This is a genomic window from Arsenicicoccus cauae, from assembly GCF_009707125.1.
In the GTDB taxonomy this organism is placed as follows: Bacteria; Actinomycetota; Actinomycetes; order Actinomycetales; family Dermatophilaceae; genus Arsenicicoccus; species Arsenicicoccus cauae.
This window is the reverse complement of sequence record NZ_WLVL01000017.1, coordinates 1-55253: the sequence shown is the minus strand read 5'-3', so window position 1 is coordinate 55253 and position 55253 is coordinate 1. Positions and strand designations below refer to the sequence as shown.

Annotated in this window: 55 protein-coding genes, 1 tRNA gene and 1 pseudogene (1 of these 57 running past the window's edge); 35 read left to right on the top strand and 22 right to left on the bottom strand. The window is 72.4% G+C overall.

Annotated elements, in window-relative coordinates; all coding sequences use genetic code 11:
- The 8 genes from GGG17_RS03705 to GGG17_RS15940 all read left to right on the top strand — a co-directional run.
- Window positions 1-1018: the 3' portion of an iron-siderophore ABC transporter substrate-binding protein gene (locus GGG17_RS03705; protein ID WP_311966397.1), read on the top strand. Its footprint begins 50 nt before the window's first position; 1018 of the gene's 1068 nt are visible here — the last part of the coding sequence; its start codon lies beyond the left edge, outside the window; it ends in the stop codon at window positions 1016-1018.
- Window positions 1015-2034 (top strand): FecCD family ABC transporter permease, encoded by a 1020-nt coding sequence (locus GGG17_RS03700; protein ID WP_154592433.1) that lies wholly within the window; start codon window positions 1015-1017, stop codon window positions 2032-2034. The genes GGG17_RS03705 and GGG17_RS03700 overlap by 4 nt, the downstream gene beginning before the upstream one ends.
- Window positions 2031-3065 (top strand): iron chelate uptake ABC transporter family permease subunit, encoded by a 1035-nt coding sequence (locus tag GGG17_RS03695; RefSeq protein ID WP_311966396.1) that lies wholly within the window; start codon window positions 2031-2033, stop codon window positions 3063-3065. The genes GGG17_RS03700 and GGG17_RS03695 overlap by 4 nt, the downstream gene beginning before the upstream one ends.
- Window positions 3062-4000, top strand: a complete 939-nt coding sequence (locus tag GGG17_RS03690) for an ABC transporter ATP-binding protein (protein WP_154592432.1) — start codon at window positions 3062-3064, stop codon at window positions 3998-4000. Before GGG17_RS03695 ends, GGG17_RS03690 begins: the two co-directional genes overlap by 4 nt.
- Window positions 3976-5061 carry an S-(hydroxymethyl)mycothiol dehydrogenase gene (locus GGG17_RS03685; RefSeq protein ID WP_154592431.1) on the top strand — a complete coding sequence of 362 codons (1086 nt, stop codon included), beginning with the start codon at window positions 3976-3978 and terminating at the stop codon, window positions 5059-5061. The genes GGG17_RS03690 and GGG17_RS03685 overlap by 25 nt, the downstream gene beginning before the upstream one ends.
- On the top strand, window positions 5061-5699 hold the full coding sequence (locus GGG17_RS03680; protein ID WP_154592430.1) for an MBL fold metallo-hydrolase: 639 nt from the start codon (window positions 5061-5063) through the stop codon (window positions 5697-5699). The genes GGG17_RS03685 and GGG17_RS03680 overlap by 1 nt, the downstream gene beginning before the upstream one ends.
- A gap of 9 nt (window positions 5700-5708) precedes the next feature.
- Window positions 5709-5999 carry a YciI family protein gene (locus tag GGG17_RS03675; protein ID WP_154592429.1) on the top strand — a complete coding sequence of 97 codons (291 nt, stop codon included), beginning with the start codon at window positions 5709-5711 and terminating at the stop codon, window positions 5997-5999.
- A 170-nt stretch (window positions 6000-6169) separates the two neighbouring features.
- Entirely contained in the window at window positions 6170-6346 is a 177-nt protein-coding gene (locus GGG17_RS15940; RefSeq protein WP_195849103.1) for a hypothetical protein, read from the top strand.
- A 25-nt stretch (window positions 6347-6371) separates the two neighbouring features.
- On the opposite strand, the gene pabB is transcribed toward GGG17_RS15940, so the two are convergent.
- From pabB to GGG17_RS03650, 4 genes are all read right to left on the bottom strand, one after another.
- The gene (gene pabB, locus GGG17_RS03665; RefSeq protein WP_311966395.1) at window positions 6372-7829 is read right to left on the bottom strand and encodes an aminodeoxychorismate synthase component I; all 1458 of its coding nucleotides are present in this window, start codon (window positions 7827-7829) and stop codon (window positions 6372-6374) included.
- A complete protein-coding gene (locus GGG17_RS03660; RefSeq protein ID WP_154592428.1) occupies window positions 7826-8635 on the bottom strand; it encodes an aminotransferase class IV in 810 nt (269 codons plus the stop codon). Before GGG17_RS03660 ends, pabB begins: the two co-directional genes overlap by 4 nt.
- Window positions 8636-8862: 227 nt before the next feature.
- Window positions 8863-9294: a hydroxyphenylacetyl-CoA thioesterase PaaI gene (paaI, locus tag GGG17_RS03655; RefSeq protein WP_230082649.1), complete on the bottom strand. Its 432-nt coding sequence runs from the start codon at window positions 9292-9294 to the stop codon at window positions 8863-8865.
- Window positions 9295-9381: 87 nt separating this feature from the next.
- Window positions 9382-10623, bottom strand: coding sequence for a 3-hydroxyacyl-CoA dehydrogenase NAD-binding domain-containing protein (locus tag GGG17_RS03650; RefSeq protein ID WP_154592427.1), 1242 nt, complete (start codon window positions 10621-10623; stop codon window positions 9382-9384).
- A 61-nt stretch (window positions 10624-10684) separates the two neighbouring features.
- On the opposite strand from GGG17_RS03650, the gene paaN reads away from it, so the two are divergent.
- Together paaN and GGG17_RS03640 are read left to right on the top strand one after the other, a co-directional pair.
- Window positions 10685-12394 (top strand): phenylacetic acid degradation protein PaaN, encoded by a 1710-nt coding sequence (gene paaN / locus GGG17_RS03645; protein WP_311966394.1) that lies wholly within the window; start codon window positions 10685-10687, stop codon window positions 12392-12394.
- Window positions 12395-12704: 310 nt separating this feature from the next.
- On the top strand, window positions 12705-13496 hold the full coding sequence (locus GGG17_RS03640) for an MBL fold metallo-hydrolase (RefSeq protein ID WP_154592426.1): 792 nt from the start codon (window positions 12705-12707) through the stop codon (window positions 13494-13496).
- A gap of 414 nt (window positions 13497-13910) precedes the next feature.
- On the opposite strand, the gene GGG17_RS17315 is transcribed toward GGG17_RS03640, so the two are convergent.
- Both GGG17_RS17315 and GGG17_RS03630 read right to left on the bottom strand, forming a co-directional pair.
- A complete protein-coding gene (locus GGG17_RS17315; RefSeq protein ID WP_375804498.1) occupies window positions 13911-14417 on the bottom strand; it encodes a GNAT family N-acetyltransferase in 507 nt (168 codons plus the stop codon).
- A 31-nt stretch (window positions 14418-14448) separates the two neighbouring features.
- Window positions 14449-14991 (bottom strand): CGNR zinc finger domain-containing protein, encoded by a 543-nt coding sequence (locus GGG17_RS03630; protein ID WP_154592424.1) that lies wholly within the window; start codon window positions 14989-14991, stop codon window positions 14449-14451.
- A gap of 115 nt (window positions 14992-15106) precedes the next feature.
- Here GGG17_RS03630 and GGG17_RS03625 point away from each other — a divergent pair, with 115 nt between their 5' ends.
- The 3 genes from GGG17_RS03625 to GGG17_RS03615 are packed head-to-tail and all read left to right on the top strand — an operon-like array spanning window position 15107 to window position 18034.
- On the top strand, window positions 15107-16204 hold the full coding sequence (locus GGG17_RS03625) for an EamA family transporter (RefSeq protein ID WP_195849102.1): 1098 nt from the start codon (window positions 15107-15109) through the stop codon (window positions 16202-16204).
- A gap of 7 nt (window positions 16205-16211) precedes the next feature.
- The gene (locus GGG17_RS03620) at window positions 16212-17273 is read left to right on the top strand and encodes an alpha/beta hydrolase (RefSeq protein WP_289033561.1); all 1062 of its coding nucleotides are present in this window, start codon (window positions 16212-16214) and stop codon (window positions 17271-17273) included.
- The gene (locus tag GGG17_RS03615; protein WP_230082648.1) at window positions 17270-18034 is read left to right on the top strand and encodes an NUDIX domain-containing protein; all 765 of its coding nucleotides are present in this window, start codon (window positions 17270-17272) and stop codon (window positions 18032-18034) included. The genes GGG17_RS03620 and GGG17_RS03615 overlap by 4 nt, the downstream gene beginning before the upstream one ends.
- Before the next feature lie 127 nt (window positions 18035-18161).
- Here GGG17_RS03615 and GGG17_RS03610 read toward each other — a convergent pair whose 3' ends face one another.
- Window positions 18162-18554 carry a phage holin family protein gene (locus GGG17_RS03610; RefSeq protein ID WP_154592422.1) on the bottom strand — a complete coding sequence of 131 codons (393 nt, stop codon included), beginning with the start codon at window positions 18552-18554 and terminating at the stop codon, window positions 18162-18164.
- Window positions 18555-18595: 41 nt separating this feature from the next.
- Between GGG17_RS03610 and hisC the strand changes: the two genes are divergently transcribed.
- The 5 genes from hisC (at window position 18596) to GGG17_RS03585 (ending at window position 24671) form a co-directional block, all read left to right on the top strand.
- Window positions 18596-19747, top strand: a complete 1152-nt coding sequence (gene hisC / locus GGG17_RS03605) for a histidinol-phosphate transaminase (protein WP_154592421.1) — start codon at window positions 18596-18598, stop codon at window positions 19745-19747.
- Window positions 19748-19813: 66 nt separating this feature from the next.
- Window positions 19814-20815 carry a hypothetical protein gene (locus GGG17_RS15935; protein WP_195849101.1) on the top strand — a complete coding sequence of 334 codons (1002 nt, stop codon included), beginning with the start codon at window positions 19814-19816 and terminating at the stop codon, window positions 20813-20815.
- 209 nt (window positions 20816-21024) lie between these two features.
- The gene (gene pdhA / locus GGG17_RS03595; protein WP_230082647.1) at window positions 21025-22167 is read left to right on the top strand and encodes a pyruvate dehydrogenase (acetyl-transferring) E1 component subunit alpha; all 1143 of its coding nucleotides are present in this window, start codon (window positions 21025-21027) and stop codon (window positions 22165-22167) included.
- Between the two features lie 3 nt (window positions 22168-22170).
- Window positions 22171-23151: an alpha-ketoacid dehydrogenase subunit beta gene (locus GGG17_RS03590; protein WP_154592420.1), complete on the top strand. Its 981-nt coding sequence runs from the start codon at window positions 22171-22173 to the stop codon at window positions 23149-23151.
- Window positions 23152-23171: 20 nt separating this feature from the next.
- Window positions 23172-24671: a dihydrolipoamide acetyltransferase family protein gene (locus GGG17_RS03585; RefSeq protein ID WP_154592419.1), complete on the top strand. Its 1500-nt coding sequence runs from the start codon at window positions 23172-23174 to the stop codon at window positions 24669-24671.
- Window positions 24672-24931: 260 nt separating this feature from the next.
- On the opposite strand, the gene purU is transcribed toward GGG17_RS03585, so the two are convergent.
- The 5 genes from purU to GGG17_RS03560 all read right to left on the bottom strand — a co-directional run bounded on the left by purU (window position 24932) and on the right by GGG17_RS03560 (window position 29977).
- Window positions 24932-25798: a formyltetrahydrofolate deformylase gene (purU, locus tag GGG17_RS03580; RefSeq protein WP_288798936.1), complete on the bottom strand. Its 867-nt coding sequence runs from the start codon at window positions 25796-25798 to the stop codon at window positions 24932-24934.
- Between the two features lie 120 nt (window positions 25799-25918).
- Complete coding sequence (locus GGG17_RS03575) at window positions 25919-26515, bottom strand: class I SAM-dependent methyltransferase (RefSeq protein ID WP_154592418.1); 597 nt, start codon at window positions 26513-26515, stop codon at window positions 25919-25921.
- 93 nt (window positions 26516-26608) lie between these two features.
- Window positions 26609-28489 (bottom strand): MDR family MFS transporter, encoded by a 1881-nt coding sequence (locus tag GGG17_RS03570; RefSeq protein ID WP_154592417.1) that lies wholly within the window; start codon window positions 28487-28489, stop codon window positions 26609-26611.
- The gene (locus tag GGG17_RS03565; RefSeq protein WP_154592416.1) at window positions 28489-28965 is read right to left on the bottom strand and encodes a MarR family winged helix-turn-helix transcriptional regulator; all 477 of its coding nucleotides are present in this window, start codon (window positions 28963-28965) and stop codon (window positions 28489-28491) included. The genes GGG17_RS03570 and GGG17_RS03565 overlap by 1 nt, the downstream gene beginning before the upstream one ends.
- A gap of 109 nt (window positions 28966-29074) precedes the next feature.
- The gene (locus GGG17_RS03560) at window positions 29075-29977 is read right to left on the bottom strand and encodes a maleylpyruvate isomerase family mycothiol-dependent enzyme (protein WP_154592415.1); all 903 of its coding nucleotides are present in this window, start codon (window positions 29975-29977) and stop codon (window positions 29075-29077) included.
- A 60-nt stretch (window positions 29978-30037) separates the two neighbouring features.
- On the opposite strand from GGG17_RS03560, the gene GGG17_RS03555 reads away from it, so the two are divergent.
- From GGG17_RS03555 to ppk2, 4 genes are all read left to right on the top strand, one after another.
- Window positions 30038-32065 (top strand): bifunctional copper resistance protein CopD/cytochrome c oxidase assembly protein, encoded by a 2028-nt coding sequence (locus GGG17_RS03555; RefSeq protein ID WP_311966393.1) that lies wholly within the window; start codon window positions 30038-30040, stop codon window positions 32063-32065.
- Window positions 32066-32076: 11 nt separating this feature from the next.
- Complete coding sequence (locus GGG17_RS03550; protein WP_154592414.1) at window positions 32077-33918, top strand: NHL domain-containing thioredoxin family protein; 1842 nt, start codon at window positions 32077-32079, stop codon at window positions 33916-33918.
- A 111-nt stretch (window positions 33919-34029) separates the two neighbouring features.
- Window positions 34030-34257 (top strand): DUF6458 family protein, encoded by a 228-nt coding sequence (locus GGG17_RS03545; RefSeq protein ID WP_154592413.1) that lies wholly within the window; start codon window positions 34030-34032, stop codon window positions 34255-34257.
- Between the two features lie 19 nt (window positions 34258-34276).
- Window positions 34277-35224: a polyphosphate kinase 2 gene (ppk2, locus tag GGG17_RS03540; RefSeq protein ID WP_154592412.1), complete on the top strand. Its 948-nt coding sequence runs from the start codon at window positions 34277-34279 to the stop codon at window positions 35222-35224.
- Between the two features lie 129 nt (window positions 35225-35353).
- Here the strand turns inward: ppk2 and GGG17_RS03535 are convergent, their stop codons facing one another.
- From GGG17_RS03535 to GGG17_RS03520, 4 genes are all read right to left on the bottom strand, one after another.
- Complete coding sequence (locus tag GGG17_RS03535) at window positions 35354-36106, bottom strand: DUF3618 domain-containing protein (protein ID WP_154592411.1); 753 nt, start codon at window positions 36104-36106, stop codon at window positions 35354-35356.
- Window positions 36103-36618 carry a phage holin family protein gene (locus GGG17_RS03530; protein WP_154592410.1) on the bottom strand — a complete coding sequence of 172 codons (516 nt, stop codon included), beginning with the start codon at window positions 36616-36618 and terminating at the stop codon, window positions 36103-36105. Before GGG17_RS03530 ends, GGG17_RS03535 begins: the two co-directional genes overlap by 4 nt.
- Window positions 36615-37316: a hypothetical protein gene (locus GGG17_RS03525; RefSeq protein ID WP_154592409.1), complete on the bottom strand. Its 702-nt coding sequence runs from the start codon at window positions 37314-37316 to the stop codon at window positions 36615-36617. The genes GGG17_RS03530 and GGG17_RS03525 overlap by 4 nt, the downstream gene beginning before the upstream one ends.
- Window positions 37317-37477: 161 nt before the next feature.
- On the bottom strand, window positions 37478-38038 hold the full coding sequence (locus tag GGG17_RS03520) for an HAD family hydrolase (RefSeq protein ID WP_154592408.1): 561 nt from the start codon (window positions 38036-38038) through the stop codon (window positions 37478-37480).
- Between the two features lie 119 nt (window positions 38039-38157).
- Between GGG17_RS03520 and GGG17_RS03515 the strand changes: the two genes are divergently transcribed.
- From GGG17_RS03515 to GGG17_RS03470, 10 genes are all read left to right on the top strand, one after another.
- Complete coding sequence (locus tag GGG17_RS03515; RefSeq protein WP_154592407.1) at window positions 38158-39270, top strand: ABC transporter ATP-binding protein; 1113 nt, start codon at window positions 38158-38160, stop codon at window positions 39268-39270.
- A complete protein-coding gene (locus GGG17_RS03510) occupies window positions 39267-39914 on the top strand; it encodes an ABC transporter permease (RefSeq protein ID WP_154592406.1) in 648 nt (215 codons plus the stop codon). The genes GGG17_RS03515 and GGG17_RS03510 overlap by 4 nt, the downstream gene beginning before the upstream one ends.
- Window positions 39911-40705, top strand: a complete 795-nt coding sequence (locus tag GGG17_RS03505) for an ABC transporter permease (protein ID WP_154592405.1) — start codon at window positions 39911-39913, stop codon at window positions 40703-40705. The genes GGG17_RS03510 and GGG17_RS03505 overlap by 4 nt, the downstream gene beginning before the upstream one ends.
- Window positions 40706-40725: 20 nt before the next feature.
- Window positions 40726-41661, top strand: a complete 936-nt coding sequence (locus GGG17_RS03500) for an ABC transporter substrate-binding protein (protein WP_154592404.1) — start codon at window positions 40726-40728, stop codon at window positions 41659-41661.
- Between the two features lie 448 nt (window positions 41662-42109).
- Window positions 42110-43795, top strand: coding sequence for a nitrite/sulfite reductase (locus GGG17_RS03495; protein ID WP_154592403.1), 1686 nt, complete (start codon window positions 42110-42112; stop codon window positions 43793-43795).
- Complete coding sequence (locus tag GGG17_RS03490) at window positions 43792-44025, top strand: hypothetical protein (RefSeq protein WP_230082646.1); 234 nt, start codon at window positions 43792-43794, stop codon at window positions 44023-44025. The genes GGG17_RS03495 and GGG17_RS03490 overlap by 4 nt, the downstream gene beginning before the upstream one ends.
- Entirely contained in the window at window positions 44022-44729 is a 708-nt protein-coding gene (locus GGG17_RS03485; protein WP_154592402.1) for a phosphoadenylyl-sulfate reductase, read from the top strand. Before GGG17_RS03490 ends, GGG17_RS03485 begins: the two co-directional genes overlap by 4 nt.
- Complete coding sequence (gene cysC, locus GGG17_RS03480; RefSeq protein ID WP_288799464.1) at window positions 44726-45259, top strand: adenylyl-sulfate kinase; 534 nt, start codon at window positions 44726-44728, stop codon at window positions 45257-45259. Before GGG17_RS03485 ends, cysC begins: the two co-directional genes overlap by 4 nt.
- Window positions 45256-46176: a sulfate adenylyltransferase subunit CysD gene (gene cysD / locus GGG17_RS03475; protein ID WP_154592401.1), complete on the top strand. Its 921-nt coding sequence runs from the start codon at window positions 45256-45258 to the stop codon at window positions 46174-46176. Before cysC ends, cysD begins: the two co-directional genes overlap by 4 nt.
- Window positions 46176-47534 (top strand): sulfate adenylyltransferase subunit 1, encoded by a 1359-nt coding sequence (locus tag GGG17_RS03470; RefSeq protein ID WP_154592400.1) that lies wholly within the window; start codon window positions 46176-46178, stop codon window positions 47532-47534. Before cysD ends, GGG17_RS03470 begins: the two co-directional genes overlap by 1 nt.
- A 3-nt stretch (window positions 47535-47537) precedes the next feature.
- On the opposite strand, the gene GGG17_RS03465 is transcribed toward GGG17_RS03470, so the two are convergent.
- Entirely contained in the window at window positions 47538-48008 is a 471-nt protein-coding gene (locus GGG17_RS03465) for a DUF2231 domain-containing protein (protein WP_154592399.1), read from the bottom strand.
- Window positions 48009-48098: 90 nt separating this feature from the next.
- Here GGG17_RS03465 and GGG17_RS03460 point away from each other — a divergent pair, with 90 nt between their 5' ends.
- Both GGG17_RS03460 and GGG17_RS03455 read left to right on the top strand, forming a co-directional pair.
- Window positions 48099-48275 (top strand): hypothetical protein, encoded by a 177-nt coding sequence (locus GGG17_RS03460; protein WP_154592398.1) that lies wholly within the window; start codon window positions 48099-48101, stop codon window positions 48273-48275.
- 27 nt (window positions 48276-48302) lie between these two features.
- Window positions 48303-48644, top strand: coding sequence for an ArsR/SmtB family transcription factor (locus GGG17_RS03455; protein ID WP_154592397.1), 342 nt, complete (start codon window positions 48303-48305; stop codon window positions 48642-48644).
- A 105-nt stretch (window positions 48645-48749) separates the two neighbouring features.
- On the opposite strand, the gene GGG17_RS03450 is transcribed toward GGG17_RS03455, so the two are convergent.
- From GGG17_RS03450 to GGG17_RS03440, 3 genes are all read right to left on the bottom strand, one after another.
- Window positions 48750-50615 (bottom strand): acyl-CoA dehydrogenase, encoded by a 1866-nt coding sequence (locus GGG17_RS03450; protein ID WP_154592396.1) that lies wholly within the window; start codon window positions 50613-50615, stop codon window positions 48750-48752.
- 180 nt (window positions 50616-50795) lie between these two features.
- A complete protein-coding gene (locus tag GGG17_RS03445; protein WP_195849100.1) occupies window positions 50796-53369 on the bottom strand; it encodes a putative bifunctional diguanylate cyclase/phosphodiesterase in 2574 nt (857 codons plus the stop codon).
- Window positions 53370-53459: 90 nt separating this feature from the next.
- A tRNA-Gly gene (locus tag GGG17_RS03440) sits at window positions 53460-53533 on the bottom strand.
- A gap of 137 nt (window positions 53534-53670) precedes the next feature.
- Between GGG17_RS03440 and dcd the strand changes: the two genes are divergently transcribed.
- Window positions 53671-54249 carry a dCTP deaminase gene (gene dcd / locus GGG17_RS03435; protein ID WP_288799767.1) on the top strand — a complete coding sequence of 193 codons (579 nt, stop codon included), beginning with the start codon at window positions 53671-53673 and terminating at the stop codon, window positions 54247-54249.
- Between the two features lie 6 nt (window positions 54250-54255).
- Here the strand turns inward: dcd and GGG17_RS03430 are convergent, their stop codons facing one another.
- Complete coding sequence (locus GGG17_RS03430; protein WP_195849099.1) at window positions 54256-54669, bottom strand: universal stress protein; 414 nt, start codon at window positions 54667-54669, stop codon at window positions 54256-54258.
- 315 nt (window positions 54670-54984) lie between these two features.
- A pseudogene (locus GGG17_RS15930) lies at window positions 54985-55253 on the bottom strand (hypothetical protein); the annotation flags it as partial.

Genomic DNA, 55253 nt, shown 5'->3' with positions numbered 1-55253 from the left:
CTCGGCCGTCACCCTCGCGGCCTGCGGCTCCGGCGCCGGCTCCACGAGCTCCGGCTCCGCCTCCGCCGGCGGCGCGACGTCCGGGGCTACGTCCCAGGGCGCCGCCGAGCCGGGCGCCTTCCCGGTGACCATCAAGCACGCCTTCGGCGAGACCACGATCAGCAAGGAGCCGACCAAGGTCGCGACCGTGGGCTGGGTCGACCAGGACATGGCCGTCTCGCTCGGGGTGGTGCCGGTGGGCGCGACCGCGATGACGTGGGGCGGCAATGCCGGGAAGTCCACCGACTGGTTCGACGCGGCCGTGGCGAAGCTGGGCGGCAAGGCCCCCACGCGCTATGACGACACGGACGGCATACCGGTCACCGAGATCGCCACGCTGGCCCCGGACGTCATCCTGGCCACCAGCTCCGGCCTGACCAAGGCGGACTACGACAAGCTGTCCAAGATCGCGCCGGTCGTCGCCCAGCCGGGTGCCCCGTGGGTGACGCCGTGGACGACCTCGCTGGAGACGGTCGGCAAGGCCCTCGGCCGCCCCACCAAGGCCACCGCCGTCCGCGCGCAGACCGACAAGGTCGTCGCGGACGCCAAGGCGGCCCACCCCGAGCTCGCCGGCAAGACCATGGTCTTCGCCTACCTCACCACGACCGACCTGTCGCAGATCGGCATCTACGGCAAGGAGGACAACCGGGTCCGCGCCCTGGAGGCCTTCGGCCTGAGGAGCGCTCCGATCGTGAGCTCCGCGGTCAAGCCGGGCCAGTTCTACGGCAACGTCTCCGCCGAGCAGGCCTCGACCATCCAGTCCGACGTGCTCCTGTCGTATGCCGAGAAGCCCACCGACATCGCGGCGTTCACGGCCAACCCGCTGATCGGCCAGATCCCGGCGCTGAGGTCGGGGCACGCCTATGCCGAGGTGGACAAGCAGATCGGCCTCTCGGTCACCAACCCCAGCCCGCTGTCCATGCCGGTCATCGTCGACAAGTACCTCCCCGGCGTGGTCAAGGCCGTCAAGGGCGCATGAGTCGCCCCGCCCCGGCGACGACCGCGCGAGCCCTCGCCCCGCCGGGCGTCCGCCTCCCGGCGGCCGCGCGGGCCCTCACCCCGTTGTTGCTCCTGCTGGTCGCGCTCGCGGCGTCGCTGCTCGTCGGCTCGCGCGCGGTGGCGCCGAGCGCCCTGATCGACGCCGCCCACCCCCTGCACGCCATCGCGATGGCCCGGGTCGACCGGACGGTGCTCGCCGTCGTCGTGGGGGCGGCGCTCGGGTTGTCGGGGACCTGCTTCCAGGGGCTGACCCGCAACCCCCTGGCGGACCCCGGCATCCTCGGGGTCTTTGCCGGGGCGTCCCTCGCGATGGTGGTGGCGATCAGCGTCCTCGGGGTGTCGGCACCGGCCGTGCACGTGACGGCGGCGTTCGTCGGGGCGGCGGTCGCCGCGGTCGTGGTCCACCTGCTCGCCGCCGTCTCCCGCGGCGGCCTGCGCCCTGGGTCGGTCACCATCGCCGGCGCCGCCGTGACCGCCGCCCTCACCTCGATCTCGACGGCCCTGCTGCTGGGGGACCGCGGGACGCTGCAGGCCTACCGCTTCTGGCAGGTGGGGACGATCGGTGGGCGGGACCTCGGCCTGCTCGGCGTCGTCGGCCCGCTGCTCGTCGTCGGCGCTCTGTTGTCCCTGGTGCTCGCCCGGCGCCTTGACGCGCTGGCGCTCGGCGACGACGCCGCCGCCGCCCTCGGCACCCACCCGACCCGCGCCCGCTGGGCCGTCGGGGCGGTGGCCGTGCTCCTCGCGGCCGGGGCGACGGCCCTGGCCGGGCCGGTCGGTTTCGTGGGGCTGCTGGTCCCGCACGCCGCCCGGGCCCTCGTCGGCCCGGCCCACGGCCGCCTGCTGCCGCTCAGCGCCGTCCTGGGGGCCGCGCTGGTGGCCGCCGCCGACACCCTCGGACGCGTGGTCCTGCCGCCGTCGGAGGTGCAGGTGGGGATCATGACCGCGATGGTCGGCCTGCCCGGCTTCGTGTGGGCCCTGCGACGGGGGCGGCTGTGAGCACCCTCGCCGTGCGGGAGGCGGCGACCCGCGACGCGCGCCGGACCCTGAGCCGGCGCGCCCACCACCGCCTGCTCGTCGGCGCCCTCGCCGTCCTCGCGCTCGGCCTGGCCGTCGCACGAGCCCTGCTGGGGGACATGGTGATCCCCGTCGCCGACGCCGTCGCGATCCTGCGCGGCGAGGTCATCCCGGGGGCGAGCTTCATCCTGATGGAGAGCAGCCTGCCGCGCGCCGTCCTCGGCCTGCTCGCCGGCGCCGCGTTCGGCGCGGCCGGCGCGATCTCCCAGACCGTCCTGCGCAACCCGCTCGCCAGCCCCGACATCGTGGGCGTCGGCATGGGCGCCTCCACCGCCGCGGTCGTCGGCATCGTCGTCCTCGGCGTCAGCGGGCCTGCGCTGTCCCTCCTCGCGGTGGCGGGCGCCCTGGTCGTGGCCGTGCTCGTGCGGGTCGTCGCGCAGTCCACCGGCGAGCGCCTCGTGCTCGTCGGCGTCGGCGTCTCCTCGGTCCTGTCGTCGGTGGTCCACTACCTGTTCACCCGCGCCGACGAGCACGACACCCAGCTCGTGCTCCGCTGGCTGACCGGCAGCCTCGGCCAGGCCGACTGGTCGACGATCCGGTGGCTCGTGATGACGTCGGTCGCGGCATACGTGCTGCTGTGGCTCGCGAGCCGGGACCTGCCCGCCCTGCAGCTCGGCGACGACCTGGCCCTCGGGCTCGGGGGACGTCGGCACGCGGCAGACCTGCTCCTCGCCGTCGCCGTCGTCGTGCTCGCGCTCGCGGTGGCGGCGGTGGGGCCGATGGCCTTCGTGGCCTTCCTGGCCGGGCCGATCGCGCGGGCCCTGGACCGCGGTCGCCCGACGATCGTCGGCGCGGCCCTCGTCGGCGCGGTCGTGGTGGTCGCGGCCGACCTCGTCGGCGGCCACGTCATCCCCGACGTCCACCTGCCCGCCGGCGTCGTCACCGGCCTCACCGGCGCCCCCGTCCTGCTCTGGCTGCTGACCCGCGGCCGCACCGAAGGAAGCCTCCGATGACCCGACTCGCCACCCGCGACCTCACGCTCGGCTACGGCGGGGAGCCGGTCGTGCGCGACCTCACGCTCGCCATCCCCGACGGCCGCGTCACCGTCGTCGTCGGCCCCAACGCCTGCGGCAAGTCGACGCTGCTGCGCGGCCTCGCCCGGCTGCTGCGCCCGCGCTCGGGCGCCGTGCTGCTCGACGGTCGCCCGATCCACGAGCAGCCCACCCGGACCGTGGCCCGCGCTCTCGCCCTGCTGCCCCAGCACCCCGTCGCCCCCGACGGCGTCACCGTCGCCGAGCTGGTCGCCCGTGGCCGCCACCCGCACCAGGGGCTGTGGCGCCGGCACACGGCCCACGATGCCGAGGCCGTCGAGCGGGCCCTCGCCGAGACCGGCACCACCGCGCTCGCCGACACCCCCGTCGTCGAGCTGTCCGGCGGCCAGCGCCAGCGCGTGTGGATCGCCATGGCCCTCGCGCAGGAGACCGACCTGCTGCTGCTCGACGAGCCCACGACCTACCTCGACCTCACCCACCAGCTCGAGATGCTCGACCTGGTCGCCGCCCTCGACGCCGAGCGGGGCACCACCGTCGTCATGGTGCTGCACGACCTCGGCCTGGCGGCGCGGTATGCCGACCACCTCGTCGCCATGCGCGGCGGCGTGGTCGCGGCGCAGGGCGCACCCGCCGACGTGCTGACCGAGGAGCTGGTCCGCGACGTGTTCGCCCTGGACGCGCGCGTGATCGCCGACCCCGAGTCCGGGACCCCGCTCGTGGTGCCCCGCTGCTCGCCCCACCGCCCGTCCTGGACGGCGTCCGACCCGCGTTCCGGGCGTTCCCGGCATACGACCGGTTGGTCGCCGAGGGCCACGGGCAATGAGAGGGTGAGTGCATGGTCAACCGGCCGCGAGGCCAGGAAGGGGAGCACATGCCCACCACCGTCAAGGGAGTGATCTCCCGAGCCAAGGGCGAGCCGGTCGAGCTCGTCGACATCGTGATCCCCGACCCAGGGCCGGGCGAGGCCGTCGTCGACGTCCAGGCCTGCGGCGTCTGCCACACCGACTACCACTACCAGCAGGGCGGGATCAACGACGAGTTCCCCTTCCTGCTCGGGCACGAGGCCGCCGGCCGCGTCTCGGCCGTCGGGGAGGGCGTGACCGAGGTCGCCGTCGGGGACTTCGTGATCCTCAACTGGCGCGCCGTGTGCGGGGAGTGCCGGGCCTGCCGCCGCGGGCGTCCGTGGTACTGCTTCGCCACGCACAACGCCAAGCAGCGGATGACCCTCACCGACGGCACCGAGCTGACCCCTGCGCTGGGGATCGGGGCCTTCGCGGAGAAGACGCTGGTCGCGGCCGGTCAGTGCACGCGCGTGGACGAGCGCGCCGGCGCCGAGGCGGCGGGTCTGCTGGGCTGCGGCGTCATGGCCGGGCTGGGCGCCGCGATCAACACCGGCGGCGTCGGTCGTGGCGACTCCGTGGCCGTCATCGGCCTCGGGGGCGTCGGTATGGCGGCCGTCGTCGGCTCGCATCTCGCGGGCGCGGCCAAGATCATCGGCATCGACCTGGACCCCCGCAAGCGTGAGAAGGGGCGCTCGATGGGGGCGACGCACACCATCGACCCGGCCGACGGCGACGTCGTCGAGGCGGTGCGCGCGCTGACGGACGGCAACGGCGCGGACGTCGTCATCGATGCGGTGGGTCGCCCCGAGACCTACGAGCAGGCGTTCTACGCACGCGATCTCGCGGGGACCGTGGTGCTCGTGGGGGTGCCGACACCGGAGATGCGGATCGAGCTGCCGCTGCTCGACGTCTTCGGTCGTGGCGGGTCGCTCAAGTCCAGCTGGTATGGCGACTGCCTGCCCTCTCGCGACTTCCCCATGCTCATCGACCTCTACCTGCAGGGGCGGCTCGACCTGGACGCGTTCGTGTCCGAGACGATCGGGCTGGGCGACGTCGAGGAGGCCTTTGCCACCATGAAGCGTGGTGACGTCCTCCGCTCGGTGGTGACGCTCTGATGGCCGGCGACGTGCAGGTCCAGCAGCTCGTCACGTCGGGGACGTTCTCCCTCGACGGGGGCACCTGGGACGTCGACAACAACGTGTGGATCGTCGGCGACGATGACGAGTGCGTGGTCTTCGACGCCCCGCATGACGCCTCGGCCATCGTCGCCGCCGTCGGCGAGCGTCGGCTGGCGGCGATCGTGTGCACGCACGCGCACGACGACCACGTCAACCAGGCGGCCGCTCTCGCGGAGGCCACGGGCGCCCCGATCTGGCTCAACCCGCACGACCTCGAGCTGTGGCAGCAGACCTATGACACGCGCCAGCCCGACGAGGACATCGTCGACGGCACCGAGATCACCGTGGGCGGGGTGACGCTGCGGGCGATCGCGACGCCGGGGCACACGCCGGGCGGCACCTGCTTCTACAGCGAGGAGCTGGGGTGCGTGTTCAGCGGTGACACCCTCTTCCAGGGAGGCCCGGGCGCCACGGGACGGTCGTTCTCGTCATACGACACCATCGTCGACTCGATCCGCACCAGGCTCTTTGCGCTGCCCGACGACACGATCGTGCACACCGGGCACGGCCCGGACACGACCATCGGCGCGGAGCGGGCCGGCGCCGACGGGTGGGAGGACCCCAGCGCCGCCTAGGGTGGGGCCATGGCCTACTACGCAGTCCGCTACTCCTACTCCGACGACCCCCGCCTCGACGAGATCCGGCCCGAGCACCGCGCGTTCCTCGGCCGGCTCGCCGAGGCGGGGTCGCTGCAGGCGTCCGGTCCCTACGTCGACGTGAAGCCGGCGTCGGCGCTGCTGATCCTCCGCGCCGACAGCGCCGACGAGTTGCGCTCGCTGCTGGAGGACGATCCCTTCCAGCAGCACGGGCTCGTCGCGGGGATCGACGTCACCGAGTGGAACCCCGTCATCGGCGTCTTCGCCGCCCAGCCCTGACCCGCCGGGGGCCGAGGCATCGGCCGGCCTTCGTTCGCCAGGCTGATGCCTCGGCCCCCGGTAGGTTCTGGCCATGAGCGAGCCGCAGGGCACCGACGTCGACGTCGACTGGGCCGTCGCCCGGGACGCCAACCGCGCGCTGCGCCGAGGACCCGGCATACCTCTCCACCGTGGTCAGCGACGACCTGCCCGTCCTCGCCGCCCACCTGCCGCAGGGCTCGCTGCGCGGCCTCGACGTCGTGCACCTGCAGTGCCACATCGGCACCGACCCATCAGCGAGCCCTGACGCGCCTGTTGGCCCCACCCCGCGGCATCGGGTGAGTCTGCTGCGGGTAGGCGAGCAGTGAAGTCACCCGATCGCGACCGGGAAGGTCAGGGTCGGAGGGCGGGTAGGACGGCGTCGGCCTTGAGCAGCATCTCGTCGGTCTCGGCCTGCGGGTCCGAGTCCAGGACGATCGCCCCGCCCGCGCCGATCTCGACCTGCCCGTGGTGCATGACGGCGGTGCGGATCACGACGGACAGGTCCACCGCGCCGCTGCGGTCGATGAAACCCAGTGCCCCTGAGTAGATCCCGCGCGCCCGTGCCTCGAGCTCGTCGATGATCTGCATGGTGCGGTGCTTGGGGGCGCCCGTCATCGACCCGCCGGGGAAGCACGCCTCGACGGCGTCGATCGCGGTGCGGTCCTCGGCAAGCCGCCCGCGCACGGTCGTCACGAGCTGGTGCACGGTCGCGTAGGACTCGACGTGCATGAGTCGAGGCACGTGGATCGTCGCCGGGTCGCAGACGCGTGACAGGTCGTTGCGCAGCAGGTCGGCGATCATGAGGTTCTCGGCACGGGTCTTGGCGTCGGCGGCGAGATCGGCTGCGGCACGGGCATCGTGGGTGGGGTCGGTATGACGCCTTGCCGTCCCCTTGATCGGCTTGGTGGACACCTCGCCGTCACGCGTCACGCGCAGGAACAGCTCGGGGCTGGCCGACAGGACGTGCCGGTCCCCGAGGCGGAGGTAGGCCGCGTGCGGGGCCGGGTTGAGCCGGCGCAGCCGCAGATAGATGTCGAACGGGTCGTCGTGCGACTCCGCGAGAACCGTGTCGGTCAGGCAGATCTCGTAGGACTCGCCGCGCCGCAGCGCGTCGAGGCAGGCCTCGACGTCCTGGCGGTACTGCTCCACGCTGCGCACGAGAAGCGTTGCTGCGCGACGGGACCCGTCGGGCGGGGTGCCCGGCCATCCGGGCCGTGGCGGGTGATGCGGGCAAGGCGGACGAGCAGCGTTGATGTGCAACGTCTCCCGCGCCCACGCCAGCCATGCTGCGGCGCCCGAGCCGTGCGCGACGAGCCATGCGGCACCGGTCGCGTGGTCGATGACGAGCAGCCGGTCACAGCGCATCCACACGGCGTCGGGGTGCTGCGACACGTGGCGGTTGGTGGATCCGAGGTCCCCCTTGAGCTCGTAGCCGAGGTAGCCCACCCACCCGTCGACGAGCTCGAACGGCAGCCCCTCGCCTCCACCCGGCGACTGGGGACGTTCGTGCCCGGATCTCGGGCACGAACGTCCCCGTTCCGTGGCGGGCGCGAGGCGTCGGCGCAGCGCCTCCAGGATCGTCCCGTCCTCGCGGTGCTCCCGGCCACCGGCGGTGACCACGACCTGCCCCTGGCCGACGGCATACGTCAGCACCTCGCCATCGGCCCCCGGCGACCCGAGGTAGGAGAAGCGAGCCAGCCCAGGCTCGGCGCGGGCGCTGTCCAACCAGCAGGCCCAACGGGATTCGCCGAAGAGCCATGCAAAGGCGGAGCCGACGTCGCCGGGCGGCGGGACCCGCTCGACGATCACGTGGTGAGCTGCTCGGGCAGCGGCCCGGTCGTCTCATCGAGGGCGTCGCACAGCAACGAGGTGAGTCCCGCGGTCAGGGCGCCGTGGGGGGAGTGGCGGGGTCCGCCATCGGGCAGCACCCAGCTGCTCACCTGCTGGATCCCCCTGGCGGCGTTGACCGTCCACACCGGCTTGTCGAGCAGCGCGTCCACGGTGACCCGGCCGCGCCGCAGCGGGTGCGGGGTGTCGGCCAGGGAGATCTCGAGGCACTCGATGGTCACGGACGGCAGCGACAGGTCGTCGTCGGGACGCGTCACGAAGGCCTCGCCGTCCCACCACACCAGCGCCGAGTAGGTCGCCTCCATGGCTTCGGGCAGCTGCTCCTCGACCCGCCACAGCAGCGCGTCCTCGGCGCCGAGCTCGCGCGCCCGTCCCTGCAGCTGGCCTTGCACGACGAGGTCGGGGCCCTTGATGTGCGGCCACTTGCGGGGGTCCGGGACGTCGGCGACCCACAACGCGATCTCGGTGGGGGCGTCGCCGGCAGGCCGCAGCCACAGCGCGACGGCGTCGTTGTAGGCCTCCAGCCGGGGAAACCACCTGCCGGCGCGGGGGATTCGGGCGAGGACCTCGTCGACGACGACGTGCAGGTCCTGGAAGTGCACGAACAGCTCGGCCGTCGCCGCGAACCGCTGGATGTGACGCTCCGGCCGCCGCGACCGCCCCTCCTGGACGAGCCAGGAGTCGATCACCTGCGGGGGATGGTCGCCGGGGGGTTGCGGGCCCCACCACCAGCGCTCGCCGTCACGGACGGCCTCGGTCTTGTTCACCGGCGCATCGTGCCACGTATGCCGCGCCCGCCCCGCACGGGGTCACCGCTGCTCACGTCCGTCCCGCCCTGGAGAGACGACCTCCAGCCCGGCATCCGTCGCGGCGTCGATCATTTGCTGGTCATGGCTGACCACTGCGCTGAGGTCCTCGCCGAGGGCTAGTCGTAGAGGTCGGGGCGCTCGTCGATGGGGGGCAGTGTCATGGCGGCTACTTCGTCGGTGGCTGCTCAGGCCGACGGGCGGGGCTTGAGGGCGCGCGACCGCCCCCGGAAGTGCGCGATCAGCTCGCCGTCGCCCTCGCGCGTGACGGTGACGTCGGTGATCCCGTTGCGGCCGTAGCGGGTCCGCTCGACGCCTTCGGCGAGCAGCACGTCACCGAGGGCTGCCGACCGCACGAAGTCGATGTCGCAGCCCGCCGCGACGGTCAGCTCGCCGCCGGCGTTGCAGACGAGGGCGAAGGTCGAGTCGGCGAACGTGAAGATGTAGCCGCCGTGCATGATCCGGTGGCCGTTGACCATGGTCTCGGTGACGGCCATGCGGGTGCGGGCCCGGCCGAGGCGACCGTCGTGGTCGACCGAGACGAGCTCGATGCCGAGGTGGCGCGAGGCGCCGTCGTCGTCCCACATCGTGCGGACGTGGGACAGGTCGGGATCCAGCATGCGACTCCTTCGTCGAGACCTACCGGGGGTAGGGGCATCAGCCTGGGGGACGGAGGCCGGTCGATGCCCCTACCCCCGGTAGGGGCATCAGCCTGGGGGACGGAGGCCGGTCGATGCCCCTACCCCCGGTAGGTCCTGGCTGAGGGCCTTGGAGGGACGGTAGCGGCCACCAGGGTAGATCTCGGCCAGCTCCTCCAGCTGCGCCTTGATCACGTCGAAGCCGATCTCGCGACCCCACTCGATCGGCCCGCGCGGGTAGTTGGCGCCGAGGCGCATGGCGGTGTCCACGTCCTCGGCGGTCGCCTCACCACGCACCACGACCGCGAGTGCCTCGTTGACCAGCATGGCCAGCGTCCGCGCGACCGGGTCCGTCCGCACCGGGCCGCCCACGAGCCGCTCCACCGCGGCCTCGTCCGGCGACGCGTCCACCGCCTGGTCGCTCTCGTCATACCGATAGACGCCGTGTCCGGTCTTGCGCCCCAACGCTCCTCGAGCCACGAGGTCCTGCTGGTATGCCGTGGGCTCGTAGCGCGCGTCGTGGTCGGTCTGCTCCCACACGGACGTCCCGACGGCGAGGTTGACGTCCTGCCCGATCAGGTCCGTGAGCTCCAGCGGCCCCATCCTGAAGCCGGCCCCGCGCAGCGCCGCGTCGATGGTGGCCGCGTCCGCGATGCCCTCGGCGACCATCCGCTGGGCCTCGCCGTAGAACGGCCGGGCGACCCGGTTGACGATGAATCCCGGTGTGCTGGCGCAGCGCACGGGCGTCTTGCCCCACGCGCGCACGAGCTCGCAGGCGTCGTCGACCGAGTCGGTCCCGGAGCGGGCTCCGCGCACGACCTCGACCAGCCTCATCAGTGGCGGGGGGTTGAAGAAGTGCAGGCCGATGATCCGATCGGGGTGAGCGATCCCCTCGGCGATCGCCGTGATCGACAGCGAGGAGGTGTTGGACGCGAGGATGGTGTCCGCGTCCTGCCGTGCCGCGAGAGCGGCAAAGATCTCACGCTTGACCTCGAGGTCCTCGACGACCGCCTCGATCACGAGTCGGCAGGAGGGCAGCGTCCGCAGGTCCTCGGCGACCCCCAGGCGGCCGCCCGCCGCAGCGGCCTCGTCGGCGCCGATCCGGCCCTTGTCGGCGAGGCGGCCCAGCGTCGACCGCAGCCGCTCGACCGCCTCCTGAGCAGCACCGTCGCGGGCGTCGACGAGCACGACCTCGTGCCCCGCCTGCGCGGCCACCTGGGCGATCCCCGACCCCATCGCACCGGCCCCGACGACCGCGACCATCCCCGGTGCGGGCGTGGTGCCGGACTGCTCGCTCGCGTGGTCACTCATGCACGCATCGTGGCACGTCGGCAGCCTCGCGGCGAGGTGAACCCCTCGTTACGATCGGCACGTGACCACCCAGGCAACGACGCCCAGCCACCCACTCCTCGACGCCCACGCGGCCACCCTCGACGAGGCCGCCGAGGCCCTGCGCACCCGCAGCTTCTACTCCCGCTACCCCGCCTCGCCGAGCCCCCGCGTCTACGGCGAGGGCTCCGCGGAGGCAGGGCAGAGCGCCTACGAGGCGCGGCTCGGCGCGGCCTTCACCGAGCTCGACGACCAGCCCACCACGGGCGAGCGGGTGGGCGACGAGGTCTCGCCATACGGCCCCACCCTCGGGATCACCTATCCCGTCCTCGACCTCGACGAGGCCCTGCCGGCAGCGCGCGCCGCGGTGCGGGCCTGGCGCGACGCGGGCCCCCGCGTCCGCGCCGCCGTCTGCGTCGAGATCATCGACCGGCTCAACACGCGGTCCTTCGAGATGGCGGGCGCCGTGATGCACACGAGCGGCCAGCCGTTCGTGATGAGCTTCCAGGCCGGCGGGCCCGAGGCGCAGGACCGCGCCCTCGAGGCCGTCACCGCCGCCCTCGTCGAGCAGGAGCGCCTCCCCTCCTCCGTCATCTGGGAGAAGCCCGCCAAGGGCGAGCCCCTGCGCCTGCAGAAGGACTACAAGGTCGTCGGCCGCGGCGTCGGCCTGGTCATCGGCTGCAACACCTTCCCGACCTGGAACGCCTACCCCGGCATCTTCGCCTCGCTGGCGACCGCCAACGCCGTGGTCGTCAAGCCCCACCCGCGCGCCATCCTGCCCCTCGCCATCACGGTCGCCGTGTGCCGCGAGGTGCTGGCCGAGGCCGGCTTCGACAAGGCCCTCGTGCAGCTGGCGGCCGACCGCGACGGCGGCACGCTCGCCAAGGATCTCGCCGAGCGCGACGAGATCGCGATCATCGACTACACGGGTGGGCCGGCCTTCGGCGCCTGGCTGGAGACCGAGGCGGCCGCGCGCGGCAAGCTCGTCTACACCGAGAAGGCCGGCGTCAACACGATCGTGGTCGACTCCACCGACTCGCTGAGGTCGACCCTCGGCAACCTCGCGTTCTCCCTGTCCCTCTACTCCGGGCAGATGTGCACCGCCCCGCAGAACATCTACGTCCCCAAGACCGGCATCGACACCGACGAGGGCCACCTGTCCGCCGACGAGTTCGCCGACCGGCTCGGTGCGGCGGTCGCGCGCTTCAACGGCGACGACGCCAAGGCCGTCGAGATCCTCGGCGCCACCGTCAACGACCGGGTGCGCTCCAACGTCGCGTCTCTCGCCGAGATCGCCGCCGAGGGGGAGGGGCGGGTCGTGCTCGACACGCGTCCCGTCACCCACCCGAGCTGGCCGGACGCGGTCGTGCGGACGCCCGGGATCGTGCAGCTCGACGTCAGGCACGAGGACGTCTACACGCAGGAGTACTTCGGGCCCGTCTCCTTCGTGATCGCCACCGAGTCGACCGAGCAGTCGCTCGCCCAGCTCGCCGACACGGTGGCCGAGCACGGCGCGATGACGGCGGCGGTCTACTCGACGTCGGAGGCCGTGCTGGAGGAGGCGCGGGAGGCGGCGGCCGACGGTGGCGTCGCGCTGTCGGAGAACCTCAACGGTCAGGTCTTCGTCAACCAGACCTCGGCGTTCTCGGACTACCACGGGACGGGCGCCAACCCGGCGGCCAACGCGGCCTACTCCGACGCGGCGTTCGTGGCCAACCGGTTCCGCGTCATCACGAGCCGCCGCCACGTCTGACCTACCCCCGGTCGTCACATCGGCCGGGCTTCGTTCGCCAGGCTGATGTTCCTACCCCCGGTCGTCACATTGGCCGGGCTTCGTTCGCCAGGCTGATGTTCCTACCCCCGGTCGTCACATTGGCCGGGCTTCGTTCGCCAGGCTGATGTTCCTACCCCCGGCGGGTCTTGCCCGCCCAGCCCGTATGCCGACCGCCCGCCGCCTCGCGGATCCCCGCGAGGCGGCGGGCGGACCGGCATACCGGCAACCGCCCACTACGTGACGGCTCGACCTAGGCTGCTAGGCATCGACGCTCGTGGAGGAGACCCTCATGCCCGAGGCAACGCTGGAGTTCATCGGCACCGCGACCACCCTGCTGCGGATCGGCCCGTTCACGGTCCTCACGGACCCTAACTTCCTGCATCGCGGGCAGTACGCCTATCTCGGCAAGGGCCTGGTCAGCCGTCGCCGCACCGAGCCCGCGATGACCCCCGCCGAGCTGCCCGAGCTCGACGCGATCGTCCTGTCCCACCTGCACGGCGACCACTTCGACCGGGTGGCGCGCCGCGAGCTGCGCCGGGACGTGCCCCTGCTGACGACCCGCCAGGCGGCGCCGAGGCTCGAGCGGTGGGGCTTCCCCGCGCGGGGGCTGCCACGGTGGGGCTCGCACCTGCTCGAGCGGGACGGCGTGGGCCTCACCGTCACGGCGACGCCCGGCCGCCATGCCCCCGGCCCCGCCCAGGCGTTGCTGCCGCCGGTCATGGGCTCGGTGCTGGAGCTCGACACGGGGTCAGGCGCGCCGTTCCGGGCCTACGTCACCGGCGACACCCTCTATCGCCGCTCCCTGCGCCGCGTCGTCGACCGGCTCGGCCCGATCGACGCGATGGTCATCCACCTCGGCGGGACCCGAGTCCTCGGGCTCCTGGTCACGATGGACGACCGGCAGGGTGCGCGGCTCGTCCGGACCGTGCAGCCGGCCGTGACGGTGCCGATCCACTACGACGACTACGGCGTGTTCCGTTCTCCGCTCGAGGACTTCGAGCAGCGCTGGGCGCGCGAGGGGCTGCCCGGCGAGCTGCACCTCGTGGCGCGCGGCGAGACTGCCTCGCTGCGGCCGGACTGACGCGGTGGGTGCTCGCCGGCTTGAAGACCTTTCTCGAGACGGGGCGCCCCATGGCCGGCTCCGGCTCCTGACCTACCTCAGGTAGTCACACCCGCCCGGGTTGGACGGCCCCTACCCCCGGTAGTCACATTCGCCGGGCTTCGTCCGCCAGGCGGATGTTCCTACCCCCGGCGGGTCTTGCCCGCCCAGCCCGTATGCCGACCGCCCGCCGCCTCGCAGGTCCCCGCGAGCCGGCGGGCGGTGCGTCATACGGCCGACGTCCGCTCACCGGCTGAGCGCGTCACGTCCCGCCTCCTCCATCCGATCGACCGCGTCGACGGGGTCCCGCTGGGCCGCGACGGGGTGGCCGCGCGGGGGCATCGGGGCTGCGTCGGGGCTGCTGAGGTCAGCCGACCACCTCAGGTTTGCCTGAGGTCACCCGCCGTAGACGAGCGGCTCGTACTCGCGGTGCCGCTCGATCCACCCCTTGATGAACGGGCAGGTCGGCTTGACCTTGCGGGTCCCCTGCTCGCGCACGTCGTCCAGGCCGTAGCGCGCCAGGGCGCTGCCGACCCCCTTGCCCTCGAACGCCGGGTCCACCTCGGTGTGGGTGAACTCGGCGAGGTCGTCGGTCAGCTGGTATTCGGCGAAACCGGCCAGCTCCCCGTCGATCCGGGCCTCGTAGCGGTGCTGCTCGGGGTTGTTGGTGACCTGGACGTCGGTCATGTCAGTCCTCTCCTCGCGTGCGGGATGTGCTGTCTGCTCGACCTTAGCCGCGGCAGGCTCACCCGTCCTGACGGTGGGCTCGTGCGCGACCGGGAAGCTCACCGACCGTGCGATGAAGCACAGGCCGGCACGTGGCGGCGACTCGGTGTGGTGGTGGGCGGGTCGGCATACACGCACATCCCGCACGCGCGCACGATCAGCCGGCCTCCGGATCATCGACCTGGGGGACGGAGGCCGGCCGATGCCTCTACCCCCGGTAGGTCTTGCGGGAGCGGTAGGCCTGGACCGCCATGCGGTTGCCGCAGCCGCGGTCGCAGTAGCGGCGCGAGCGGTTCTTGGACAGGTCGATGATCACACCGTCGCAGTCCTCGGCCTCGCACACCCGCAGCCGGTCCAGCTCGCCGGAGCGCACCACGTCCACCATCGCCATCGCGGACTCGACGGCGATCCGGTGCGCCAGCGGAGCGGAGCTCGAGATGGCGTGCAGGTGCCAGTCCCACCAGCCCTCGTGGCGCACGACCTGCGGGAGCGCCTGGTGGCGGGCCAGCAGGTCGTTGACCAGGCCGACCACGCCCTCCTCGTCGAGCTCCCACAGGCGGTGCAGCTCCCCGCGCAGCGCGAGCACCCCCGCCAGCTCGGCCGCGTCGTGCGCCCGCGCCCCCGTGTAACCGAACTGGCCCACGAACTCCTCGAGGTCCTCCAGTGTGCTCAGCGTCGCCGGCTCGACGCCCGTGTTGACCAGCGCGGCCATCGATACCAGAGCGTCGCGGGTGTCATGGGCAAAAGTCATATTGACTCCTTACTCGGCCCAGGTCTAGTGTCACTAGCGTAAACCCACTTCGCTCATGACGCCCGCTGTCGTGCGTCACGACAGTCGTGCCTCGAAGCCCCCGAGAGGAGTGCCCATGACCGCCATGACCCGCACCACCGACCCGACCGTCACGGACCCGATCGTCGCTCACCCCACCGTCACGGACCCCGTCGTGGACGCTCTCCGCCTCGGCGACGTCGACGTCGACCCGCTGCCTCCGGTCCCCGACGAGCTGGCCACCGAGCGGGTCACCGAGCGGGCCACCGAGCACCCCGCTCGCACCCGCCCCCGCGGCGTCTCCCGTGGTCTGGTCCTCGCCCTGATCTCGGCCGTCGGCTTCGCCACCTCGGGATCCTTTGCCAAGGCGCTGCTCGAGGCGGGCTGGAGCCCGGGCGCCGCCGTCACCGCCCGCATCGCGGGTGCCGCGCTCGCCCTCGGCATACCGGCCCTGTGGTTGATGCGGCACCGGCTGCGCGCCTTCGTCGACAACGCCGGCGTGATCATCGCCTATGGCGTGGTCGCCGTGGCCGGCAGCCAGCTGTTCTACTTCAACGCCGTCACGCACCTGTCGGTCGGCGTCGCGCTCCTGCTGGAGTACCTCGCCCCCGTCCTCATCGTCGGCTACGTCTGGCTGCGCACCCGACGCACCCCGGCCCCGGCGACGCTGCTCGGCGCGACCCTGTCCATGGCCGGGCTCGCCCTGGTCATCGACCTGTTCGGCGGCATCGGCATCGACCCGGTCGGGCTCCTGTGGGGACTCGCCGCCGCCTGCTGCAACGCCACCTACTTCCTGCTCGCCGCCCGCGACACCAAGGGTCTGCCGCCCATCGCCCTCGCGGCCGGCGGCATGGTCGTCGGCGGCGTGGTGCTCGCTCTGGTGGGCGTGGTCGGCCTCGTCCCCATGGTCGCGACGACCCGACCCGTGGCCCTCGCCAGCATGACGGCGCCCTGGTGGGTGCCCGTCCTCGGCCTGGTCCTGCTCGCCGCGGCGGTGGCCTACGGCTTCGGCGTCGCCGCGACCCGGAGGCTCGGCTCGACCGTCGCGTCCTTCGTCGGGCTGACCGAGGTGGTGTTCGCGGTGCTCATCGCGTGGCTCCTGCTCGGCGAGCTCCCGGGCCTCGTCCAGCTCGCCGGTGGGGCGCTGATCCTCGCGGGTGTTGCGGCCGTCAAGATCGGGGAGTCGCGGGCATGATGGGGACGTGCCCTCGACCCGCCGTCCCCTGACCCTGCGCGCGACGCAGTCCGTGCTGCGTGGTGTCGCACGCCTGCCCCGGCCGGTCCTGCGTCTGGTCGCGGGCCGGCCGCGGCGCGTCGACGGCCATACCCTGCGCACGGACGTGCAGGTGGCGCTGCGCCTGCTCGACCTGGCCCCCGGCAGCGACGCCGCCGAGCTGACCCCGGACCAGTGGCGCGCCGAGATCGAGACCGAGGCCTGGCTCTTCGGCCATCAGCCGCACGTCGCGTCCGTCCGCGACGGCTCGCTCCCGGGGCCCGCCGGCCCGATCCGCACCCGCACCTACGACCCCTCGCCGGGCGAGCCCGCCCCCGGGGTGGTCGTCTACCTCCACGGCGGCGGCTTCGTGGCCGGTTCCCTCGACAGTGCCGATCCCGTATGCCGATTCGTCGCGCGCTATGCCGGTCTGACCGTCGTCTCGGTCGACTACCGCCTGGCGCCGGAGGCGCCCTTCCCGTGCGCGGTCGAGGACGCGGTGGCGGCGTTCCGGCACGTGCGCGACCACCGCGACGAGCTGGGCGGTGACGGCTCGACCCCGGTCGCCGTCATGGGCGACAGCGCCGGCGGCAACCTCGCCGCCGTCGTGTGCCACCGCACCGTCGAGGACGAGGCCGGCGGCCCGGACCTGCAGGTGCTGCTCAACCCCGTCACCGACTGGTCGCGCAAGTCGCGGTCCTACGCGCTGTTCCCCACGGGCTACTTCCTCACCGAGGCCACCATGGACTGGTACGCCTCGCACTACCTGCGCGAGCCCGAGCAGGCCCGCCACCCCGACGCCTCGCCGCTGCTCGCGCGCCACCTCGGCGGGCTGCCCCCGGCCTACGTCCTGGTGTCGGCCTTCGACGTGCTGCGCGACGAGGCCCTGGCCTACGCCGCGCGTCTCGAGGAGGCCGGGGTGCCGGTCACGCTCCGGGTCGACGAGGACGGCACGCACGGCGACATCAACGCCATGGGCGTCTCGCGCACCAGCCGTGACCTCGTCATCGAGGTGGCCGAGGCCGTGCGCGACCTGCTGGTGCGCCGATGATCGCCCGCGAGATCGGCGACGGGATCGTCGAGCTCGACCTCACCGGTCACTCGCCCGACGACCTCGCGGGGATCGACGCGCTGCGCGACGAGGTCGCCGCGGGGATCGCCGACGGGTGGCGCCGGGTGCAGACGCTGCACGACCCCGACGACGTGGTCACGCACCGCCTGGCGGCTCGGCTCGGCCTGCGGCACGAAGGCACCCTGCGCGGCATCGGTCCCGGCCACGGGGACCGCGTCGTCATGGCTCGGCTGGCGGCCGACCCCGGCCCCGAGACGCGCGAGGGCTTCCTCGGCGTGCTCGACACCACGATGCCCACCAAGCGCAACATCGCCCAGACGCTGCTGCGCGACCCGGACGGCCGCGTCCTGCTCTGCGAGCTCACCTACAAGCGTGAGTGGGACCTGCCGGGCGGCATCGTCGACCCGGGGGAGCCGCCGTCGACGACCGCCGAGCGCGAGGTCGCCGAGGAGCTCGGCCTGGACCTGCCGGCCCGTGAGCTGCTGGCCGTCGACTGGCTCCCGCCCTACCGAGGGTGGAGCGACGCCACCTTGTTCGTCTTCGACGGCGGCGTGCACCCGGCCGACCTCGTGGGCCGGGTCACCTTGCAGCCGCGCGAGATCCGCGCCCTGCACTGGGCCACGCCCGAGCAGGTGCGGGAGCACTGCGCCGCGTATGTCGTGACCCTGCTGGAGCACCTCGCCGCCACGCCGGTCGGCAGCGGCACGGCATACCTCGTCGACGGCCGCCCGCGCGCCTGACACCCACGGCCGACCCTCCCAGCACCGGCCCCTCCACCGCCGGCCCGCTCCAACGCACGACGGGGACGTTCATGCCCGCCAGGCGAGCACGAAGGTCCCCGTCGTCACGGGAGGCGGGGAGGGGGGATCAGAGCTCGTCGGGGTCGGGCAGCAGGATGTTGAGCAGCAGCGACACGAACGCCACGACCAACGCCCCCAGGATCGCGTCCCAGAAGAAGCTGTCGACCCGGAAGTCCAGGCCGAGCGGACCCGCCAGCCACGACGTGAGCTGGAGCATCAGGGCGTTGACCACCCACGTGAACAACCCGAGCGTGAGGATGATCGCCGGCCAGCTGAAGAACTTGACGACCGGCTTGACGACCGCGTTGATCAGGCCGAACACGACGGCCACCAGCAGGATCGACAGCAGGCGCGTGGCGAGGGACGGCTTGTCCTCGCCCAGGTGGATCCCGGAGACGACCACGGCCGCGACCCAGAGCGCGATGCCGTTGACGAGGGTCTTGATCGCGAGGTTCCTCATGGCCATATGGTGACATGTCGACCCCCGCATATGGTGGTGCCATGACCGCAGCCGACGCCGCCACCAGCGAGCTCAGCCCCGACCGCGACGACGCGGCCACCCCCGAGAGCGAGGTGCGGCTGCGCGAGACCCTCGCCGCCGTGCCCGCCTACGTCCCGGGACGCCCGGCGCCCGAGGTCCCCGGCCTGAGGACCTACAAGGTCAGCAGCAACGAGAACCCCTACCCCCCGCTGCCGAGCGTGCTCGAGGTCATCGCGGCCTCCGCCACCACGGTCAACCGCTACCCCGACATGGCGGTGACCGAGCTGACCCAGGCGTTGGCGGACTTCCTCGGCGTGCCCAACGACCACATCAGCACGGGCACCGGCTCGTCGGCCGTCCTCACCCAGCTCGTGACGGCGACCTGCGGCCCGGGCGACGAGGTCGTCTATCCCTGGCGGTCCTTCGAGCTCTACCCCATCGTCACCGCGCTCGCCGGCGCGACGAGCGTGCAGGTGCCGCTCACCGCCGACCAGCGCCACGACCTCCCGGCGATGGCCGCGGCGATCACCGACCGCACCCGCCTGGTCATCGTCTGCACACCCAACAACCCCACCGGCCCGTCGGTCCACGCCGACGAGCTGGAGGCCTTCCTCGCGCAGGTGCCGCCGCACGTCCTGGTCGTCATCGACGAGGCCTACCTCGAGTTCGTCCGCGACCCGGCGACGCCGGACGCGATCGAGCTCTACCGCAACCACAGCAACATCGCGGTGCTGCGGACCTTCTCGAAGGCCTACGGCCTCGCGGGCCTGAGGGTCGGGTATGCCGTGGCGCCCTCCGAGGTCGCGGCGGCCCTGCGCAAGTGCGCCCTGCCGTTCGGCGTGTCGAGGATCGCCGAGGACGCCGCGGTCGCCAGCCTGGGCCTGTTCGCCGAGCTCGACGAGCGGGTGCAGGCACTCGTCACGGAGCGTGATCGCGTGACCACCGGTCTGGCGGAGCAGGGATGGCGCCTGCCCGACACCCAGGCCAACTTCGTCTACTTCCCGGTGGGGGAGCACTGCGCCGAGCTCGCCGAGGCCCTGCGCGAGGCGGGACTCGTGGTCCGGCAGTACGGCACCGACGGCGTCCGCGTGACCATCGGTGAGGAGGAGGCCAACACCCGCCTGCTGGAGGTCGCGGACCGTGTCCGCCCCCGCGTCCAGCCGGGTGACTAGTCCGCAGTGACGGTTTGCCCCAGGTTCACTTGTCGGTGACCCGGGCGTGACTCCACCATGGTGAGCATGGGGACATCCGGGCCTGGAGGCAGGCCGTCGAGCCGACAGGAGGGGGCGGCCTGGGGGCCGGCCCTCGCCCTGTCGGCCCTCGGTGTGTCCGCCACCCTCGGCCTGGCCGGGCTCTCCCTGAGCACCGCCCCCGGCGTCCTGGACGGGGTCCTCGACGGCGGCACGAGCACGTCGTCGGGCACGTCGTCGGCCGGCGGGACGGCCTATCAGCCCGGGGGGCCGGCCGAGGTGCTCACCGCCCAGGGCCCGTCGGTCTCACGTGCGCTCGTCGCGCAGCAGGCCCAGCGCCCGGAGGCGCCGGCGCCGGCTGCCGAGCCGCTCGAGGGCATCGTCCTGCTGTCTGCCGCCCCCCGGGGTCAGGTGCTCGAGCAGACCGTGATCGAGCCGGCGCAGGAGCGTCTGGAGGCGCTCGCGGCCCTGCGCCCGCTGCTCGATGTGGCAGAGCCGCTCACCGGCGTCGACGCCGACGAGGTGCTGGCCTCCATGGCCGAGCTCCCGCCCGTCCTCGCACCTGAGGCCGCACCCGCCTCCGACGAGTCCGCGATCGCCTCCTCGCCGGTCATCGCGCAGGCGCCGACGACGCCGGACCGGACGCCCACCCCGCAACCGTCCGAGGGCCCTCCCGACGAGCCCGCCCCAGAGACCGGGGGTCCGATCTCACGCCGCATGCCCAAGCCGCCCGACGAGACCACGACGCCGACCGACCCGACGCCGGGGACCACGGACCCGACGACGGCGCCCGGCTCCACCCCCACCGACCCGGGCACGACGCCCACCGACCCGGGCACGACGCCCACCGACCCGGGCACGACGCCCGCCGATCCGGGCACGACGCCCGCCGACCCCGGATCGAAGAGCCCCACCGGCCCGACCACGCCCTCGACGGCGACCGCCACCGCCGCCACCCGGAGCGCCCCCTCGGCAGGCGCGACGGCCACGGCGGGGGCGACGGCCTCGGCGGGGGCCTCGACGAGCGCCCCGGCGCCCGGCCTGCCCTGACCCGACGGGCGACACCGGTCCGCCGGGCAGGTACGCTGCCCTCGCCAGGCCCAAGCGTCCGACGGGACGTGTTGACCGCCACGAGCAACCGGACCGGGCCGTCGTCACGACGAGGCGCCCGCACCGGGGCGGTGACCCCGTCCCTCGTGGCCCCGAACCAGGCCGGAGCAGCGACCCTGCCCGGCCCCAAGGATCGAAGGAGATCGCAGATGAGCGACAACGTCGTCGCCCGAGAAGGCGCCAGAGACGCCTACGGCGGGCCGGAGATGGTCCAGCTGCTCACCCCCGAGGGGGAGCGGGTCGACCACCCGGAGTACTCCCGCTACCTCGACGGGCTGGCCGACGAGGACCTGCGCGGGTTCTACCGCGACATGTTCCTCGTCCGTCGCGTGGACACCGAGGGGACCGCGCTGCAGCGCCAGGGCGAGCTCGGCCTGTGGGTCTCGCTGCTCGGTCAGGAGGCCGCCCAGATCGGCGTGGGCCGGGCCATGCGCAAGCAGGACTACGCGTTCCCCGGCTACCGCGAGCACGGCGTCGGCTGGTGCCGCGGGGTTCAGCCCCTGCAGGTGATGTCGCAGTTCCGCGGCGTCGACCAGGGCGGCTGGGACCCGAACGAGGTCGGGATGCAGCTCTTCACGATCGTCATCGGCAACCAGGTGCTCATGGGCACGGGCTACGCGATGGGGATCACCCTCGACGGCGACGTGGGCACGGGCGACCCCGACCGCGACGCCGCCGTCGTCGCATTCTTCGGCGACGGCGCCACCGCCCAGGGCGACGTCAACGAGTCCTTCGTCTTCGCCGGCGTCAACAACGCCCCCATCGTCTTCTTCTGCCAGAACAACCAGTGGGCCATCTCCGAGCCCAACGAGCGCCAGACCCGTGGCCCGCTCTACCACCGCGCCAACGGCTTCGGCTTCCCCGGCATCCGGGTCGACGGCAACGACGTGCTGGCGTCATACGCCGTCTCCAAGGCCATGCTCGACCGAGCCCGCGACGGCCAGGGCCCCTCGTTCATCGAGGCCTTCACCTATCGCATGTCCGCGCACACGACCTCGGACGACCCCACCAAGTACCGCGTCGACGCCGAGGTCGAGGTGTGGAAGCACCGCGACCCGATCCAGCGGCTGCGCGCCTACCTCACCCGGTCGGGCAAGGCGGACCAGGGCTTCTTCGACGACCTGGAGCGCGAGGCCGACGCCTTGGCCGAGACGATCCGCGCCGGGACGGTCGGCATGCCCGACCCCGACCCGCACGGCATGTTCGACCACGTCTACGTCGAGCCCGACCACGCCCTGATCGAGCAGCAGCGCGCGGAGTTCGCTGCCTACGCCGCGAGCTTCGAGGACTGAGCGATGACCAAGCTGACCATCGCCAAGGCCATCAACGCCGGTCTGCGCGCCGCCATGGAGCGTGACCCCAAGGTCATCGTGTGCGGAGAGGACGTCGGCAAGCTCGGCGGCGTCTTCCGCATCACCGAGCACCTGCAGAAGGACTTCGGCGAGCACCGGGTCATGGACTCGGCCCTGGCCGAGTCCGGCATCATCGGGACGAGCGTCGGTATGGCGCTGCGCGGTTACCGCCCCGTCGCGGAGATCCAGTTCGACGGCTTCGTGTACCCGGCGTTCGACCAGATCGTGTCCCAGGTCTCCAAGATGCACTACCGCTCGCGCGGCAGACTCCGGCTACCCATGGTGATCCGCATCCCGATGGGTGGCGGCATCGGCGCCGTCGAGCACCACAGCGAGTCCAACGAGGCCTACTTCGCCCACACCGCGGGGCTGCGCACCGTCTTCGTCTCCAACCCCGAGGACGCCTACTGGGGCATCCAGCAGGCGATCGAGTCCGACGACCCGGTGATCTTCTACGAGCCCAAGCGCCGCTACCACGAGAAGGGCGAGGTCGACCTCGAGGCCACGTCCGCGCCCCGAGGCCTCTACAGCGCCAACGTGATCGTGCCCGGCACCGACGTGACGGTCGTGTGCTACGGCCCCATGGTCAAGACCTGCATCCAGGCCGCCGCGGCCGCCGCCGAGGAGGGCACCTCGCTGGAGGTCATCGACCTGCGCTCGGTCAGCCCGCTCGACATCGACACCGTGGCCGCGTCGGTCGAGCGCACCGGTCGGCTGGTCGTGGTGCACGAGGCGGCGTCCTTCCTCGGGCTCGGCGCCGAGATCGCCGCCCAGGTGCAGGAGCGCTGCTTCTACCACCTCGAGGCGCCGGTCCAGCGCGTCACCGGCTATTACCTGCCCTACCCGCCCTCGAAGTACGAGGAGCACTTCCTGCCCGACCTCGACCGCGTGCTCGACGGCGTCGACCGCGCCCTGTCCCACTGACCCGAGAGGAGCGAATTCACATGGCAATCAAGAAGTTCAACCTCCCGGACCCGGGTGAGGGCCTGCTCGAGGCCGAGATCGTGACGTGGAAGGTCAAGGAGGGCGACGCCGTCAAGGTCAACGACATCGTCGTCGAGATCGAGACCGCCAAGTCCCTCGTCGAGCTGCCCATCCCGTGGGCCGGCACCGTGGCCCAGATCCTCGTCCCCGAGGGCGAGACCGTCGACGTCGGCACCCCGATCATCGCCATCGAGGACGGCACCGGTGGCGGCGCCCCCGCCGAGCCCGACGACGCGTCGGCGGCCGCCGCCCAGGCCCAGGTCAACGAGGCCACCGGGACGGGCGACGACGCCACCCCCAAGGAGGAGCGCGTCGCGGTCCTGGTCGGCTACGGCCCCAAGGTGACCGACGCCAAGCGGCGACCCCGCAAGCATCAGCGCGGCCCGCTGCCCACCGCCAGCGAGACCAAGGACCCCGAGACCTGGGGCGGCTTCGCCACCGTCGCCGCCGTCACCGAGATGACTCACCCGACCGTCGTGGACCCGCACGGCGTGCAGGTGCAGGTCACCCAGCCCCAGGCTGCGGGCGGCAAGGCCCTGGCCAAGCCCCCCGTCCGCAAGTACGCCAAGGACAAGGGCGTGGACCTCGCCCTGATCCGCGGCACCGGCAACGACGGCGCGATCACCCGCGCCGACGTCGACGCCTACCTGGCCGGAGGCGCGTCGGGGGCGGCGGCCCAGGGGGCCGGCGCGCCGAGCCCCCAGCCGGGTCAGGCGGCGGGCGCTGCGGCATACGGCACCGCGGAGCGCGAGGTGCGCATCCCGATCAAGGGCGTGCGCAAGGTGACCGCGCAGGCGATGGTCGGGTCGGCGTTCACGGCGCCGCACGTCACGGAGTTCATCACGGTGGACGTCTCGGAGACGATGGCGCTGGTCGAGCGGCTCAAGCGGGACAAGGAGTTCAAGGACGTCCGCGTCTCGCCGCTCCTGGTCGTCGCCAAGGCGCTGATCGTGGCCACCCGTCGCAACCCGGGGGTCAACGCCACCTGGGACGAGGCGGCGCAGGAGATCGTGCACAAGAACTACGTCAACCTGGGGATCGCGGCTGCGACCCCGCGCGGGCTGATGGTGCCCAACATCAAGGACGCCGACCGCCTGACGATGCTGGAGCTGGCGCAGGCGATGGGCTCGCTCGTCGAGACCGCGCGGGCCGGCAGGACGCAGCCCGCCGAGATGTCCGGCGGCACCATCACGATCACCAACGTCGGCGTCTTCGGCGTCGACACGGGCACGCCGATCATCAACCCCGGCGAGAGCGCGATCCTGGCGTTCGGGGCAGTGCGACGGCAGCCGTGGGTCGTGACGGCGGCCGACGGGTCGGAGACGATCGAGCCGCGCTGGGTCACCCAGCTGGCCCTGTCCTTCGACCACCGGCTGATCGACGGTGAGCTCGGGTCAAGGTTCCTGGCCGACGTCGCCAAGGTGCTGGAGGACCCGGCTCGCGGGCTGGTCTGGGGCTGAGCGGTCCTGGCCGTATGACGGTTGCGGGGTCGGCGCGTGGGCGCCGGCCCCGCCTCACGTTGGCCCTCGTCTCGGCTGCTCCCCGTCTGGGTGGCTGCTCTTCGTCTGGGTGGCGGTCCACCGTGTGGGTGGCCGCTGCCGGTCTTGGGCTGCAGCAGGAGACGGCCGCTGGAGGGCAAGACGCAGGACGAACGGCGCGACGCAGGACGAACGGCGCGACGGCCGCGACCGCCTCGCCCGCGTCGACCGAGCCCGGCAGGTCAGCGCAGGACGATCGTGCGGTGCCCGTCGCGGATGATCCGGTGCTCGGCGTGCCACTCCACCGCGCGTGCCAGCACCTGCGTCTCCACGTCGCGGCCGATGGCGACCATGCGGTCCGGCGACGCCCAGTGGTCGACGCGGGCGACGTCCTGCTCGATGATCGGGCCCTCGTCGAGGTCGGCGGTCACGTAGTGCGCGGTCGCCCCGATCAGCTTGACGCCGCGGGCGTGCGCCTGGTGGTAGGGCTTGGCGCCCTTGAAGCTCGGCAGGAACGAGTGGTGGATGTTGATGGCGCGCCCGTCCAGCGCGCGGCACAGGTCGTCGGACAGGACCTGCATGTAGCGCGCGAGCACGACCAGGTCGACGTCCAGCTCGCCGACCAGCTCCAGCAGGCGCCCCTCGGCCTCGGGCTTGGTCTCGCGGGTGACGGGGACGTGGTGGAAGGGGATGCCGTAGCCCTCGACGAGCGTGCGGAAGTCCTCGTGGTTGGACACGACGGCGGGGATCTCGACGTTGAGGGCGCCGAGGCGTGCGCGAAAGAGCAGGTCGTTGAGGCAGTGCCCGAAACGGCTCACCATGAGCAGCGTGCGCGTGGGGCGGGCTGCGTCGTGCAGCTCGAAGCTCATGCCGAACCGCCCTGCGACCCAGGTGAACTCCTCGCGCAGCCGGTCCAGGTCCCGCACCGGCCCGCTGAACTGCACCCGCATGAAGAACGCGTCGTCGAGCGTGTCGCCGAACTGGCTCGACTCGACGATGGTGCACCCGTGCTCCACCAGGAACCCGCTCACCGCGTGGACGATGCCGACCGTGTCGGGTCGGGAGGTGACGGTGAGGACATAGGTCGGGTCGGTGGTCGCCGTGGTCACGGGAGCGTCTCCTGCGGGGGTCGTGTCTGGGGCCCCCTACTGTGCCCGATGAGGTCCCTGGCCGCTGGGACGTCCGCGAGCGGGACGGCGCAGCGCGTCGACGCGACGGTGGGGCGGGTGTCAGCGGTGCAGCAGAGACCTCAGCCGGGACACCGGCGTCGGCCGGGCCGGGGGGCGGCGGTGGACGCTCACGGCGTAGTCGCCGCCGTCGAAAGGCTGCCGGTCCCAGGTGGCGTAGCGCTCGACGAGCTCCAGGTCGGCGCCCGAGCAGGCGTCGTCGTAGTCCTCGAGGCTCACCGACGGGATGCCCTCGGGCAGGTGCTGGGCGTCCAGGCCGAGCCCGGCGACGACCAGCCCCTGGGGCTTGAGGACGCCCCGCAGGGTGCACATGACCTCGTCGAGGGTGCCGGGGGCGAGCAGGGGGATGGCGTTGCCCGCCAGGACGACCACGTCGAAGCCCGCGCCGATGATGCCCTGCGGGATGTCGAGCTCGGCGAGGTCGCTGAGCCAGAAGGGGATCCGCGGGTTGCGGTCGGCGGCGACGCGGAGCAGGGACAGGTCGGCGTCGACCCCGACGACGGGGTGCCCGAGCTCGGCGAGGCGCAGGGCGACCCGACCGGTGCCGCAGCCGGCGTCGAGGACGCGGCCGCCCTCGGGCAGGAGGGAGGCGACGAGCTCGGCCTCGCCGTGCGGGTCTGCGCTGGTCTCGACGCTCATGCCTGGCACTGTATGCCGAGCGCCCGCCGCTGCACCACGAGAGGGGTGCGGCGGCGGGCGCTGCTGGAGGATCGACCGAGCGGGGTCGGCCGATCAGCGGGTGGCCGGGTCGGACGCGCGGTGACGACCCCGGCGGTGAGGGTCCAGCCCGGCGGTGTCCAGGTGGTCCCACGTGTCCTGCAGCTCGTCGAACGTGTGGCCACCGCTCTCGAACGCCGCGGCGTCGAGCAGGAACTTCTCCAGGCTGTCGTGCAGGCGCTTGTCCGACTCGGAGGCGTCCTCGCCCAGCGGCAGGAGGCCCCGCTCGGACTGGGCCTGCTGCGCGGCCATCGCGGCCTGGGCCGACTGGCTGGACAACGTGAGGTCGGGGAGGAACGCGAGGACCACCACCCCGATCCCGCAGACGATGGCGCCGAGGAAGAAGACCAGGTCCATCGACTCGGAGAAGCCGACCTTGATGGGGTGGGCCAGCGCCGGGTGCAGGGCGTTGATGACGGAGGAGTCGTTGCCGATGTTGCCGAGGCTGCCTGCGCCCTGGCCGCTCGCCACGGACCGGACGAAGGCCGCGGACTGCGGGGAGTAGGCCGAGACGGCCGGGTCGCGCAGGGCGGCGACGAAGGTCGGGTCGGACGCGGCGGCCGTGAAGGCGTCGGCGATGCGGTCCGCGAGGGAGTTGAACAGCACGGACAAGAAGATCGCGACGCCGAGCGTCCCACCGATCTGCCGGAAGAAGGTGGCGGAGGAGGTCGCCATACCCATCTCCCGCGGCTCGACCGCAGCCTGCACGGCCAGCGTGAGGGGCTGCATCGTGTTGCCGAGCCCGAGGCCGAAGAAGAACATCAGCGTCATGACCCAGACCAGGCTGCTGTCCGCGGTGATCCGCGACAGGGCGAACAGCACGGCTGTCATCAGCGTCACCCCGATGAGGGGGAACATCTTGATCTTGCCGGTGCGGCTCATGAGCTGGCCCGAGACGATCGAGGCGAGCATCATGCCGACGACCATCGGGAGCATCTGGAAGCCGGACACCATCGGGGTGGACCCGTGGACGATCTGCAGGTAGAGCGGGATCGTCATCATGCCGCCGAACATGCCGGCGCCGATCACGAAGCCGCCGGTCAGGGCGATCACGATGGTGCGGTTGCGAAAGATGCGCAGGGGGATGAGCGCGTCGTCGCCGGCGCGGGACTCCGACCAGACGAAGGCCGCGATGCCCGCCAGGCCGACGGCGAAGCAGGTCAGGGAGGCGGCGGAGGTCCAGCCCCACGTCCGTCCCTGCTCGGCCACGAGCAGCAGCGGCACGAGGCCGATGATGATCGTCGTGGCGCCGGCCCAGTCGATGCGGGCCTTGCGGGGGGTGTGGTTGAGGTGCAGCGTCGCCATGACGGCAGCGAAGGCGATCAGGCCGATCGGGACGTTCATGAAGAAGATCCAGCGCCAGCCGGCGAGGCCGAGGATCGACTCGCGCTCGGCGAAGAAGCCGCCGAGGACCGGGCCGATGACGCTCGAGGTGCCGAAGACCGCGAGGAAGTAGCCCTGGTACTTGGCCCGCTCGCGCGGCGGGACGACGTCACCGATGATCGCAAGGGCCAGCGACATCAGGCCACCGGCGCCGAGGCCCTGGACGGCGCGCGCTGCGGCGAGCTGGTACATCGTCTGCGGGATCGTGCACAGCAGCGAGCCGGCGACGAAGATCGTGATGGCCGAGAGGTAGAACCGCTTGCGGCCGTAGATGTCGGACAGCTTGCCGTAGATCGGGGTCGAGATCGTCGACGTGATCAGGTAGGCCGTGGTGACCCAGACCTGCTGGTCCAGGCCGTGCAGGTCGTCGGCGATGGTCTTGATCGCGGTGCCGACGACGTTCTGGTCGAGAGCGGCGAGGAACATCCCGGCCATGAGGCCGAGGATGATCGTGACGATCTGCTTGTGCGAGAGCTCCCCGGTCGCCGCCGGGGTCGGGCTGGTGCTGGCCATCAGGCTCCTTGGGAGTGCAGGTGACGCTCGACGGCGTCGGCATATCGGTCGAGCAGGCCGCTCAGGGCCTGGATGTCGTGGGGCTCCCAGTCGTGCAGGATCTGGGCGAGCCGGGTGGCGCGCTCCTCGCGCAGTCGTAGGACGAGCTCCCGGCCGGTCGCGGTGATCACGATGACCTGGGCCCGGCGGTCGCGGTCGTCCGCCTGCTTGGTCACCAGGTCGAGCGCGGTGAGGGCACTGACCTGTCGACTGGTGGTGGAGACGTCGAGGTGGCAGGCCGCCGCCAGGTCGGAGACCCGGCGTGGCTGGTCGTGGGCGGCGAAGAGGACGGGCAGCGCAGCATGCTCGATCCCGGGCATCGGGAGGGGGGAGCTGTGCTTGAGGACGATGCTCGCCTTGGCCGCCCGGGTGATGCTGGCCCCGAGGTCGGTGGTGGGGCCGAGCAGGTGCTCAGGTGCGGGGTGCGGCGTATTCATTTGCTTGCAGCATACAACTATGTGGCTGAAGGCTCAACTTCTGTCCTCGCCGCGTGGGGGCTCGGAGGCGTGGGGGCGTGGGGGAGTGGGGCGCGGAGGCGCCAGGGGGTCAGGGCGTGAAGCTGAGGCTCGCCAGGACGCGACGGGCGACCGCCTCGTCGCCCCCACCGACCGTGTAGGTCACCTGGTCCACCGTGCGGCGTCCTGCAGCGAGCCGCTCGAACGCGCTGGTGGACAGCTTGGCGGTGGTGATCTGCGTGGAGGGGTCGATGGCCCGCATCGTCGTCGTGGTGCTGCCCGCTGCCTGCTGGTCCCCCTCGCCGCCGAACAGCACGACCCCGTGCGGCCGCGGGTCCTCGGCCGTCCCGTCCTCGACCCGCACGCCGATGCGCGCGGTCACGGGACCGGTGAGCTCGAGGATCACGGTGTCGCCGACGGGCACCTCGGCGCGGCGCGCGATGGCCTGCGGGACGGTGCGCACCGCCCGCGCCACGAAGACCGCGGCGGCGGGGGAGTCCAGGTTGCCCGGCTCGTCCAGAGCCGCGCGGATGTCCTGCTCGTGCACCCAGATGTCCATGGTGCGCATCCGCAGCAGCTCGCCGACGGTGGTGGGCTCGTCCCGCATGCCGGCCACGATGGAGTCCAGCTCGAGCCCCGGGCTGCCCACGGTCGCGATGCGACGACTCAGGACGTACTCCAGCTCCCGCACGACGTCGACCCCCGCCCGTGAGCGGCGAGCCTCGACGCCGACCTCCATGAACCGGCCGAGGTCGTTGCGGATGTGGTCATGGTCGGGCACCTCCACGTGCGGCTCCGGCAGGCCCTCGAGGTGGGACTCGAGGGCCACGACGTGGGAGATGTGGTCCTTGACCGTCCAGCCGGGGCAGTCGGTGGGCAGCGCGAGCTGCTCGTCGGTGAGCCCGCGGCCCAGGTCGGTGACGGCCTGCGCGGTGTGCGCGAACGCGGTGACGAGGCCGGGCAGGTCCGTGGGTGGTGCCGGGTGGATGGGCATGGCCCCACCCTAACGACGGGGGCAGCGGATCGCGCCCCTGCGTCGCCTTAGTCTGGAGGGGTGAGCAGCACCCAGGTCGCCTCCCCGTCCGCGCCCCACCAGGACGATCACCGGGAGGCCCGTCCGGTGATCGCCGCGGTCCCCCTCGCGGGGGCGCTGGTGGCGCTGCTGGCCGGTGGCCTGGCGACGGGTGCCTTCACCGAGCTGGCGACCGGCCTCGGTGACGCGGGACCGTCGGTGCGGTGGGGGCTGCCGCTGGTCCGGGCCGTCCACGACGTCGCGCTCGCCGCCACCGTCGGGCTGCTCCTCGTCGGCACCATGCTCGTGCCCGACGACCGCGCGGGGACCCGGCGGGTGGCGGCGGCCCGCGCGGCCAGCCTCACGGGGATGGTCTGGGTCGTGGCCGGACTGGCCGGGGTCGTGCTGACCTTCGCCGACGCGGCGGGGATGTCTCCTGCGGACCCGCAGTTCGGCGACCAGTTCGGCGCGTTCGCGATGAGCTTCGACGCCATCCGGGCCACGGTCGTGTCGTCGCTGATCGGCATGGTGGTCACCACCGGCGCGGCGGTCGGCCGCTCCCGCTACACCCTGGCCTGGATGCTCTTCCTCGGCCTGGTCGCCCTCTTTCCCCTCGGCCTCGCGGGTCACGCCGCCGGGTCGGTCGCCCACGACACCGCCGTCACCTCCCTGCAGTACCACCTCCTCGGCGCCGTCCTGTGGCTCGGTGGCCTGCTCGGGATCCTCGTCCTACGGCCGGTGCTGCGCGGCCGCGACCTCGGCGTCACCGTCGAGCGCTACTCCCACGTGGCCACCTGGTCGCTGGCGTTCGTGGCGCTGTCCGGCGTGCTCAACGCCGCCGTGCGGGTCGGCTCGTGGCGGGGGCTCGCGTCGTCATACGGGCTGATCATCGGGCTCAAGCTCCTCCTGCTCGTGGCCCTCGCCCTGGTCGGCCTGCGGCAACGGCGCGCGTATGTCGCTCGCTTGCGCGAGAACCCCGCGCTGGCCGCCGGATTCGCGAGGTTCGCCGCCATCGAGCTCGCCGTCATGGGCCTCGCCGTCGGGCTCGGGGTGGCCCTCTCCCGCTCGGCCCCACCCGTCCCCGAGATCCAGGCCGGCATCTCGGCGGCCGAGTCGCTCACGGGCTACCCGGCGCCGGCCGCGCCCCACGGGTGGTCCTGGCTGACGACCTGGCGCGTCGACTGGCTGTGGCTGTCCCTTTCGCTGCTCGCCGTCGGTCTCTACCTCCGCGGCGTGCGGGTGCTGCACCGCCGCGGCGACCGCTGGCCCGTCACGCGCACCCTCGCCTGGCTGGCCGGCCACGCGGCCTTCCTGCTCGCGACGCAGGGCGCGCCCGGGGTGCTCGGCAAGGTGTCCTTCTCGTGGCACATGTCGATGCACATGGCGCTGATGATGGGCGTCCCGATGCTGCTGGTCCTCGGCGCGCCGTCGACGCTGGCGCTCCGGGTGCTGCGCCCGCGTCACGACGGGTCCTTCGGTCCGCGCGAGCTGCTCGTGGCGGCCCTCGGGTCCCGCTGGGTGGGGTTCATGGCCAACCCGCTGGTGGCCGCGATCAACTTCTACGCGAGCCTGATCGTCTTCTACTTCACGCCGTTGTTCGAGCTGGCGCTGCGCACGCACACCGGGCACGTGCTCATGGTCGTGCACTTCGTCCTCGCGGGCTACGGCTTCGCGTGGGTGCTGATCGGGGTCGACCCGGGCCCCCGCAAGTGGCCAGCCCCCGGCCGCCTGGTCCTGCTCCTCGGGACGCTGGGCTTCCACGCGTGGTTCGGGATCGCCGTGATGTCGGGGACGACGCTGCTGGCGCCCGCGTTCTACGAGGCGCTGCAGCTCGGCTGGGGCTGGAACCTCCTGCAGGACCAGCAGGACGGCGGCGCCATCGCGTGGGGGATCGGCGAGCTCCCCACGATGATCCTCGCGCTGCTGGTCGTGGCCGACTGGGTGCGGTCGGACTCGCGCGAGAGCCGCCGCTACGACCGCGAGGCGGACCGCGACGAGGACGCGGAGCTGCGGGCCTACAACGAGCGGCTGGGCCGGATGGCCGGCCCCGACCAGACCCACCGGGGGTAGGTTTGCCTGCCATGACTGATCGTCGTGCCCGCGTCCGCGCCCCCGAGCTCGTCGGCCGGGGCTGGCTCAACACCGGCGGGCGCGAGCTCACCCTCGCCGAGCTGCGCGGCAAGGTGGTCGTCCTGGACTTCTGGACCTTCTGCTGCGTCAACTGCCTCCACGTCCTGGACGAGCTGCGGCCCCTGGAGCAGGAGCTCGCCGACAGCCTGGTGCTGGTCGGCGTCCACTCGCCCAAGTTCGTGCACGAGGCCGACCCCGACGCGCTGGGCGCCGCCGTCGAGCGCTACGCCGTGCACCACCCCGTCCTCGACGACCCGGACCTGGTCACCTGGCAGGCCTACGCCGCGCGCGCCTGGCCGACCCTCGTCGTCATCGACCCCGAGGGCTACGTCGTCGCGTCCATGTCGGGGGAGGGGCACGCGCACGGCCTCGAGGTCCTCGTCCGCGAGCTGCTCGCCGAGCACGACGCCAAGGGGACCCTCCGCCGCGGGGACGGCCCGTACGTCGCCCCGCCGCCGCCCACCTCGCCGCTGCGCTTCCCCGGCAAGGCGGTCGCGCTCGACGACGGCTCGCTGCTCGTCTCCGACACCGCGCACCACGAGATCGTCCGGCTGGCACCCGACCTCGTGACCGAGCAGAGACGGTATGCCTCCCACCCGCCCCTCGCGGAGCCGCAGGGCGTGCTGCTGCTGCCGCGCGACGTGGCCGCCCGCACCGGTGTCGACGTCGCGGTCGCCGACAGCGTCAACCACCAGGTGCGGGGTCTCCACCTGGCGTCGGGGGAGTGGACCACCCTGGCGGGCACCGGCTCCCAGCTGCGCGAGCGCACCGGCGGTGGGCCCGCGCTCGCGCAGGACCTGTCGACCCCGTGGGACCTCGCCTGGTGGCAGGACCGCCTGGTCGTCGCCATGGCCGGCACCCACCAGCTGTGGTCGCTCGACCTGCGAGCCGACCCGCAGGACAACGAGGTCCAGGTGCTGGCCGGCACGTCCGCCGAGGGGATCCGGGACGGGGAGGGTGCTGACTGCTGGTTCGCGCAACCGTCCGGGCTCGCCGTCTCCGCCGACGGCGAGGTGCTGTGGGTGGCCGACTCGGAGACGTCGGCGTTGCGCCGCGTGACCGTGGTCGGCGGCGCCGGCCCGGGCCTCGAGGTCAGGGTCGAGACCGTCGTCGGGCAGGGTCTGTTCGACTTCGGCCACGTCGACGGCCAGGCCGACGACGCGCTGCTGCAGCACCCCCTCGGGGTGGCCGTCCTGCCCGACGGCTCGGTCGCGCTGGCCGACACCTACAACGGCGCCGTGCGTCGCTACGACCCCACCACCGGCGAGGTGTCCACGCTGCTCGGTGACCTGGCAGAGCCGAGCGACCTGGTGGTCGAGGATGACCAGACCCTGCTCGTGGTCGAGTCGGCGGCGCACCGGGTCGAGCGGGTCGGCATACCGGCCGTGGCCCGCCGCGTGCAGGGGGTGGCGCACACCACCCAGCGGCCTCCCACCGAGCTCGCGCCCGGAGCGGTGGACCTGGTGGTGGACTTCGTGCCTCCGACCGGGCAGAAGCTCGACCTGCGCTGGGGGGACCCGACGCAGCTGATGGTGTCGAGCTCGCCCGCGGCCCTGCTGCGTGAGGGCTCCGGCACGGCCCAGGGCTTGACCCGGCGGCTCGAGCTGGATCCTCGGGTGGGCGACGGCATCCTGCACGTGTCCGTCCGCGCCGCAGCCTGCGACGGCGACCCCGTCACCGGCGAGATGCCCGAGCATGCGGCGTGCCACCTCTATCAGCAGGACTGGGGCATCCCGGTCGTCCTCGTGGCGGGCGCCGCGGGCGTCCTGTCCCTCGATCTGCGGGGCGCCTGACCGCCATACGGGTGATCGATTGACCACAAGTGATCGAAGGCAACCCACTGGGTGCCTACTGTCGTGTTCACCTCAGCACCCTGCTGAGGCCTGACGATACGGAGCATCCCCATGGGCATCGGCCTCGGCATCTTTCTCCTCGTGGTCGGCGCGATCCTGAAGTTCGCCGTCGCCGACGCGATCTCGGGCATCGACCTCGGCATGATCGGGCTCATCCTCATGGGTGCCGGCGTGCTGTCGCTCATCCTGACGCTCATCCTCAACCAGCAGCGCCGCCACACCCGCCACGACGCGGTCATCGAGCACCACGAGACGGGTACGCCGCGCGACCGCTACTGATCCCGCCCACAATGGGCGCATGACGCCGACGTCGACCAGCAGCAGCACCGACACCAGCACCAAGACCAGCACCGAGGCCCACGCCACGAAGCCGCCCAAGCTGCCCACCAAGGCCTACGAGCAGGAGCTGGAGCGCCTGCAGGCCGAGCTGGTCACCATGCAGCAGTGGGTGAAGCAGACGGGCAACCGGGTCGTCATCGTCTTCGAAGGGCGGGACGCCGCCGGCAAGGGCTCGGCGATCAAACGGATCACTCAGTACCTCAACCCCCGCACCGTGCGGATCGCGGCGCTGCCCGCCCCCACCGAGCGGCAGCGCACCCAGTGGTACTTCCAGAGGTACGTCGAGCACCTGCCCGCCGCTGGGGAGATCGTGATCTTCGACCGCAGCTGGTACAACCGGGCCGGGGTCGAGCGGGTCATGGGCTTCTGCACCGAGGTGGAGTACCAACGCTTCCTGCAGCAGTGTCCCGTCTTCGAGCAGATGCTGCTGGACGACGGGATCATCCTGCGCAAGTACTGGTTCAGCGTGTCCGACGTCGAGCAGGAGAAGCGCTTCCGCTCACGGCTCGGCGACCCCATGCGCCGCTGGAAGCTGTCCCCGATGGACCTCGAGTCGATCACCCGCTGGGAGGAGTACTCGAAGGCCAAGGACCAGATGTTCGCCCACACCGACCTGCCCAGCTCGCCGTGGCACGTGGTCGAGTCCGAGGACAAGAAGCGCTCGCGGCTCAACGTGATCAAGCACCTGCTCGACTCGATCCCCTACCTCCACATCGACCCGCCGGAGGTCAAGATCCCGGTGCGGCCCAAGGCCAGGGGCTACGAGCGGCCGCCGCGCGACCTGCAGCGCTACGTGCCGGACCACGCGGCCTCGCTGATCGACGGCGACGAGGACAGCAAGCACAGCAAGAACGACAAGCACAGCAAGGACGCCAAGAAGGGCAAGGGCGGCAAGGCCAAGAGCTAGCCCGTATGCCGGGACCCGCGCCCCGTCATACGAGGTGCGGGCACGGCCGAGGGGTGGGCCAGGCCATCAGGCCCGGACCCACCCCTCGGTGCTGCTCAGCGTTGCTCGGTGGTGCTCAGCGTGCTGCGATCAGCTGTTCTTCTGCTTCTGCTGGACGTTGTCCTTGGAGTCCTGGGCCTGAGCCTTGACCTCCTGGGCGGCGTCCTGGCCCTCGCCCTTGACCTTGTCGACGCTCTCCTGAGCGCTCTCCTTGAGCGACTCGGCGGCCTCCTGGAGCGGGGCCTTGAGGTTGTCGGCGGCCTCCTGGGCGATCGACTTGGCGCCCTCGACGAGGGGCTGTCCCTTGTCCTGGGCCGTCTCCTTGGCGCGCACGGCCAGCTCGCGCTCGCGCTCGGAGACCGGTAGGAGCGAGCCGACCAGCCAGCCCGCGCCGAGGGCGATCAGGCCGGCCGCCATCGGGTTGCCGCGGGTCTTGCGGCGAGCCATCGCCGGGGCCTGCTCGAGGTTGTCGCGGGCGGTGCCGGCGGCGCCGCGCACGCGGTCACCAGCGTCGGAGGCGACGTCGGACACGCGGTCCCCGGCCTCGCTGATCCGCTGGCCGACGCCGGCGCCGGAGTCGTCCATACCCCCCGAGGAGTAGCGACGGCGGCCGTACGCGTCGTCGTACTCGTCGTCGTTCGAACCCATGATCCGCTCCTTGATGCCCCGGCCGGCGCCGACGACCTTGTCCTGGACCTTCTCGGCCTGGCGCCTGGCCACGTTGCTCGGGTCGACGGCCTCACCGAGGGCGTTGACGTTCTGGCTGAGGTTGCCCCGGGTGCGCTCGATCTCGCGGCGCAGCTGCTCGGGGTCGTTGCTGGTGGGGGTGTTGTCGTAGCTCATGCGCGGTTCTCGTTTCCCTTGAGCGCATCGGGGACCTGCTTGGCGGTCTCGATCGTGCGCGGTGCTCCGTTGACGTTCTTGAGGTCCTTGCGGCCCATGGAGGCCAGGACGGCGGCGATCACGGCCCAGATGGCGGCGACGATCAGCGCGGAGAGGACGTGGTTGTCCATCGCCGTGCCGAGGCCCCACCACAGGGCGATGGACAGGAACAGCAGGACGAAGTGGCCTGCCACCCCGGCCCCGCCGAGGAGTCCCACGCCCTTGCCCGCGGCCTTGGCCGACTGCTGCACCTCGAGCTTGGCCAGGGCAGCCTCTTGGCGCAGCAGCGTGGACATGTCGTTGGCGATGTCGCCGAGGAGCCCTCCGACAGAGGACAGCTCGCCCTTGTCGTACGTCTGGTGCGAGCCCTCCAGGGGCTCGGCCGGCCGGACGTCACCGGGGGAGAGCGGCTCTCGCGCGTATCGGTCCGCGCCTGCGGCGGTGGCGCCGGGCGAGTCGTCGAACTGGGTCATCGGCGAAGGTCACCTGCTCCGGGGCGCTCGTCGCGGCCGCCCTCGACGTACGTGGTCGTCTCGGGGTCGACGTAGGTGGTCGTGGTGACCTCCTGGTCGTAGACCTCAGTGGCGTAGCCTGCGCGCGGGGCGGTGGTCTCGACGTAGCCGTAGGAGCGGCGCTGCGTGTCGTAGCGCGCGTCGTAGGCCTCGTTGCGCTGCGCGTCGGCCTGCAGGCCACGCGTCAGACGGCCGCCGATCAGGCCGAGCAGGGCGGCGCCGGCCAGGAAGGTGCCGGGGTTGCGGCGGGCGTAGCGGCGGACCTCGTCGAGGACGTCCGCGGGCTCGCGGTTCTCGAGCCAGCCGGCGACCTGGTCGACGGTGCCGGCGGCCTGGGAGACCAGACCGGACGCGGTCGCGGTGTCCGCGCCGTGGGCCATCTGGTCCAGCTCGCCGGAGAGGGTGCGCAGGGAGCCGGCCAGGCGCTGCTGCTGGCCGGAGATCTGCGTGGTGGCCTCGGAGCGCACCTGGTGGAAGAGGTCCTGGGCCTGGCCCTTGGCCTCGCCCGCCAGCTGCTGGGCCTCGACCTTGGCGGTGTCGGCGACCTGCTGGCCGCCCTGCTGGGCGGTGCCGGCGAGGTTCTTGGCCTCGTCGGCGGCGACGTCCTTGGTGGACGCCTCGTCGCGCGTGCTCTGGGGATCGAACGTGGGGTTCGACATGGCAGCCCCTCTCATGGGGTGTGGTGTGATGGCCTGCTGATGAGGAACGCCCGGGTCTGGAGCGTCGGTGGCCCCGCGCGTCGCAGGGCCGTGATGCCGATCGACATACCCACTGAGCGGGGAACGATCCCCCGACGATCGTGCGAGGCCCACCGGTCCGGTCAGAGCAGAGCCAGCGCCGTCGGCAGCGCGTCGAGGCCGGGGACGGTGAGGACACCCTCCAGCTCCCTGCGGTCGGCCCGGTTGACCCACACGGCGTGCGTCCCCGCGTCGACCGCGGCCTGAACGAGCGCGGCGTCGCCGACCACGACGGTCTCCTCCACCCGGGTGCCGAGGGCTGCGCACGCCGAGCGGCAGCGGTCAGCGTCCGCGGGAGGCCTGGCGGCCGAGCCTCCGAGGGCCTCCGGCCCGAGCACCAGGACCCGGGCGTCGAGGTCGAGCCGCGCAAGGCCGCGACGCAGGGCGGGGTCCTCGCGCCGCACCAGCACCGCGACCCGGGTCCCCGCCGCCAGGAGGCGGTCCAGGGCCGGCCGGGCGTCGGCATACGGCTGGATCGTCGCGGCGCGCGCAGCCGCGACCCGCTGCGCGGCGCCGACCCCGGGGACTGGCCGCTGGTAGCGCGGGCCCTCGGCGCATCGCCCCTCCCGGGCCACGGCCGCGGCCGTCGCGCCCGCCCCGTCGAGGAGGACCTCCACGGCCAGGACCACACCCCGCGTCGCCATGGCAGGACTGTATGCCGGGCGCCCGGCGACTCGCTCGCTGCGCCTTAGTCCGCGCCGGGGCCCGGCTGGTGGGTACGGTTGCCCAACACGCGTCCCCTCACGTCAGGAAGCCTCTCGGCATGATCCGATTCGACAGCGTGACCAAGACCTTCCCTGGCGGGACGACGGCCGTCGGCGGGCTGACCCTCGAGGCACCGACCGGGCGCATCACCGTCTTCGTCGGGCCCTCGGGCTGCGGCAAGACGACGAGCCTGCGGATGATCAATCGGATGATCGAGCCGACGAGCGGCACCATCACCATCGACGGGGTGGACACAGGGTCGATGAACCCCGACGAGCTGCGGCGCGGGATCGGTTACGTCATCCAGCACGCCGGCCTGTTCCCCCACCGCACGATCCTGGACAACGTCATGACCGTGCCCCGGCTGCTCGGCAGCGACAAGGCCGCCACCCGGAGCCGCGCGATGGAGCTGCTCGAGGTCGTCGGGCTGGACCCCGACCTGGCCCGGCGCTACCCGGCGCAGCTGTCCGGCGGCCAGCAGCAGCGCGTCGGTGTGGCCCGGGCGCTGGCGGCCGACCCGCCGGTCATGCTGATGGACGAGCCGTTCAGCGCCGTCGACCCCGTGGTGCGCGAGCAGCTGCAGGACGAGTTCCTGCGCCTGCAGGACGAGCTCGGCAAGACCATCGTCTTCGTCACCCACGACATCGACGAGGCCGTCAAGCTCGGCGACCAGATCGCGGTGCTCCGGGTCGGGGGCACCCTGGCCCAGCTGGACACCCCCGAGCGGCTGCTGCGCGACCCGCACGACGACTTCGTGGCCGACTTCGTGGGGCGCGACCGCGGCTACCGCGGCCTGGCCTTCCAGAAGGCCCCGCGCCTCCCCCTGCTCGACGAGCCCACCGTCCGCGTCGGCGACTCCGCCGGGCGGCTCCGCGAGGTCGCGGCCGGCGAGCCCTGGGTGCTGGCCCTCGACGAGGAAGGCCGGCCGCAGGGCTGGGTCCGGGTCGAGGCCGTGCGGGACACGCTCGACCGCACCCTGCTGCACCGCGGCGGGACCGTCGGGCGCGAGGGTGGCACGCTGCGCGCCGCTCTCGACGCGGCCCTGTCCTCGCCGACGGGCAAGGGCGTCATCGCCGACGCGGACGGCAGGTTCGTGGGCACGGTCCGCGCGCAGGACGTCCTCGCGCAGATCGAGCGGCAGCAGCCGCCGGTCGAGGAGGGCGTGGGATGACCTGGCTGCGCGACAACCTGACGGACGTGCTGCAGCTCGCCCTGCAGCACGTGTGGCTGTCCGGGCTGCCGCTGGTCATCGGGCTGCTCGTCGCGCTGCCGCTCGGCTGGCTCGCCACGCGCTACGGATGGGTCCGGCAGCCGCTCGTCATCGGCTCGGGCCTGCTCTACACCATCCCCTCCCTCGCGCTGTTCATCCTCATGCCGCTGATCCTCGGCACCCAGATCGTCAGCCCCGTCAACGTCGTGGTCGCGATGACCCTCTACACCGTCGCCCTGCTCGTGCGCACCGTCGTCGACGGGCTCGGCTCGGTCCCCGACGACGTTCGTCAGGCGGCCACCGCCATGGGGATCGGCCGCGTGCGCCGCCTGCTCACCGTCGAGCTCCCGCTCGCCGTGCCCGTCATCGCGAGCGGTCTGCGCGTCGCCGCCGTCAGCAACGTCTCCATCGTCAGCGTCGCCGCCCTCATCGGGATGCCGCAGCTCGGCACACTGTTCACCGACGGCTTCTCCACCGGCTTCATGGACCCGATCGTCGTCGGGATCGTCGCGTGCGTGCTGCTGGCCTTCCTCTTCGACCTGGTCATCAACCTGGCTGCCCGGGCCCTCACGCCCTGGCGCCGCGGGGCGGGGGCACGCGCATGATCTCCTCGCTCCTCGCCTGGCTGTCGGACCCCACCCACTGGTCCGGTCCCGACGGCATCCCCACCCGCATCGTCGAGCACCTCGCCTACACCGCGCTGACCGTGCTGCTCGCGGCGCTGGTCGCCATCCCCCTCGGTCTGTGGATCGGCCACACCGGCCGGGGCAAGGTCGCCGTCGTCAACGTGCTCAACGGCGCCCGCTCGGTCCCGACCCTCGGCCTGCTCTTTCTCGCGATCATCCTGCTCGGTCCCCGGCTGCACGGTGACGCGGCCTTCCTCGTCCCCGTGGTCCTCGTCCTGGTCGTGCTCGCGATCCCCCCGATCCTCGCCGGCACCTACAGCGGGGTCGAGCAGGTCGACCCCGCCGCCCGCGACGCCGCCAAGGGGATGGGTATGACGGGCGCGCAGGTCCTGCGCCAGGTCGAGGTCCCGTGCGCGATGCCGCTCATCATGTCCGGCCTCCGCTCGGCGACGATGCAGGTCATCGCCACCGCCACCATCGCCGCCACGGTGTCCATCGGTGGCCTCGGGCGCTACCTGATCGACGGGCAGGCGGCCCGCGACTACGCCCAGATGGCCGGGGGCGGCATCCTCGTCGCGCTGCTGGCCCTCGCCGTCGACCTGCTCCTCACCCTCGTCCAGCGACTCGTCGTCTCCCGCGGCCTGACCGGCGCGACGACCTCCCGTCGCGAACGAGCGCGCCGAGGCGGCATACAGTCGTCGGACCCGACCTCGACCCACGGCGCAGGCAGCACGACCACCCCCGACCGCACGCCCGCGTCTGCGGCGTGACCCATCTGGAGGAGACCACCATGACGCGCACCACCCTCACCCTGGCCACGGGCGTCGTCCTCGCCCTCGGGCTGTCCGCCTGCGGCGGCGGCGGCAACGACCCCCTCGCCACCGGCTCGTCCGCCGCGAGCTCCGCCGCGGGCGGGTCCGGCGGAGCGGGCGTGACCGTCGGCTCGGCCGACTTCCCCGAGTCCAAGCTCCTTGCCGAGCTGTATGCCGGTGCCCTCAAGGCCAAGGGCGTGCAGGTCGACACCAAGCTCGGCATCGGCTCGCGCGAGACCTACATCCCCGCGCTCAAGGACGGCTCGATCGACGTGATCCCGGAGTACTCCGGCGCGCTAGACCGCTACTTCAACAAGGACGCGAAGGCGCAGACCTCCGACGCGATCCTCACCGAGCTCAAGGCGGCGCTCCCCTCTCACCTGGAGGTCCTGCAGCCGGCCAAGGCCGAGGACAAGGATGCGGTCGTGATGACCAAGGCCAAGGCCCAGGAGCTGGGCGTGACGTCCATCGCCGACCTCAAGGGCAAGTCGGAGCAGCTCACGATCGGCGGTCCCGCCGAGTGGCAGTCGCGGTCCTACGGCATCCCGGGTCTCGAAAAGACCTATGGCCTGACGTTCAAGCAGTTCCGCAAGCTCGACGCCGGCGGTCCGCTCGCCGTGCAGGGCCTCAAGAACGGCCAGGTGGACCTGGCCAACATCTTCACCACCGACCCGGCCATCCAGGTCAACGACTTCCAGGTGCTCGAGGACCCCCAGAACTTCTTCGCCGCGCAGAACGTCCTGCCCCTCGCGGTCAAGGGCAAGCTCGACGGCACGGCCAAGGGCGCGCTCGACGCCGTCTCCGCCAAGCTGGACACGCAGGCCCTGACCGACCTGCTCAAGAAGGTCTCGGTGGATCACCAGAAGCCCGCCGACGTGGCGGACGAGTGGCTCAAGGCCAACTCGCTGGCCTGACCCCCACTCGGCCGACCCCCGCTCGGCGCAACGGGGACGTTCGTGCTCGCCTCGCGGGCACGAACGTCCCCGTTGCTGCCCGGGAGCGATGCTCGGATAATGAGACGTTATCCGTAAGGGCGGGCTGCGTTATGCATGGCGCGCTGCTCTGTGGCATGGTCGTGTCATGGCCAGCACCGAGTTCCACGCCGTGACGCGACGTCACGTGGACCTGTGTCGGCTGGGCGCGACGAGCTGTCCCGGCCGCTGACCGCGCGCGACGCGGCGCAGGTGCCCTGCACGGCCCACCCCCGCGACCGGGCGCCGACCTTGGGTCCCGACGCCACCAGCTCGACCACCCACCCTGCCCCGCCGACGGGCCCGCACCCGGGCCCGTCCCGCCACCCGCCGGACCCCCGGCACGCCCTACGACGACCCGCCTCGTCATACCGCCCGGAGAGGACCCCAGATGACGACCACCACCACGCGTGCCGCTCGGCCCCGCGCCGGCGGGGACAACGAGGGCCAGTGGGCGCTCGGGCACCGCGAGCCGCTCAACCACAACGAGGAGTTCAAGGCCACCGAGGACCCCTTGGCCGTGCGTGAGCGGATCGAGCAGACCTACGCCCGTGAGGGATTCGCGTCCATCCCGAGCGACGACCTGCGCGGGCGGTTCCGCTGGTGGGGGCTCTACACCCAGCGCCGTCCCGGCATCGACGGTGGGCGCACGGCCACGCTCGAGCCGCACGAGCTCGACGACGAGTACTTCATGATGCGGATCCGCGTGGATGGTCAGGCGCTCACCGTGCGCCAGCTCCGCGCCATCGCCGACGTGTCCGAGCGCTACGGGCGTGGCACCGCCGACGTCACCGACCGGCAGAACATCCAGCTCCACTGGGTCCGCATCGAGGACGTCCCCGCGATCTGGAGCGCCCTGGAGGAGGCCGGACTGTCGACGACCGAGGCCTGCGGGGACGTGCCCCGCGCCATCCTCGGGTCACCCGTCGCCGGCATCGCGGCGGCCGAGCTGGTGGACCCGACGCCCGCCATCCTGGAGATCAAGCGGCGCTACATCGGCAACCCCGAGCTGTCCAACCTGCCCCGCAAGTTCAAGACCGCGATCTCCTGGCAGTGGGACACCGTCCCCGAGATCAACGACGTGTCCTTCGTCGGCGTCGTGCACCCCGAGCACGGCCCGGGCTTCGACCTGCTCGTCGGCGGCGGCCTGTCCACCAGCGCCCACTTCGCGCAGCGCCTTGGCGCCTGGGTCCCGCTCGAGGAGATCCCCGAGGTGTGGGAGGGCGTCTGCGCGATCTTCCGCGACTACGGCTACCGCCGGCTGCGCAACCGCGCCCGCCTCAAGTACCTCATGGCCGACTGGGGCGCCGCGCGCTTCCGCGAGGTCCTGGAGGGGGAGTACCTCCACCGCTCGCTCGTCGACGGCCCCGCCGCCGAGGCGCCCCGCGCGCCGATCGACCACGTCGGCATCCACGAGCAGAAGGACGGCCGCGTCTACGTCGGCGTCACCCCGATCGTGGGCCGCGTGCGCGGCACCACGCTGCGCGGCCTCGCCGACGCGGTGGAGCGCCACGGCGGCGGCCGGATCGCCTTCACCCCCCTGCAGAAGGTCGTCGTCCTCGACGTCGACCCCGCCCAGGCCGAGGCGCTGGTCACCGACCTGGACGCCCTGGGTCTGCCGGCCCGCCCGAGCGCCTGGCGCCGAGGCACCATGGCGTGCACCGGGATCGAGTTCTGCAAGCTCGCGATCGTCGACACCAAGGACCGCGCCACCGCCCTCGTCGAGGACCTCGAGACGCGCCTCGCGGACGTCGAGCCGCAGCTCGGCCAGCCCGTCGGGATCAGCCTCAACGGCTGCCCCAACTCGTGCGCCCGCATCCAGACCTCGGACATCGGGCTCAAGGGGCAGATCGTCCGCGACGCCGACGGCAACCGGGTCCCCGGTTACCAGGTGCACCTCGGCGGCCAGCTCGGCGCGGAGGCGGGCTTCGGTCGCAAGATCCGCGGCCACAAGGTCACCGAGGCCGAGCTGGGTGACTACGTCGAGCGGGTCGTGCGGCGGTATGTCGCCGACCGCCAGGGCGACGAGACGTTCGCGCAGTGGACGATCCGCGTGGACGACGAGGCGCTGTCGTGAGCGGCACGCACGTGCCCGGAGCGGACGGTGCCCAGCGGGCCGCGGTCATGCACTGCCCCTACTGCGCCGAGGAGGACCTGCGACCGGTCGAGGAGCCGCGCGGCGCCTGGCGCTGCCTGGACTGCACGCGTGTCTTCGTCGTGCGGTTCGTCGGGCTCTCCCACGAGGGCATCGCCGGGGCGCGGGTCGCCGGCGCAGGCGTGGCCGGCGGCGAGGGCGCGACGTCATGAGCCTCACGACGCTGCGCGCCGAGGAGGAGCTGCGCGAGCTCGTCGAGCGCGACGCCGCCCACCTCGAGACCCTCTCGGCCCACGACGTGGTCGCCTGGGCGGCAGGGGAGTTCGGCGAGCACTGGGCCGTCGCCGGCTCGATGCAGGACGGCATCCTCGCCCACCTGGTCGACCAGGTCGCGCCCGGCACCCGGCTCTACTTCCTCGACACCGGCTACCACTTCCCCGAGACCCTGGCGACCCGCGACGAGACGGTCCGGCGCACGCGGCTGGACGTCATCACGCTGACCCCCGCCCAGACGGTCCCCGAGCAGGACGCCGAGTATGGCGCCGCCCTGCACGACCGCGACCCCGACCTGTGCTGCGCGCTGCGCAAGACCCACCCGCTCGACGACGCCCTCGGCGAGCTCGAGGCCTGGGCCACGGGCGTGCGCCGCGTCCAGTCGCCGACCCGCCGCGACACCCCGGTGATCGGCTTCGACGAGCGCCGGCTGATCGTCAAGGTCGCCCCGCTCGCGAGCTGGACCGACCAGGACGTCGCCGACTACGCGCAGCGCCACGACGTCGTCCGCAACCCGCTGCTCGACCGCGGTTACCCGTCGATCGGGTGCGCGCCGTGCACCCGCCGGGTCGCCCCTGGCGAGGACGCGCGCGCCGGGCGCTGGAGCGGCACCGCCAAGATCGAGTGCGGGATCCAGCTGTGAGCGGCGCGACGCTGTGGCTGACCGGGCTGTCCGGCGCCGGCAAGTCGACGATCGCCGAGGCCCTCGCACGCGACCTGCGCGCGGACGGCCGCCGCGTCGAGGTGCTCGACGGCGACGAGATCCGCACCAACCTGTCGGCGGGGCTGGGCTTCTCGCGCGAGGACCGGGACACGCACGTGCAGCGCGTCGCCTACGTCGCGCGGCTGCTCGCCCGCAACGGCGTCCTCGCCCTCGTGCCGGTCATCGCGCCGTACGCCGCCACCCGCGCCGCCGTCCGCGCCGACCACGAGGCCGCCGGGGTGCCCTACCTGGAGGCGCACGTCGCCACGCCCGTCGACGAGTGCGCCCGCCGCGACGTCAAGGGGCTCTACGCCGCCGCCGCCCGTGGCGAGGTCACCACCCTGACGGGTGTCGGTGACCCCTACGAGCCGCCCGAGGCTCCCGACATACGGCTGGACACGACCGACCAGGAGGTGGGGGACTCCGTCTCCGCCCTCCGAACCCTGCTCACCGACAAGGGGATCCGATGACGACCACCCTGGCCAGCGCACCCCGGACGCTCACCACCCTGGACTCCCTCGAGGCCGAGGGGATCCAGATCATCCGCGAGGTGGTGGCCGAGTTCGACCGCCCCGCGCTGCTCTTCAGCGGCGGCAAGGACTCGGCCGTGCTGCTGCACCTGGCGCTCAAGGCGCTCGCGCCGGCGCCGCTGCCGATCACGCTGCTGCACGTCGACACGGGCCACAACTTCCCGGAGGTCATCGACTTCCGCGACCGCGTCGTCGCCCGGCACGGCCTGCAGCTCGTCGTCGCGCATGTCGAGCAGTGGCTCGCCGACGGCCGGCTCACCGAGCGCCCCGACGGCACCCGCAACCCCCTGCAGACGATCCCGCTGCTCGACTCCATCAGCGACCACCGCTTCGACGCCGTCCTCGGCGGCGCGCGCCGCGACGAGGACCGCGCTCGCGCCAAGGAGCGCGTCTTCTCGATCCGCGACGCCTTCGGCGGCTGGGACCCGCGCACCCAGCGTCCTGAGCTGTGGCAGGTCTACAACGGCCGCCACGCGCCGGGCGAGCACACCCGCGTCTTCCCCCTGTCCAACTGGACCGAGCTCGACGTGTGGCACTACATCGAGCGCGAGGGCGTCGAGCTCCCGTCGATCTACTACGCGCACGACCGCGACGTCTATGCCCGCGACGGCATGTGGATGACCAGCGGCCCCTGGGGCGGGCCCCGCAGCGGCGAGCGGGTCGAGCGGCGCAGCGTCCGCTACCGCACGGTCGGGGACGGATCCTGCACGGGCGCCGTCGACTCCACCGCCGCGACCATCGCGGAGGTGATCGCCGAGGTGTCGATCAGCCGGCTCACCGAGCGCGGCGCGACGCGCGCCGACGACCGCCTCTCCGAGGCCGCCATGGAGGACCGCAAGCGAGAGGGCTACTTCTGATGGGCACGAGCACGTATGACGCCGCCGACGTCTCCGGGGTCACCGAACTCACCGGGGCCACCGAGATCACTGACGAGATCGCCGCGACCCGCCGCCAGCTGCGGCTGGTCGTCGCGGGGTCCGTCGACGACGGCAAGTCCACCCTCGTCGGGCGGTTGCTGCACGACACCAAGTCGATCCTCGCGGACACCTACGACGCGATCGAGGCGGCCAGCCGACGCCGCGGGTCCGAGCAGGTCGACCTGGCGCTGCTGACCGACGGCCTGCGCTCCGAGCGCGAGCAGGGCATCACCATCGACGTGGCCTACCGTTACTTCACGACGCCGCGGCGCAGCTTCGTGCTGGCCGACACCCCCGGCCACACGCAGTACACCCGCAACACCGTCACCGGCGCCTCTACCGCCGACGCCGCGCTGGTGCTCGTCGACGTCCGCAACGGCGTCCTGGCGCAGACCCGCCGCCACCTGGCCGTCATGGCCCTGCTGGGGGTGCCGCACGTCGTGGTCGCGCTCAACAAGATGGACGCGATCGGCTGGGACCAGGGGCGGTTCGAGGAGGTCGCCCGCGAGGTCGCGGACATCGCCACGCGCCTCGGCCTCGGGGACGTGCGGATCGTGCCGATCTCCGCGCTCACGGGCGAGGGCGTCGTGAGCTCCGAGCCGGTCGGCTCGCCGGACGTGCCCCGCTGGTATGCCGGGCCGCCGCTGCTCACCCTCCTCGAGGACCTCCACGACGCGGCGGCCGAGGTCGACCGCCCGCTGCGGCTGCCGGTGCAGCTGGTGATCCGTCCCCGGACCGCGGAGCACCCGGACTACCGGGGGCTGGCCGGCCGGATCGCCTCGGGCCGGGTCGCCGTCGGTGACGAGATCGCCGTGACCCCAGGGGGGCTCACGAGCGTCGTGACGGCCATCGACACCCCGGCCGGGCCGGCTCAGGTCGCGGGTGCGGGGGAGTCGGTGACGGTGCGGCTGCGCGACGAGCTCGACGTGGGCCGTGGCTCGGTGCTGTCCTCGGTGGCGTCCGCCCCTCGCGCGGTGCAGCAGATCGGCGGGACCGTGTGCTGGCTCGACGAGCGCCCGGCCACGCCCGGCCAGCGCGTGCTGGTCAAGGCGGGGACGCGCACGACCCGCGGGATCCTCACGAGTGTCGGGGACCACTGGGACGTCGACTCCCTCAAGTGGGTCGAGCCCGGAGCTCCCGTGCAGCTCAACGACATCGCGCGCGTCGAGCTGCGGCTGGCCGAGCCGGTGGCGGTCGACGACTACCTCGACGACCGGGCCACGGGGGCCTTCCTCGTGATCGACCCGGCGTCCGGCGCGACGCTGGCCGCCGGTCTGGTCGGCCCCGCCCTCTCGTAGGGGTCAGGGGGTGATCTGGTCGCCCCACACCGCGCGGGCGCCGGTGTGACCGGTCACCACGGTCTGGTAGCACACGCCGACGGACGCCAGCACCAGCACCACCGCGGTGACGATCGCCAGCGGGCTGCGCGCCGGAGCCTTGCGGTCGGCTCGCAGCAGCACAAAGATCGCCAGCAGGACCAGCACCATGAAGATCGCGCAGGCGACCTTGAGCAGGTCACCGGCCTCGGTGTGCTCGTGGAGGGTAGGGTTGCCGCCGCCGAGGCGGTGCTCGAGCTTCTCCCCGGACTCGCCCGCCACGAAGCCGGTCACGCCGGTGGCGACCGCCAGGAGCGCGAGCGGCCAGCGCAGGCCGAGGCGACGGGCGGGCGCGACGGCATAGATGACGGCGAGCAGAGCGGTCAGCGGCGCGAGCACGACCACGGCGTGCACGACGAGGGCGTGGACGGGCAGGCCGTCGAAGAGGTCGAACATGGGGTCTCCTGGGGGTCGGGGAGGCAGTGGTCGAGTGTGGAGGTGCTGGTCGGGTGCGGGTCAGGCGGCGCCCACGCCGAGAGGTGGCCGATGGTCCAGGTCAGCGCCATGGCGGCGCAACCGCCGATCACGTTGCGGGCGATGGGGGCACCTTTGGGTGATCCCGAGATCGTGGCGCTGGTCCAGCCGGTGGCCAGCAGCCCCACGACCGCCGCGACGATCGTGCACCAGATGCGACGGGGATCACCCTTTGTCAAACACTTCTAAGAATATTGGATCATCAGAATGACAGCCATGGACGATGCCCTGAGCCGCTACGACCGCGACGACATCGAGTGCGACGACTTCGCCCGGGCGGCGGCGATGTTCGCGCTCATGGGGTCCCCGGTGCGGGTGCAGCTCCTGTGGCGCCTCGCCGAGCGGGAGCACGACGTCACCTCCTTGGCCGATGCGCTGGGTGTCAGCGTCGCCACGGCGAGCCACCACCTCGGGCGGCTGCGGCTGTCCGGCCTCGTCTCGCACCGGGCCGACGGCCGCCGGCAGGTCTACTCCCTCGACGACCCGCACCTCGTCCACCTGGTGAGCGACGGTGTCGACCACTTCGCGGACCTGCGGCGCCGCGGCCGGCGAGCCTGAGCCCTCACCTCGACCGTGGATCATCGGCGCGTATGCCGAGACGCCCGACGCCTCACGGTGATCCGTGAGGCGTCGGGCGTCTCGGCATACGAGCTGGTCAGCTGGTCAGAAGGCGGCCTCGGGCACGTCCATGATCGACAGGTCCGTCATCTGCGCGATGACCATCTGCGAGCGCAGCTGGGGGAGCACGGTCTTGGCAAAGAACGAGGCGGCAGCGACCTTGCCGGTGTAGAAGTCCTGGTCCTTGCCGGAGGCGCCGGCCTCGAGCGCCGCCTGGGCGACCTCGGCCTGCCGCAGCAGCAGCCACCCGACCACCAGGTCGCCCGCCGCGAGCAGCAGGCGCGAGGTGTTGAGGCCGACCTTGTAGACGTTGCGGACGTCGCCGTCCTTGCGCGGGTCGGAGTCCATGAGCTCGCCCGCCATGTAGCCGAGGATGCCCTGGACCGACTCGAGGGCCTTGCCGAGCTGCACGCGCTCCTCCGCGAGGGCCTCGGGACCGTTCTCGGCGAACGCCTGGATCTGCTCGGCGACCGCGGCGAGCGCGGTGCCCTTGTCCCGGATGATCTTGCGAAAGAAGAAGTCCTGGCCCTGGATGGCGGTGGTGCCTTCGTAGAGGGTGTCGATCTTGGCGTCGCGGACGTACTGCTCGATCGGGTAGTCCTGCAGGAAGCCGGAGCCGCCGATGGTCTGCAGCGACTCGGTGCCGAGGAGCACCCAGGCGCGCTCCGAGCCGACGCCCTTGACGATGGGCAGCAGCAGGTCGTTGACCTTCATGGCGAGTCGGGCGCCGTCGTCGCCCTCGGGCAGCTCGGCGCCGGGGTCCCCGCCCTGCGCCATCGCGAGGGTGTCCTGCTGCGTCGCGGTGTAGATCACCAGGGCGCGCAGGCCCTCGGCATAGGCCTTCTGCAGCATCAGCGAGCGGCGCACGTCGGGGTGGTGCGTGATGGTGACGCGCGGGGCGTCCTTGGCCGGCGTGGTCATGTCGGAGCCCTGGACGCGCTCCTTGGCGTACTCCAGCGCGTTGAGGTAGCCGGTGGACAGGGTCGCGATCGCCTTGGTGCCGACGAACATGCGGGCGTTCTCGATGACCTTGAACATCTGGGCGATGCCGTCGTGGACGTCGCCGAGCAGGGTGCCGACGGCCGGCGTGCCGTTCTGGCCGAAGGTGACCTCGCAGGTCGTGGACACCTTGAGGCCCATCTTGTGCTCGACGTTGGTGACGAAGGCGCCGTTGCGCTCGCCCAGCTCGCCGGTCTCGAGGTCGACCTGGAACTTGGGGACGATGAACAGCGACAGGCCCTTGGTGCCGGGCCCGGCACCCTCGGGTCGGGCAAGGACGAAGTGGACGACGTTGTCGACCATGTCGGACTCGGCGGAGGTGATGAACCGCTTGACGCCGTCGATGCTCCAGGTGCCGTCGCCGTTGTCGGTGGCCTTGGTGCGCCCGGCGCCCACGTCGGACCCGGCGTCGGGCTCGGTCAGCACCATCGTGCAGTGCCAGCCCTTGTCGACGATGTGCTTGGCCAGCTTCTTCTGGTCGTCGTTGCCCAGGTAGTAGAGGAGGTTGGCGAAGGAGTACCCGGCGGCGAACATGTGCACGGCGGGGTTGGAGCCGCAGACCAGCTCCGCGAGCGACCAGCGCAGGGACGGCGGGACGACCATGCCGCCGAGCTCGGCCGGGACGTCGAGGTTGCCCCACTCGGCGTCGACGTAGGCCTTGTAGGACTGCTTGAACGACTCGGGCATGGTCACCGAGTAGGTCGACGGGTCGTAGACCGGCGGGTTGCGGTCCGAGTCGATGAGGCTGTCGGCGAGCTCGTTCTCGGCGAGACGCGCGACCTCGTGGAGGATCTCCTTGGCGGTCTCGGCGTCGACGTCCTCGTAGAGCCCCTGGCCCAGGACCTCCTGGCGCCCGAAGACCTCGAAGAGGTTGAACTCGATGTCTCGGACGTTGCTCTTGTAGTGCCCCATCAGGGGTCCCCTTCCGTGACGTCCTGCCTGTCGGGTGGTGAGGTGGTGCGGCAGGTATGACGTGCCCGCGCGGCTCACGGGTCGTCCCATGATGCTACTGGCGAGTAGGTTCTCGCAAGGAACTCGCGGGACACGTGACCACGACCACGCCCGGACGACGTCGTCGACGAGCCGGCAGGCTCACAGGTCGAGCACCGCCCCGCCCGCGATCTGCTCCGCGAGCGGCAGGATCTGACCCGCGGGGAGCGGTCGGGCGTAGAGATAGCCCTGGGCGGCGGTGATGCCGAGCATCCTGGCCCGCGACTCCTGGGCACGCGTCTCGATCCCCTCGGCCGTGATGGTGAGCCCGAGCTCGCGCCCCAGGCGGGACACGGCCGCCACCACGGCCTCGTCGCCGCTGGTCGCGCCGAGCCCCTGGACGAAGGTCCGGTCGATCTTGAGGATGTCGAGCGGGAGCGAGCGCAGGTTGGCGAGGCCGGAGTAGCCGGTGCCGAAGTCGTCGATGGCGACCCGTATTCCGAGGGTGCGGAGCTCCTTCAAGGTGGCCACCGTCTCCTCCGACTGCTCGAGCACGACCGTCTCGGTGATCTCCAGGATGAGCAGCTCCGGGGGGAGCCCGGACTCGTCGAGGACGCGGTGCACCGTGCTCGCGAAGCCGGGGGCGACGAGCTGGTGGACGCTGATGTTGACCGCCACCGTGAGCGGGTGCCCCAGCCGGAACCACTGCAGGGCCTGGTCGACCGCCTGCTCCAGCACCCACGTCCCGATGGCGATGATCGACCCGAACTCCTCGGCGAGCCGGATGACTTCCTCGATCCCGATGAAGTCGCCCTCGGGGTCGGTCCAGCGCAGCAGCGCCTCGACGCCCGTCACCTGCTCGGCCCGCAGGTTGACGATGGGCTGGTAGAGGACGGTCCACCGGTCCGGACCGGGTCGCCTCGCCAGACGGCGGCGCAGGTCGCGGGTGCGGGCGAACTGCGCGAGCATCGTGGGCTCGAAGGTGCGGACGGTGCCGGGTCCCTCCCTGGAGGCCTGGCGCAGGGCGAGCTCCGCGTTGCGCACGAGCTCCAGGCCGGTGTGCCCCCCGATGCAGAGCCCGCCGCACGTGCGCAGCGTCATGTCGGGGATCAGGTCGGGGCGGTTGATGGCGTCCACGACGCGGTGCGCCTCGGCCAGGGCCTGCGCTGCGTCGGTGTCCTGCCTCAGCAGGACGGCGAAGCGCTGGTCGCTGAACCGGGCGAGGGAGTCGCCCGTGCGGATCGTGGCGCGCATGGTGCGGGCCACGGTCCGCAGCAACTCCTCCCGGGCGTCGTCCCCCACGGTGTTGTCGGCCGGACCGGCCGTCGCGAGGTCGATGAGCAGCAGGGAGATCTCGCCCGTGGCGGACTCGTAGAGCCGGTGCCGGACGGCCCGGTCCAGGCTCGTCCGGTTGGGCAGCCCGGTGACGACGTCGTGGTAGGTCACGTGCTGCAGCCGTGACTGCAGGCCGACCCGCTCGGAGACGTCACGGACGGCGACCAGGTAGCCCCGGGCCAGCGGGGTGATGACGGACTCCACGTGCACCACCGCGGCACTGGTGGTGGTGAGGGCCGACTCGAGGCGCAGGGTGGACTGCATACGGGCGTTGGGGGCGTAGGTCAGGTGCGCCAGCACCTCGGGCGACACGTCCGGGAGGACGTCGCTGATGTGCTGCCCGGCCAGGTCGCTCTCGCGCAGGCCGAGGATCGTGCCGAGCGCCTGCGAGGCGAAGACGACGCGGCCCGTGCGGTCCAGCTCGATGATGATGTCGCGCGTCTCGCTCACCAGCAGTCGCATGTGGCGCTCCTGCTCCTGCACCGAGCTCGCCAGCTGGCGGGAGCGGTGGCCCTCGTGCAGGTGCAGCGCGACGAGCAGGAAGAGGATGAAGCACAGGGCGCGCACCGTCCCGGCCTCGATCCCGAGCGACCCCACCGAGAGCATGAGCGCCGCCCCCACGAGCAGGCTCAGCCCGCTGACGACGAACAGGTCGCGGTGCGGGTCGTGCAGGGTGCGGGCCAGCGGTGCGGCGGGGCGCCGGGAGACGAGCAGCGCCGCCCACGTCAACAGGCCGCACTGCGCGATCCACAGGCACTGGGACACGGCCCAGGCGGCACCTCCCGGCAGCAGGTAGGTCAGCAGGTCGCCGACGGTGGAGCTCAGGACGGACAGGCCGACGAGGACCTGGATCCCCCGTGCGCGACCGCCGTGCGCCGGCACGACGAGCAACCAGCTGATGACGGCCGCGGAGATCCCCCCGACCAGACCGATGACGACGAGGACCGACTCCACGCCGGTGCCGAGGGCGAAGCCGCTGAGCCACCGCTGGGGGTCGAAGTGCCAGACAGCCGTCCACAGGCAGGCGGTGAGCAGCGTGGCGTGGATCATCGTGGTGACGAGCCTGAGTGCCGAGTCTGCGGCGAAGCACTCCACGGACTGGAGGATCAGGCACGTCGCGACGGCATACAGCACCGAGGGCGTCAGCCCCAGGCCCTGCCCGACGGTGACCTGGAGGAGGTTGGCGACCAGGTTGAGCGCCATGGCACCGGCCAGCAGCAGCCACCCGGCGCGGTCGAGCCCACGGCTGCGCACCGCGGCGACGGCAGCCACGGCTGCCGAGACCAGGGCAGAGGTCCACAGCAGCGGTGCCCCCAGCTCGGGACGGGTCAGAGAGGCCACCGACGGGAGGAGGACCAGGGGTACGCCGAGTGCTGCGGCGACCGCGGTCCGTGAATGCATAGGGCCATAGTGGAGCATGAGCCACGGGGAATCACGCGAACCCACAGATCAGGGACGAGGTGAAGGGGAAATCGGCACGAGCCGGACATCTGGAGCGGGTGACGAGAATCGAACTCGCACTGGCAGCTTGGGAAGCTGCTGTTCTGCCATTGAACTACACCCGCGGGCAGCACCTGCGTGCTGACGTGGGAGCCAGCATACCCAATCCCGGAGCGGTTCCCGTCACCGAACCGCCCGACCGTCACCGCCGCCGCCGAGTCGTCGACCCGCCGGCGTCACCGTGAGCGGTAGCGTGGCCGTCGTGCTGCTCTCCGACCGTGACATCCGGGCCCAGATCGACCAGGGCCGGGTGGTCCTGGACCCCTACGACCCCGAGATGGTCCAGCCGTCGAGCGTGGACGTGCGCCTGGACCGTTACTTCCGGCTGTTCGACAACCACAAGTACCCGGTCATCGACCCCGCCCAGGACCAGCCTGAGCTGACCCGGCTCGTCGAGGTCGAGGCCGGTGAGGGCTTCGTCCTGCACCCGGGGGAGTTCGTCCTCGGGTCGACGCTCGAGGCGGTCACGCTGCCGGACGACCTGGCTGCGCGGGTGGAGGGCAAGTCCTCCCTCGGCCGGCTCGGCCTGCTGACGCACGCCACCGCCGGGTTCGTCGACCCCGGGTTCTCCGGGCACGTCACCCTGGAGCTGTCCAACGTCGCCACGCTCCCCATCGTGCTGTGGCCCGGCATGAAGGTCGGCCAGCTCTGCTTCATGCGGCTGACCTCGGCCTCCGAGCACCCCTACGGCAGCGCGGTCTACGGGTCGCACTACCAGGGACAGCGCGGCCCGACCGCCAGCCGGTCGTTCCACAACTTCCACCGCTCCGAGCTGACCTGAGCAACGTCAGGCCAAGGTGGTCGGGGCCTCGTGCTCGGCCCGGACCGCCAGCACGGCGCACGCCGCGTCCAGCAGCACCTGCTTGGTGGTGTCGCTGACGATCCGCTTCTGCACGTGGGAGCGGTCGGTGACGCCGATGACCACCATCGTCACGTCGGCCTCCTCGATCGCGGTGAGGATCTCGTCGGCCCCGCTCAACCCGTGCTCCCCCTGGCGCCACCGCCAGTCGATCCCTGCCCCGTCGAGCTGCCGCTCGACCTCTCGGACCGCCTCCTCATCGAGCTCCGCGGGGGTGTCGTGCCAGTCACGGGCGGCGTTCACGACGATGACGTCGCAGCCCATCGCCCGGGCCTCGGCCACGCAGTGGCGCAGCGCTGCACGACCCGGCTCGGTGGGGGCGTAGGCAAGGCAGATCGTCATGGATCCTCCGTCGGCAGGTGGGGGACGGCCTCGGCTCACGATAGGTGGCGTGCCGGATCTGCGCCGAACGTGCCCCACGGGAGCGGGTAGGTGTGCGGGCTCCCCACCTGCGTGGTCGCGTGGCAGTCCACCCGCCGAGGGGGCGCAGATCTCGCGAGTCGCGGCGTGTCGTGCGCATGTGCGACCGCTCGGTGCCATCCGGGAGTCGTGGGCGGGGGGTCGTGGGCTGGGGGCTCACTTTGTGCCGTCTGAAGGTGGGGGAGGAAGCGAGAGGGGCGCGGCCATGGCCACGCCCCTCTCGCCTCGGGTCAGTCCTCAGTCCTCGTCCCAGGGATCCTTTACCTGGTCGCCCGGGGGTATGACGATCTCCGGCTTCGCGGCGTCGGGCGTCGCCGCCGGCGTGGGTTTGGACTCCTTCCCAGGCGCGGGCTCCGGGTCGGGCTGGGTCTGGGCGGCCGGTGCCGGTGCGGCGGTGGCCGTGTCGTCGTCGTCCCAGGGGTCGGCGACGTCGTTGGTGGTGGGAGCCGGGGTCGGCTCTGGGTCGGGCTGGGTCTGGGCGGCTGGTGCCGGTGCGGCGGTGGCCG

Bases quoted from the DNA above. Each gene is read 5' to 3' on its own strand.
- GGG17_RS03525 (WP_154592409.1), bottom strand. From the start codon at position 37,316: ATGTCGAACCCCACGTTCGATCCCCAGAGCACGCGCGACGAGGCGTCC.
- GGG17_RS03455 (WP_154592397.1), top strand. From the start codon at position 48,303: ATGGACGATGCCCTGAGCCGCTACGACCGCGACGACATCGAGTGCGAC.
- GGG17_RS03685 (WP_154592431.1), top strand. From the start codon at position 3,976: ATGCCCACCACCGTCAAGGGAGTGATCTCCCGAGCCAAGGGCGAGCCG.
- GGG17_RS03520 (WP_154592408.1), bottom strand. From the start codon at position 38,038: ATGGCGACGCGGGGTGTGGTCCTGGCCGTGGAGGTCCTCCTCGACGGG.
- GGG17_RS03495 (WP_154592403.1), top strand. From the start codon at position 42,110: ATGACGACCACCACCACGCGTGCCGCTCGGCCCCGCGCCGGCGGGGAC.
- GGG17_RS03575 (WP_154592418.1), bottom strand. From the start codon at position 26,515: ATGAGCGTCGAGACCAGCGCAGACCCGCACGGCGAGGCCGAGCTCGTC.
- GGG17_RS03630 (WP_154592424.1), bottom strand. From the start codon at position 14,991: ATGACTTTTGCCCATGACACCCGCGACGCTCTGGTATCGATGGCCGCG.
- GGG17_RS03450 (WP_154592396.1), bottom strand. From the start codon at position 50,615: ATGGGGCACTACAAGAGCAACGTCCGAGACATCGAGTTCAACCTCTTC.
- GGG17_RS03510 (WP_154592406.1), top strand. From the start codon at position 39,267: ATGACCTGGCTGCGCGACAACCTGACGGACGTGCTGCAGCTCGCCCTG.
- GGG17_RS17315 (WP_375804498.1), bottom strand. From the start codon at position 14,417: ATGATCCGGAGGCCGGCTGATCGTGCGCGCGTGCGGGATGTGCGTGTA.
- GGG17_RS03690 (WP_154592432.1), top strand. From the start codon at position 3,062: ATGACCCGACTCGCCACCCGCGACCTCACGCTCGGCTACGGCGGGGAG.
- GGG17_RS03700 (WP_154592433.1), top strand. From the start codon at position 1,015: ATGAGTCGCCCCGCCCCGGCGACGACCGCGCGAGCCCTCGCCCCGCCG.
- GGG17_RS03615 (WP_230082648.1), top strand. From the start codon at position 17,270: ATGATCGCCCGCGAGATCGGCGACGGGATCGTCGAGCTCGACCTCACC.
- GGG17_RS03445 (WP_195849100.1), bottom strand. From the start codon at position 53,369: ATGCATTCACGGACCGCGGTCGCCGCAGCACTCGGCGTACCCCTGGTC.
- GGG17_RS03530 (WP_154592410.1), bottom strand. From the start codon at position 36,618: ATGACCCAGTTCGACGACTCGCCCGGCGCCACCGCCGCAGGCGCGGAC.
- GGG17_RS03650 (WP_154592427.1), bottom strand. From the start codon at position 10,623: ATGAGTGACCACGCGAGCGAGCAGTCCGGCACCACGCCCGCACCGGGG.
- GGG17_RS03610 (WP_154592422.1), bottom strand. From the start codon at position 18,554: ATGAGGAACCTCGCGATCAAGACCCTCGTCAACGGCATCGCGCTCTGG.
- GGG17_RS03485 (WP_154592402.1), top strand. From the start codon at position 44,022: ATGAGCCTCACGACGCTGCGCGCCGAGGAGGAGCTGCGCGAGCTCGTC.
- GGG17_RS03515 (WP_154592407.1), top strand. From the start codon at position 38,158: ATGATCCGATTCGACAGCGTGACCAAGACCTTCCCTGGCGGGACGACG.
- hisC (WP_154592421.1), top strand. From the start codon at position 18,596: ATGACCGCAGCCGACGCCGCCACCAGCGAGCTCAGCCCCGACCGCGAC.
- GGG17_RS03680 (WP_154592430.1), top strand. From the start codon at position 5,061: ATGGCCGGCGACGTGCAGGTCCAGCAGCTCGTCACGTCGGGGACGTTC.
- cysD (WP_154592401.1), top strand. From the start codon at position 45,256: ATGACGACCACCCTGGCCAGCGCACCCCGGACGCTCACCACCCTGGAC.
- GGG17_RS03430 (WP_195849099.1), bottom strand. From the start codon at position 54,669: ATGACGATCTGCCTTGCCTACGCCCCCACCGAGCCGGGTCGTGCAGCG.
- GGG17_RS03625 (WP_195849102.1), top strand. From the start codon at position 15,107: ATGACCGCCATGACCCGCACCACCGACCCGACCGTCACGGACCCGATC.
- GGG17_RS03535 (WP_154592411.1), bottom strand. From the start codon at position 36,106: ATGAGCTACGACAACACCCCCACCAGCAACGACCCCGAGCAGCTGCGC.
- GGG17_RS03640 (WP_154592426.1), top strand. From the start codon at position 12,705: ATGCCCGAGGCAACGCTGGAGTTCATCGGCACCGCGACCACCCTGCTG.
- GGG17_RS03460 (WP_154592398.1), top strand. From the start codon at position 48,099: ATGGTCCAGGTCAGCGCCATGGCGGCGCAACCGCCGATCACGTTGCGG.
- GGG17_RS03470 (WP_154592400.1), top strand. From the start codon at position 46,176: ATGGGCACGAGCACGTATGACGCCGCCGACGTCTCCGGGGTCACCGAA.
- GGG17_RS03570 (WP_154592417.1), bottom strand. From the start codon at position 28,489: ATGGCCAGCACCAGCCCGACCCCGGCGGCGACCGGGGAGCTCTCGCAC.
- GGG17_RS03565 (WP_154592416.1), bottom strand. From the start codon at position 28,965: ATGAATACGCCGCACCCCGCACCTGAGCACCTGCTCGGCCCCACCACC.
- GGG17_RS03500 (WP_154592404.1), top strand. From the start codon at position 40,726: ATGACGCGCACCACCCTCACCCTGGCCACGGGCGTCGTCCTCGCCCTC.
- GGG17_RS03585 (WP_154592419.1), top strand. From the start codon at position 23,172: ATGGCAATCAAGAAGTTCAACCTCCCGGACCCGGGTGAGGGCCTGCTC.
- paaI (WP_230082649.1), bottom strand. From the start codon at position 9,294: ATGCTGGATCCCGACCTGTCCCACGTCCGCACGATGTGGGACGACGAC.
- GGG17_RS03675 (WP_154592429.1), top strand. From the start codon at position 5,709: ATGGCCTACTACGCAGTCCGCTACTCCTACTCCGACGACCCCCGCCTC.
- GGG17_RS03560 (WP_154592415.1), bottom strand. From the start codon at position 29,977: ATGCCCATCCACCCGGCACCACCCACGGACCTGCCCGGCCTCGTCACC.
- pdhA (WP_230082647.1), top strand. From the start codon at position 21,025: ATGAGCGACAACGTCGTCGCCCGAGAAGGCGCCAGAGACGCCTACGGC.
- GGG17_RS03545 (WP_154592413.1), top strand. From the start codon at position 34,030: ATGGGCATCGGCCTCGGCATCTTTCTCCTCGTGGTCGGCGCGATCCTG.
- GGG17_RS03550 (WP_154592414.1), top strand. From the start codon at position 32,077: ATGACTGATCGTCGTGCCCGCGTCCGCGCCCCCGAGCTCGTCGGCCGG.
- GGG17_RS03590 (WP_154592420.1), top strand. From the start codon at position 22,171: ATGACCAAGCTGACCATCGCCAAGGCCATCAACGCCGGTCTGCGCGCC.
- GGG17_RS03505 (WP_154592405.1), top strand. From the start codon at position 39,911: ATGATCTCCTCGCTCCTCGCCTGGCTGTCGGACCCCACCCACTGGTCC.
- ppk2 (WP_154592412.1), top strand. From the start codon at position 34,277: ATGACGCCGACGTCGACCAGCAGCAGCACCGACACCAGCACCAAGACC.
- GGG17_RS15935 (WP_195849101.1), top strand. From the start codon at position 19,814: ATGGGGACATCCGGGCCTGGAGGCAGGCCGTCGAGCCGACAGGAGGGG.
- GGG17_RS03465 (WP_154592399.1), bottom strand. From the start codon at position 48,008: ATGTTCGACCTCTTCGACGGCCTGCCCGTCCACGCCCTCGTCGTGCAC.